General features: G+C 44.5%; 48 protein-coding genes and 1 tRNA gene (1 of these 49 running past the window's edge). 32 read left to right on the forward strand and 17 right to left on the reverse strand.

Going from position 1 to position 57,671, the window contains the following annotated elements:
• Positions 1 to 101: 101 nt before the first annotated feature.
• On the reverse strand, positions 102 to 1,025 hold the full coding sequence (locus QUB26_RS01650) for an alpha/beta fold hydrolase (protein WP_333316288.1): 924 nt from the start codon (positions 1,023 to 1,025) through the stop codon (positions 102 to 104).
• A 190-nt stretch (positions 1,026 to 1,215) separates the two neighbouring features.
• On the opposite strand from QUB26_RS01650, the gene speB reads away from it, so the two are divergent.
• The 11 genes from speB to QUB26_RS01705 all read left to right on the forward strand — a co-directional run bounded on the left by speB (position 1,216) and on the right by QUB26_RS01705 (position 13,111).
• Positions 1,216 to 2,145, forward strand: coding sequence for an agmatinase (speB, locus tag QUB26_RS01655; RefSeq protein ID WP_333316290.1), 930 nt, complete (start codon positions 1,216 to 1,218; stop codon positions 2,143 to 2,145).
• A 133-nt stretch (positions 2,146 to 2,278) separates the two neighbouring features.
• Positions 2,279 to 2,836, forward strand: coding sequence for a thioredoxin family protein (locus QUB26_RS01660; protein WP_333141494.1), 558 nt, complete (start codon positions 2,279 to 2,281; stop codon positions 2,834 to 2,836).
• A 179-nt stretch (positions 2,837 to 3,015) separates the two neighbouring features.
• The gene (modA, locus tag QUB26_RS01665; protein WP_333239465.1) at positions 3,016 to 3,840 is read left to right on the forward strand and encodes a molybdate ABC transporter substrate-binding protein; all 825 of its coding nucleotides are present in this window, start codon (positions 3,016 to 3,018) and stop codon (positions 3,838 to 3,840) included.
• Between the two features lie 418 nt (positions 3,841 to 4,258).
• Positions 4,259 to 6,076, forward strand: coding sequence for a molybdate ABC transporter permease subunit (gene modB, locus QUB26_RS01670; RefSeq protein WP_333239463.1), 1,818 nt, complete (start codon positions 4,259 to 4,261; stop codon positions 6,074 to 6,076).
• 69 nt (positions 6,077 to 6,145) lie between these two features.
• A complete protein-coding gene (gene msrB / locus QUB26_RS01675) occupies positions 6,146 to 6,544 on the forward strand; it encodes a peptide-methionine (R)-S-oxide reductase MsrB (RefSeq protein WP_333239461.1) in 399 nt (132 codons plus the stop codon).
• Between the two features lie 189 nt (positions 6,545 to 6,733).
• Positions 6,734 to 6,928, forward strand: coding sequence for a hypothetical protein (locus QUB26_RS01680; protein ID WP_333302608.1), 195 nt, complete (start codon positions 6,734 to 6,736; stop codon positions 6,926 to 6,928).
• A gap of 7 nt (positions 6,929 to 6,935) precedes the next feature.
• Positions 6,936 to 7,664 carry a UMP kinase gene (gene pyrH, locus QUB26_RS01685; protein ID WP_333076369.1) on the forward strand — a complete coding sequence of 243 codons (729 nt, stop codon included), beginning with the start codon at positions 6,936 to 6,938 and terminating at the stop codon, positions 7,662 to 7,664.
• Positions 7,651 to 8,199: a ribosome recycling factor gene (gene frr / locus QUB26_RS01690; RefSeq protein WP_333239459.1), complete on the forward strand. Its 549-nt coding sequence runs from the start codon at positions 7,651 to 7,653 to the stop codon at positions 8,197 to 8,199. Before pyrH ends, frr begins: the two co-directional genes overlap by 14 nt.
• 171 nt (positions 8,200 to 8,370) lie before the next feature.
• Positions 8,371 to 8,631: a hypothetical protein gene (locus QUB26_RS01695; RefSeq protein WP_333239457.1), complete on the forward strand. Its 261-nt coding sequence runs from the start codon at positions 8,371 to 8,373 to the stop codon at positions 8,629 to 8,631.
• A gap of 651 nt (positions 8,632 to 9,282) precedes the next feature.
• A complete protein-coding gene (locus QUB26_RS01700) occupies positions 9,283 to 9,735 on the forward strand; it encodes an NADAR family protein (RefSeq protein WP_333155543.1) in 453 nt (150 codons plus the stop codon).
• Between the two features lie 370 nt (positions 9,736 to 10,105).
• Positions 10,106 to 13,111 (forward strand): GAF domain-containing protein, encoded by a 3,006-nt coding sequence (locus tag QUB26_RS01705; RefSeq protein ID WP_333316292.1) that lies wholly within the window; start codon positions 10,106 to 10,108, stop codon positions 13,109 to 13,111.
• An 82-nt stretch (positions 13,112 to 13,193) separates the two neighbouring features.
• Here QUB26_RS01705 and QUB26_RS01710 read toward each other — a convergent pair whose 3' ends face one another.
• The 5 genes from QUB26_RS01710 to QUB26_RS01730 form a co-directional block, all read right to left on the reverse strand.
• On the reverse strand, positions 13,194 to 13,802 hold the full coding sequence (locus tag QUB26_RS01710; protein WP_333239452.1) for a DUF4276 family protein: 609 nt from the start codon (positions 13,800 to 13,802) through the stop codon (positions 13,194 to 13,196).
• On the reverse strand, positions 13,799 to 14,947 hold the full coding sequence (locus QUB26_RS01715; RefSeq protein WP_333239450.1) for an AAA family ATPase: 1,149 nt from the start codon (positions 14,945 to 14,947) through the stop codon (positions 13,799 to 13,801). The genes QUB26_RS01710 and QUB26_RS01715 overlap by 4 nt, the downstream gene beginning before the upstream one ends.
• 173 nt (positions 14,948 to 15,120) lie before the next feature.
• Positions 15,121 to 15,897, reverse strand: coding sequence for a pentapeptide repeat-containing protein (locus tag QUB26_RS01720; RefSeq protein WP_333316294.1), 777 nt, complete (start codon positions 15,895 to 15,897; stop codon positions 15,121 to 15,123).
• 1,072 nt (positions 15,898 to 16,969) lie between these two features.
• On the reverse strand, positions 16,970 to 17,614 hold the full coding sequence (locus QUB26_RS01725) for a pentapeptide repeat-containing protein (protein WP_333155535.1): 645 nt from the start codon (positions 17,612 to 17,614) through the stop codon (positions 16,970 to 16,972).
• A 400-nt stretch (positions 17,615 to 18,014) separates the two neighbouring features.
• Entirely contained in the window at positions 18,015 to 18,137 is a 123-nt protein-coding gene (locus QUB26_RS01730) for a hypothetical protein (protein WP_333316296.1), read from the reverse strand.
• Between the two features lie 434 nt (positions 18,138 to 18,571).
• Between QUB26_RS01730 and QUB26_RS01735 the strand changes: the two genes are divergently transcribed.
• A complete protein-coding gene (locus QUB26_RS01735) occupies positions 18,572 to 19,009 on the forward strand; it encodes a helix-turn-helix domain-containing protein (RefSeq protein ID WP_333316298.1) in 438 nt (145 codons plus the stop codon).
• A gap of 297 nt (positions 19,010 to 19,306) precedes the next feature.
• Here the strand turns inward: QUB26_RS01735 and QUB26_RS01740 are convergent, their stop codons facing one another.
• Positions 19,307 to 19,660 (reverse strand): metal-sensitive transcriptional regulator, encoded by a 354-nt coding sequence (locus tag QUB26_RS01740; RefSeq protein WP_333239444.1) that lies wholly within the window; start codon positions 19,658 to 19,660, stop codon positions 19,307 to 19,309.
• A 284-nt stretch (positions 19,661 to 19,944) separates the two neighbouring features.
• Between QUB26_RS01740 and QUB26_RS01745 the strand changes: the two genes are divergently transcribed.
• Positions 19,945 to 21,189, forward strand: coding sequence for an HhoA/HhoB/HtrA family serine endopeptidase (locus QUB26_RS01745; RefSeq protein WP_333316300.1), 1,245 nt, complete (start codon positions 19,945 to 19,947; stop codon positions 21,187 to 21,189).
• Here the strand turns inward: QUB26_RS01745 and QUB26_RS01750 are convergent.
• Positions 21,146 to 21,436 carry a hypothetical protein gene (locus QUB26_RS01750; RefSeq protein ID WP_333239440.1) on the reverse strand — a complete coding sequence of 97 codons (291 nt, stop codon included), beginning with the start codon at positions 21,434 to 21,436 and terminating at the stop codon, positions 21,146 to 21,148. The two genes, QUB26_RS01745 and QUB26_RS01750, sit on opposite strands and share 44 nt — an antisense overlap.
• Positions 21,437 to 21,464: 28 nt before the next feature.
• Between QUB26_RS01750 and QUB26_RS01755 the strand changes: the two genes are divergently transcribed.
• From QUB26_RS01755 to QUB26_RS01785, 7 genes are all read left to right on the forward strand, one after another.
• Positions 21,465 to 21,659, forward strand: a complete 195-nt coding sequence (locus QUB26_RS01755) for a hypothetical protein (protein ID WP_333239438.1) — start codon at positions 21,465 to 21,467, stop codon at positions 21,657 to 21,659.
• 146 nt (positions 21,660 to 21,805) lie between these two features.
• Positions 21,806 to 22,114, forward strand: coding sequence for a hypothetical protein (locus QUB26_RS01760; protein ID WP_333239436.1), 309 nt, complete (start codon positions 21,806 to 21,808; stop codon positions 22,112 to 22,114).
• Positions 22,115 to 22,267: 153 nt separating this feature from the next.
• Positions 22,268 to 24,676 carry an EF-hand domain-containing protein gene (locus QUB26_RS01765; RefSeq protein WP_333316302.1) on the forward strand — a complete coding sequence of 803 codons (2,409 nt, stop codon included), beginning with the start codon at positions 22,268 to 22,270 and terminating at the stop codon, positions 24,674 to 24,676.
• A 149-nt stretch (positions 24,677 to 24,825) separates the two neighbouring features.
• Positions 24,826 to 25,023 (forward strand): hypothetical protein, encoded by a 198-nt coding sequence (locus QUB26_RS01770; RefSeq protein ID WP_333316303.1) that lies wholly within the window; start codon positions 24,826 to 24,828, stop codon positions 25,021 to 25,023.
• A complete protein-coding gene (gene hsdR / locus QUB26_RS01775) occupies positions 25,016 to 27,424 on the forward strand; it encodes an EcoAI/FtnUII family type I restriction enzme subunit R (protein WP_333316305.1) in 2,409 nt (802 codons plus the stop codon). The genes QUB26_RS01770 and hsdR overlap by 8 nt, the downstream gene beginning before the upstream one ends.
• A complete protein-coding gene (locus QUB26_RS01780) occupies positions 27,421 to 28,863 on the forward strand; it encodes a class I SAM-dependent DNA methyltransferase (RefSeq protein ID WP_333316307.1) in 1,443 nt (480 codons plus the stop codon). Before hsdR ends, QUB26_RS01780 begins: the two co-directional genes overlap by 4 nt.
• On the forward strand, positions 28,847 to 30,118 hold the full coding sequence (locus QUB26_RS01785; RefSeq protein ID WP_333316309.1) for a restriction endonuclease subunit S: 1,272 nt from the start codon (positions 28,847 to 28,849) through the stop codon (positions 30,116 to 30,118). Before QUB26_RS01780 ends, QUB26_RS01785 begins: the two co-directional genes overlap by 17 nt.
• A gap of 153 nt (positions 30,119 to 30,271) precedes the next feature.
• On the opposite strand, the gene QUB26_RS01790 is transcribed toward QUB26_RS01785, so the two are convergent.
• The 3 genes from QUB26_RS01790 to QUB26_RS01800 form a co-directional block, all read right to left on the reverse strand.
• Positions 30,272 to 31,465, reverse strand: a complete 1,194-nt coding sequence (locus QUB26_RS01790; protein WP_333316311.1) for a glutathione S-transferase family protein — start codon at positions 31,463 to 31,465, stop codon at positions 30,272 to 30,274.
• Positions 31,466 to 31,700: 235 nt separating this feature from the next.
• Positions 31,701 to 32,582: a tetratricopeptide repeat protein gene (locus tag QUB26_RS01795; protein ID WP_445299582.1), complete on the reverse strand. Its 882-nt coding sequence runs from the start codon at positions 32,580 to 32,582 to the stop codon at positions 31,701 to 31,703.
• 366 nt (positions 32,583 to 32,948) lie between these two features.
• Positions 32,949 to 36,200, reverse strand: coding sequence for an ATP-binding protein (locus QUB26_RS01800; protein ID WP_333239420.1), 3,252 nt, complete (start codon positions 36,198 to 36,200; stop codon positions 32,949 to 32,951).
• Between the two features lie 396 nt (positions 36,201 to 36,596).
• On the opposite strand from QUB26_RS01800, the gene QUB26_RS01805 reads away from it, so the two are divergent.
• The 7 genes from QUB26_RS01805 (at position 36,597) to QUB26_RS01835 (ending at position 43,433) form a co-directional block, all read left to right on the forward strand.
• Positions 36,597 to 37,532 (forward strand): circadian clock protein KaiA, encoded by a 936-nt coding sequence (locus tag QUB26_RS01805; protein WP_333239418.1) that lies wholly within the window; start codon positions 36,597 to 36,599, stop codon positions 37,530 to 37,532.
• Positions 37,533 to 37,720: 188 nt separating this feature from the next.
• Positions 37,721 to 38,035: a circadian clock protein KaiB gene (kaiB, locus tag QUB26_RS01810; protein WP_006632119.1), complete on the forward strand. Its 315-nt coding sequence runs from the start codon at positions 37,721 to 37,723 to the stop codon at positions 38,033 to 38,035.
• 343 nt (positions 38,036 to 38,378) lie between these two features.
• Positions 38,379 to 39,941, forward strand: coding sequence for a circadian clock protein KaiC (gene kaiC, locus QUB26_RS01815; RefSeq protein ID WP_333239415.1), 1,563 nt, complete (start codon positions 38,379 to 38,381; stop codon positions 39,939 to 39,941).
• A 187-nt stretch (positions 39,942 to 40,128) separates the two neighbouring features.
• On the forward strand, positions 40,129 to 40,413 hold the full coding sequence (locus QUB26_RS01820) for a hypothetical protein (protein WP_333316313.1): 285 nt from the start codon (positions 40,129 to 40,131) through the stop codon (positions 40,411 to 40,413).
• 109 nt (positions 40,414 to 40,522) lie between these two features.
• On the forward strand, positions 40,523 to 40,813 hold the full coding sequence (locus tag QUB26_RS01825; RefSeq protein ID WP_333239477.1) for an EAL domain-containing protein: 291 nt from the start codon (positions 40,523 to 40,525) through the stop codon (positions 40,811 to 40,813).
• A 110-nt stretch (positions 40,814 to 40,923) separates the two neighbouring features.
• The gene (locus tag QUB26_RS01830; protein WP_333302600.1) at positions 40,924 to 41,811 is read left to right on the forward strand and encodes an alpha/beta hydrolase; all 888 of its coding nucleotides are present in this window, start codon (positions 40,924 to 40,926) and stop codon (positions 41,809 to 41,811) included.
• Between the two features lie 14 nt (positions 41,812 to 41,825).
• Positions 41,826 to 43,433 carry a diguanylate cyclase domain-containing protein gene (locus tag QUB26_RS01835; RefSeq protein WP_333316315.1) on the forward strand — a complete coding sequence of 536 codons (1,608 nt, stop codon included), beginning with the start codon at positions 41,826 to 41,828 and terminating at the stop codon, positions 43,431 to 43,433.
• A 72-nt stretch (positions 43,434 to 43,505) separates the two neighbouring features.
• Here QUB26_RS01835 and QUB26_RS01840 read toward each other — a convergent pair.
• Positions 43,506 to 43,578, reverse strand: a tRNA-Arg gene (locus tag QUB26_RS01840).
• Positions 43,579 to 43,664: 86 nt separating this feature from the next.
• On the opposite strand from QUB26_RS01840, the gene QUB26_RS01845 reads away from it, so the two are divergent.
• The 5 genes from QUB26_RS01845 to QUB26_RS01865 all read left to right on the forward strand — a co-directional run bounded on the left by QUB26_RS01845 (position 43,665) and on the right by QUB26_RS01865 (position 51,366).
• Positions 43,665 to 43,862 (forward strand): hypothetical protein, encoded by a 198-nt coding sequence (locus tag QUB26_RS01845; protein WP_333056790.1) that lies wholly within the window; start codon positions 43,665 to 43,667, stop codon positions 43,860 to 43,862.
• An 83-nt stretch (positions 43,863 to 43,945) separates the two neighbouring features.
• A complete protein-coding gene (locus QUB26_RS01850) occupies positions 43,946 to 46,813 on the forward strand; it encodes an ATP-binding protein (protein ID WP_333316317.1) in 2,868 nt (955 codons plus the stop codon).
• Entirely contained in the window at positions 46,806 to 48,242 is a 1,437-nt protein-coding gene (locus QUB26_RS01855; RefSeq protein ID WP_333316319.1) for a response regulator, read from the forward strand. The genes QUB26_RS01850 and QUB26_RS01855 overlap by 8 nt, the downstream gene beginning before the upstream one ends.
• Positions 48,243 to 48,367: 125 nt before the next feature.
• Positions 48,368 to 48,763, forward strand: coding sequence for a response regulator (locus QUB26_RS01860; RefSeq protein ID WP_333056787.1), 396 nt, complete (start codon positions 48,368 to 48,370; stop codon positions 48,761 to 48,763).
• Positions 48,760 to 51,366: a PAS domain S-box protein gene (locus QUB26_RS01865; RefSeq protein ID WP_333316321.1), complete on the forward strand. Its 2,607-nt coding sequence runs from the start codon at positions 48,760 to 48,762 to the stop codon at positions 51,364 to 51,366. The genes QUB26_RS01860 and QUB26_RS01865 overlap by 4 nt, the downstream gene beginning before the upstream one ends.
• 104 nt (positions 51,367 to 51,470) lie before the next feature.
• Here the strand turns inward: QUB26_RS01865 and QUB26_RS01870 are convergent, their stop codons facing one another.
• The 5 genes from QUB26_RS01870 to QUB26_RS01890 form a co-directional block, all read right to left on the reverse strand.
• On the reverse strand, positions 51,471 to 52,559 hold the full coding sequence (locus tag QUB26_RS01870) for a response regulator (RefSeq protein ID WP_333239399.1): 1,089 nt from the start codon (positions 52,557 to 52,559) through the stop codon (positions 51,471 to 51,473).
• 125 nt (positions 52,560 to 52,684) lie between these two features.
• Positions 52,685 to 54,187 carry an ATP-binding protein gene (locus tag QUB26_RS01875; RefSeq protein WP_333316323.1) on the reverse strand — a complete coding sequence of 501 codons (1,503 nt, stop codon included), beginning with the start codon at positions 54,185 to 54,187 and terminating at the stop codon, positions 52,685 to 52,687.
• A 91-nt stretch (positions 54,188 to 54,278) separates the two neighbouring features.
• Positions 54,279 to 54,431 carry a hypothetical protein gene (locus QUB26_RS01880; RefSeq protein ID WP_333316325.1) on the reverse strand — a complete coding sequence of 51 codons (153 nt, stop codon included), beginning with the start codon at positions 54,429 to 54,431 and terminating at the stop codon, positions 54,279 to 54,281.
• A gap of 446 nt (positions 54,432 to 54,877) precedes the next feature.
• Entirely contained in the window at positions 54,878 to 55,324 is a 447-nt protein-coding gene (locus tag QUB26_RS01885) for a response regulator (RefSeq protein ID WP_333208963.1), read from the reverse strand.
• Positions 55,325 to 55,372: 48 nt separating this feature from the next.
• Positions 55,373 to 57,671, reverse strand: the 3' portion of a protein-coding gene (locus tag QUB26_RS01890; RefSeq protein ID WP_333239393.1) for a PAS domain S-box protein. 500 nt of this gene lie beyond the right edge of the window; the window shows 2,299 of its 2,799 coding nt (coding positions 501-2,799); its start codon lies beyond the right edge, outside the window; it ends in the stop codon at positions 55,373 to 55,375.

Raw genomic sequence — 57,671 nt, forward strand, 5'->3', positions numbered from 1 at the left:
GTCCCGCCCGTCCTTTTTGGACGGGCGGGACGCCCATCCCACAATCTTGTGGAAGTTATTTAATTCTCATTCCTTAGCTAAAGTCCCTATTTTTTTGTTGATTAAAGGGGCGGATTTTCGGCAAATCTCGATCGCTCTTTAATCCAATCGAGTAAAATAGGATTGACCAATTCCGGCGCTTCATCCTGGGGACAATGGCCCACTCCCTCCAAAGGAATAAACTTTTCAACAGCCGGAAACTTTGCCAATTCTCGCCCCAAGGCGATCGGCTCCCAAGGGTCATCCGTACCCCACAAAATCAAAGCAGGACAGCTCAAACGCGGCAACAAATCCTCCGGTAGCGGGCCTTGAGAATAACTGATAAAGGCCACAAATACTTCAACTGCGCCGCTGTCTTTAGCAGGTTCCAGCAGCATATTTACCAGTTCGTCGCTGACAGCTTCAGGACGGTGATAAGCTTGCAAAAGCACTTTTTTTACTGTTTTTGGCGTTGCTAATTGTTTAAAAAATAATTGACTTATCCACTTGACATTTAAAATTTTTTGTGCAATTGGCGCTCCAAAACTGCGATACCAAGGCAATTCGGCACGTTTGCGATCGTGCAGCAAGCGTAGGGAACAATTGAGTAAAATTACGCCAGAAGCAATATCGGGAAAATCCACTGCTGCTTGCATAATTGCCACACAGCCGATCGAATTTCCCACCAAAAAAGCCGGCCCGCCCGCAACTTCCCGACAAAAATCAGCAATTAGCTGACCCCAAGTTTCAAAAGTATAGTCAATCTCAAGCTTGGGCGCGGGTTTAGCAGAACCGCCAAAACCGATGAGGTCGATCGCATAACAGCGACAATCAGCAGCCAGCGCCGGCAAATTCTTGCGCCAGTGGCCCCAAGACGCACCGAAACCGTGGACGAACACCACCGCAGGCCCCTGGGAACCAGCAGCCTGGTAGCAAATCGGAAAGCCTTTCCACAGCCAAGTTTGAGGCGAAATAAGTGTTGACAAAGCGGGAGTAGAAGATGTCATGCGATTTTAGATTTTAGATTTTAGATTTTAGATTGGGCATGGGGCATGGGGCATGGGGCATTGTTAGCTGCTGACTGCTGACTAATGACTAATGACTAATGACTAATGACTAATGACTACTTTGCAGTTAGAGCCGATAGTATGTCACGATTAAACCTGCTGACTTCTTTGCTGTATTAAAATTTCCCTTATGCCAACGATCGTTTCCACTGCCGTCGTACCATTTCTGGGGTCTGAAATTGTACCCGACTACGACACCGCCAAAGTAGTAATCTTACCAATTCCCTACGAAGCTACCACCACTTACCGCCGGGGGTGCGAAAACGGGCCGGCTAAACTTCTAGAAGCTTCTCATCAACTCGAGTGCTACGACGAAGAATTGGATGCCGAAGTTTGCTACGATGTCGGAATTTATACAAAAGAGCCGATCGCCGATACCCGCAACAGACAACCAGTTTCATCCTCAGAAATGCTGCAAGTAACCCAAGCAGCAGTCCACCAGCTAGTTACCGAAAATAAATTTGTCATCTCCCTCGGAGGCGAACACAGCATCACTGCCGGCGTTGTCGAAGGTTATCGCCAAGCATACCCAAACGAACCTTTCACAGTCGTGCAAATTGACGCCCACGGCGACTTGCGACACGAATACGAAGGCTCGATTCACAACCACGCCTGCGTGATGCGGCGTGTTGTCGATATGGGCTTACCGACACTGCAAATCGGGATTCGCGCTATCTGCAAGGAAGAAGCAGACTTGATTAAAGCAAAACAGCTAAACGTGATTCGAGCCAGAGAAATCGCTACTCAACCGGATTGGGCCGATCGGGCAATTGCCAGCATAACAACTAAGCGAGTATTTTTGACGATCGACTTAGACGGCATCGATCCGACTTTAATTCCAGGGGTGGGAACACCCGAACCGGGCGGGTTAAATTGGTATTCCCTCACCGCATTTTTGCGTCGCATCTTCGAGTCCTACGAAGTAATTGGGTGTGACATTATGGAATTAGCACCTATTGTAGATTCTGTAGTCTCAGAATTTACCGCCGCCAAATTAGCATACAAACTTATTGGATACCAAGCTCTGGCTCAAGGTTGGCTAAAGCCAGACGAGGGATAAATCGCGAAGCACGAATCACAATAGGCTGTTGGCAAGGCTAGAATTAAGCTAAAGCCAAACAACAGCCAATTTTATTCGTGCTGACAGTTTCATCTTTCATGCTGGCAAATACTGCTCTTCACCTCCTGAAAACATGAGTTTACTAATGGATACAACGGGTACTCCCATTAACGGCTACGCTCCCGATTTTGAACTGCCGGGAGTTGACGACGAAGTTCACCATTTAGCTCGATATTTAGAAAAATTTCGGGCGATCGCGGTGATATTTATGTGCAATCATTGCCCTTACGTGCAGTTGTATCTCAATCGTATGAAAGAACTTCAAGCAGATTTTCAAGATCGAGATGTTACTTTAATCGGGATTAATGCTAATGATGCAAACCAGTATCCCGACGACAGTTTTGAGAATATGAAAATTTTTGCCGCCAACAATCAACTCAACTTCCCGTACATCCGGGATGTTGCTCAAGATGTGGCTGAAAGTTTTGGGGCTTCTAAAACCCCGGAGGTTTTTTTGTTAGACCAAGACGGCAAACTGCGCTATAAAGGTTTAATTGACGACAACGCTGACGATCCGGCGGCGGTGCAGGTTTCTTATCTGCGGAGTGCGATCGACCAATTGCTCAACAGTCAACCCGTTGAGCCTTCAACTACAGAGGCGATAGGCTGTTCCGTCAAATGGCGATCGTAGGCAGATTTAAAATTAACGTTCCCGCACTAATTATTAACTGGTTCCCTGGCTGTGCCTGGGAACCTATCTCCAGAGGCTCTGCCTCGTCAAAGACTGGATGAAAATTGGAGGTACAGCCTCCGAATCTGCTTTACTAGGCAGAGCCTGGTAAGGAGTAAAAAGATTCAAAACAATTGTCTGTGAACTTAAAAAGTAGACGTATTCCCAACTTAATTTTCGCAGTCGCCTTCCTGCTAGCACTGCTGATTAGTTGGAACTTATTTAAGAACTTTTCCTCAGTCGATACGTTGCAGCGCACCTCCTTAAACGTATCCGCTGCTATCAGTCTCTCGAAAGCTTTAGGGGAAATCAAAACTGTTTATCAAAGCAGTAATCCGAATTTTACTATTACTTATAATTTTGGTGCTTCCGGTGCTCTAGAACAGCAAATTCAGCAGGGAGCACCGGTAGATGTATTTTTCAGCGCCGCCACCAACCCAATGGATGCTTTGCAGCAATCTAACCTGCTAATTAACGACACGCGCCGCAATTTGCTGACAAATCGCCTAGTTTTGATTACTCCCAAAAATGGTGTTGCTTTGAGCGATTTCAAACAGTTGACAGATGCCAGAATCAAGAAAATTGCGATCGGCGAACCGAAGAGCGTACCTGTGGGCCAATACGCTCAGGAAATGTTAACTAAGCTTGGATTGTGGGGGCAAATACAGCCAAAATTAGTGCTAGGAAATAACGTCCGCCAAGTGCTGACATTCGTCGAAAGCGGTAACGTTGATGCTGGTATAGTTTATGCGACTGACGCCACAGCCTCCGACAAAGTAACTGTGCGGCTAACGGCTGCCGAAAATTTGCATTCGCCCATTGTTTATCCGCTGGCAGTTATCAGAAACAGCCGCAATCCGGCCGCTGCGAAAAGGTTTGTTGACTTTCTGGGGGGCGATCGGGCTAAAATAGTATTTCAGAAATATGGGTTTGGGATGGCTCGCCAATTAGTCTCATACAACTGAGATGTTGCACCATTCTCAATTACTTGTTTAGCAACAGGCTTTCCGGCCTGTTCCACAAGAAAATTCACTCTTTGTGGAACAGGCCGGAAAGCCTGTTCTTGAGAATGGTGCAAAATGTGAGATACAACCAAATTTTGTAGGGGCGGGTTCACCAACAATATCTAATTCCCGCCAACAATCTATATAAACCCGCCCTCACACAACAGATAACCTTGTGTATTCAAAGAGATACATTTCGATTTGCCGTTGGGTGGGGGCGGGTTTACGAAATTATTGGTATTAGCCGAAGATTGTTGGTAAAACCCGCCCCTACGAGCGAATCCCCAAATTATACATTTTGATTTATCTGTGTGTGGGGGGGTTTAGGAAATTATTTGTTTGAGGCAATTATTGTTAGTGAAACCCGTCCCTACGATTTATGGAATTTGATATTTCTCCGCTCTGGATATCTCTAAAATCCTCCGCTATTGCGACATTTATCACCTTTTTCATGGGAATAGCCGCCGCCCGGTGGATGCTTTCAACTCGCATCAGAGGTAAAGCTTTGATTGAAGGGATTTTAATTTCTCCCTTAGTTTTGCCGCCGACAGTAGTGGGATTTTTGCTGCTGCTGCTGTTTGGGAGAAATGGGGCGATCGGGCAATTTTTGCTACAATTCGACTTAACTATAATTTTCACTTGGCAAGCGGCCGTCATTACTGCCACAGTTGTATCATTTCCCCTCATGTACAAAACTGCTTTGGGAGCTTTTGAGCAAATTGATGCGAATCTTCTCAATGCAGCCCGCACTTTGGGAGCCTCGGAGTGGCAAGTCTTTTGGCGCATTATGTTGCCGCTAGCATGGCCGGGAATTTTAGCAGGAACTATTCTCGCATTTGCCCGCGCTTTGGGTGAATTCGGCGCGACGTTGATGTTAGCGGGGAATATTCCCGGACAAACTCAAACTATCCCGATGGCAATTTATTTTGCTGTGGAAGCTGGGGATATGAGGCAAGCTGCTATTTGGGTTTTGATTATTCTGAGTATTTCTTTGAGCGTGCTAACTGCTGTTAATTTTTGGACTGATTTACAAAGGAGATCGCCCAAACCGAATTCGAGTTATAGATTGCAATCAAATCTTCCTAAAGTCGCGTCTAGTTTTACCGCAAAACCCCAACAACAACCGAAAAACGGACTTTGTTTAAGCATTTTTAAACCTCTCTCCAGCTTTGCCTTGGATGTCGGCTTCGATATCGGCCCGGAAGTGCTGGGAATTTTGGGCGCGTCGGGTTCGGGAAAAAGCATGACTCTGCGCTGCATCGCTGGTTTGGAAACTCCAATGAGCGGTAAAATTGCAGTCAATGGCAGGGTTTTATTTGACTCCGCACAGGGCATTAATGTAGCTTCTAAAGACCGCCGCATCGGTTTTTTGTTTCAAAACTATGCTTTATTTCCTCACCTGACTGTTGCTCAAAATATTGCGTTTGGCTTGCAGCATTTATCTGAAAGCGAGCAAGAACTTCGGGTAAAAGAACAACTAATTTCGGTGCAAATGTCGGGACTGGAAAATCGCTACCCGCACGAACTTTCGGGGGGCCAACAGCAGCGGGTGGCTTTGGCTAGGGCGATCGCCCCTTCTCCAGAATTGCTGCTGTTAGACGAACCGTTTTCTGCTTTGGATACTCACTTGCGGAGTCAACTGGAACGGGAGTTAATGCTGACGCTGGCTAATTATCGGGGAATTACTTTGTTTGTGGGCCACAATTTAGAGGAAGTTTACCGGGTATGCAGAAATCTGTTGGTGTTGGCTGAGGGAAAGCCGATCGCCTTTGATACAAAACAGAACATTTTCGATCGCCCTGCCAATTTCACCGTCGCCCAGTTGACTGGCTGTAAGAACTTCTCTGCGGCTAAACCGATCGCAGAAACTCTCGTGGAGGCGATCGACTGGGGCTGTACTCTGACTGTAGTCGAACCAATTCCCAAATCTCTAGTTTCTGTGGGAATTCGGGCTCATCAACTGAGTTTTGTTCGCGGGTGCGATCGTGAAAATACTTTTGCTTGTTGGATCGCCTCGACTGTGGAAACTCCGCACCGGGTGACATTATATCTCAAATTGCACTCGCCTCCCAATGATTCCCAAGATTATCACTTGCAAGCCGAAGTTTTCAAGGAAAAGTGGAGGGCTATTAAAGACAATCCTTTTCCCTGGTATGTTCATATCGAGCCAATTAGGTTAATATTAATGGAAGCATGAGTTAACTAGCAATATACCGTTAACCGTCAACACTCAACAGCTAAATACATCTTAACCAAACATCAAATCATGACTCAACAAGTTAAAAAAACCGACGCAGAATGGCAACAACAACTCACGCCAGAACAGTTTAAAGTCACCCGCAAAAAAGGAACGGAAAGAGCTTTTAGCGGCGAGTATCACGACAACAAAAAGCCCGGAATTTATAATTGCATTTGCTGCGGTACGGAGCTATTTAAATCAGAAACAAAGTTCGATTCCGGTACTGGTTGGCCGAGTTTCTACGCTCCAGTTAGCGAAGAAAATGTCAAGTGTGAGTCCGATAACACCTTGTTCATGCGCCGAACAGAGGTACTGTGCGCTGTTTGCGACGCTCATCTCGGTCACGTATTTAACGACGGGCCCAAACCTACCGGTCAGCGTTACTGCATGAATTCTGCTGCTCTTAATTTCGTTCCCAAGGATTGATTCTTTTAGGGGCTAGCTAGAAGCCCAACCCCTACTCCCCACAAAAAATCAATCCGGTTGTGGAACAGGCATCTTGCCTGTTCACCTAGCATTCACTGAGAAAAAATCAATCCGGTTGTGGAACAGGCATCTTGCCTGTTCACCTAGCATTCACTGAGAAAAAATCAATCCGGTTGTGGAACAGGCATCTTGCCTGTTCACCTAGCATTCACTGAAAAAAATAAATCCGGTTGTGGAACAGGCATCTTGCCTGTTCACCGGCGCAGCCCGCGCCACAAACAAATTCTCTTGCTACACAAGCAGGATGCCTGTTCCGGGCAATTGATGTTCAAAATGCACCCGTACTGCTATCTTATGGTGGAGGCAAAAAGAGTAAAAAAATAGTGGCGGCATGGGGATGGTATATCAGCGAGTTTTGCTGAAGCTCAGCGGTGAAGCGCTGATGGGCAGCTTGGGCTACGGCATCGATCCGATAGTCGTTCAGTCGATCGCCCAGGAAGTGGCCAAAGTCGTGTCCCAAGGCATTCAAATCGCGATTGTTGTCGGTGGTGGCAACATTTTTCGCGGGGTGAAAGCTGCTTCGGCAGGGATGGATCGGGCAACTGCGGATTATGTGGGCATGATTGCTACGGTGATGAATGCTATCACTTTGCAGGATGCCCTGGAACAAGCAGGAGTGCCAACGCGGGTGCAATCGGCGATCGCCATGCAAGAAGTAGCTGAACCCTACATCCGGCGGCGGGCAATTCGCCACCTTGAAAAAAAACGGGTAGTGATTTTTGGTGCCGGTTCTGGCAACCCTTTTTTTACTACTGATACTACAGCCGCTTTGCGGGCGGCTGAAATTGATGCAGAGGTGATTTTTAAAGCTACTAAGGTAGATGGGGTGTACGATTCCGACCCCCACCTCAACCCCAACGCGCGCAGGTATCAAACCCTCACCTATGCCCACGTCTTGAATCAAGATTTGCGGGTGATGGACAGTACGGCGATCGCCCTTTGCAAAGAAAATAATATTCCTATTATGGTATTTGACCTCTCGGTGTCGGGCAACATCTACCGAGCTGTAATGGGAGAATCTATTGGAACTCTTGTCGGAGGTTTTTGTGAAGTTAGCTGAAGCAGAAGATCATATGCAAAAGGCAGTTGAGGCTACTCAACGGTCTTTTAATACTATTCGGACGGGACGGGCCAACGCCTCCCTCCTCGATCGAGTCATGGTAGATTACTACGGTTCTCCAACTCCGATCAAATCCCTTGCCAACATCGGCACGCCGGATGCGACTACGATCAACATTCAACCGTTCGATCGCACAGCGCTTACCTCGATCGAAAAAGCAATTTCCCTGTCCGATGTAGGACTCGTTCCCAACAACGACGGTTCAGTTATTCGCTTGAACATTCCGCCGCTGACGAGCGACAGACGCCAAGAATTTGTCAAAATGGCCAGTAAGTTTGCTGAAGAAGGTAAAGTTGCAATTCGCAATATCCGCCGCGATGCCGTTGACTCGATTCGCAAGCAGGAAAAAAGCAGCGATATCTCTAAAGATGAATCCCGCGACTTGCAAGATAAAATTCAAAAGCTGACGGACAAGTACGTTGCCAAAATAGAAGAAGTTCTGGCAGCCAAAGAGAAAGATATCACGACTGTTTAGGGAATGGGAAATTGGGCATGGGGAATAGGAAGAGTTTTGAGATTGTTCAGAGCCGGCCGCGAACAACGAGCAGACGCTTAGTCATTTGTGAGTTGTGAGTTAAAAACTCAAGATTTAACACTCATTAACTTACCAATTCCTCCTGCCCCATGACCAATCACCCATTACCAGTTGTCCGGTGAAGGAATTCGTCCTGCCATTTTTAGTGGATTTAAGGCTGCTGAGGCGATCGATCGAGCTCTTGGAGGTGCCGACGACGCTAAGGAGCCTTACACTCAATCGATCGCCCAAGAATGGAACACTCATCTGATTTGGGCCAGTCGCTTGGCTAGAGCATTCTATCAGTTTACAGGAGCTGCTTACAGAGCGGGCGTCAAATTGCCGATGACTACTCAGTTGATGAGCCAAATTTTGTGTGGCGAACTGCGTTAGGCCGATATCGCTAACCGCGCTTTTCAAAAGCTCATGCCGTTTTATAATCAAGGAAGAGGGAATAATACATATTCTTAAATCCCCATTACTTATTCTTTATTTCAAATTCTTACTCGTTAATTTAAAAATAGGAATTACGCACTATTCCTCAGAAAGCCAGTTGATTCCTAGATTTTTCGTTTCCCAACCCGATTAATTCCAATAAACTCGGTTCAAAAGCGTAAGGAATGAATTAAATAACTTACAATGCGTGATGGTTCTTGTGGGATGGGCGTCCCGCCCGTCCAGAAAGGGCGGGCGGGACGCCCATCCCCTACTCCCCACAAACTTGTGTAAATTATTTAATTCGCGATCCTAAATGCTATTTTAAATAAAGTCGATGCGAGGATTTTTTAATACAAGCCCCGCGCTGCTCATAGAATCAATCTCAAATACTCCTGGAGGCAAAAAGTGGTTTGAAACGTTACTAAGAGCGCCGTAAGGCGCTTCAGGGACACCCTGAATAATTACATTCTACCTAAATCCTGTAAAATATAGCCATCCTAAATCATTTGTAAATTTCTTACTCCCTCCCCTTGATAAGGGGAGGGTTGGGGTGGGGTCAAAAATTTACGACTCCTGCAAGGATTGCTATATATAATCTCAAATCTAATGATAATTTATTTTTATAAAGTAGAGGAGCCTTACGGCTGCTTTTCTAATTTTTCACTACACGACATTTCTCTGCACGGTCAATATTGGTTGACGGTGGAACATTACTATCAAGCCCAAAAATTTGTCAGCACCGATCAAAGATTAGTGGCGGCGATTCAAGCCGTAGCAACTCCTCAAGAAGCCGCTAAATTAGGTCGCGATCCCAACCACCGGATTCGCGCTGATTGGGAAGCCGTGAAAATTCCCATTATGCGCGAAGCAGTTTTAACTAAGTTTCTCACTCATACAGACATTCAAGCGATTCTTCTTGCCACAGGGGATCGAGTAATTGTAGAGGATTCGCCAACGGATTACTACTGGGGGTGTGGCTGCGACCGAACCGGTCAAAATCATTTGGGTAAAATTCTGATGAGCGTGCGCCAAGAAATTAGTCAGGGCCAGGGGCGCTGATAGTAACTCAAATTCTTTCGTTAATTATCATTATATGAAGTTCTACAACAAATGTCAAGTTATCCTAACAATGAAGAATTCTCCTAGTGAGAGTGTAAGATTGCGAGAAATTTATAAGAGCATTAAAATAATAATTATTATTTGCTTAAGTCGCTCTGCCTGTTGAAGGCAAGGGTTAAACTGGCGCGATCGCAGATTTGACTTGCCCCAGCCCACCGGAGGCGATAAACAGTCGTCTCTCACAAGTGCGCGACGGATTAATTGTACAGATCGGTTGAGTCAAAAACTCAGGGTGAGGCATTTGAGTTTCAACGCTCCAACAGCACATCAAAACTTCTTATTATCATTGTATAAGTACAAAAGGAGATTTATGCAACTCAGAGAAAATACGCAAGAATTACATTATAAACTAGACAGAGAAGTTTTGATACGGCGGATAACAGAACGCATTCGCCAATCTCTAGAATTAGAAGATATTTTAACCAGTACGGTAGCAGAAGTGCGGTCTTTTTTGAAAACAGATCGCATTATGATTTACAGGTTTAGTGCCGACGGCAGTGGAGAAGTTGTTGCTGAGTCACTTAATAACAACCATCTCCCTTCCTTGAAAGGACTGCACTTTCCAGCAGACGACATTCCCGCCAGCGCCAGGGAGATGTATCTCACTTTGCGCCAGCGGACAATAATAGATGTTAACTCAGGGACGATCGTCCTGAGTCCCCTCGATGCAGCAGACACCGGTCAACCCTTAATAAAAGAGGAGATGCACTACAGATCGCTCGATCCTTGCCACACCGCTTACCTGATCGCAATGGGAGTGCAATCATCCTTAGTCGTGCCGATAGTGCACCGCCGGATCGTCTCGGAAAACAGCAAAACAGATATCTGCCAGGCCGCGACGTGTCTGACTCGATACGAGCCAGGAAATAATCAAAAAATTCACATCGAACTGTGGGGACTTTTAGTGTCTCACCACTGTGCGCCCCTCAATATTTCACCAGCAGATTTAGAAGTAGTTCAGCTCGTATCAGATCAATTGTCTAGCGCTATCGCCCACGCCCTCCTCCTCCAGCAAACCCGCTCTCAAGCGGCCCGCGAAGCTACCGTGAGCCGCATAGCAGCCCTGTTGTATGGTCACGTCAACATTCAACTGCAACAGGGTTTAGAAGCCACCGTCACCGCTTTGGGTGGCAGCGGTGGCAGACTCTATCTCAACCAGCCGAAAATCAACGGTGAAAAATTATCCCCTCCCAAGATTGAAGGAGGATTGCCAATTGCCCCGGCCCACAGTGATGCTACCTTTGAACTGTTCACCACAGGAGAACAACCGACACTTCCCAACTGGGAAAAAGTTAAGGCGATCGAAGCTCATCCCCTCTGGCAGGAATGGCTAACCAAAGGATTCAAAAATACCGAAGAATTTCCCAAATTTCCAATTTTTACTAATTCTCAATTCCCAGTTTCGATAATTACAGACTTATACAAAGAACCTCTATTCAGAGTTTTAGTTCCCGCTTTCCAAGCTACTAAAATTCGGGGTTTGCTGGTAATTCCCCTCCACTACAAACAACAAGTAGTTGGCTGTTTGACCATTTTTCGCAATGCAATTGATACCGAAAAAATGTGGGCGGGGCGCTTTGACACCAACGCGGCACAAACCCTTCCCCGACAATCATTTGAACTTTGGCGAGAAATAAAAAAAGGTCAGTCGCCAGAGTGGAAGTACGAAGAAATTGAGCAAGCTTTAGCTATAGGCAGCCAATTTTGTTCGGCAATTGGGCAGTACGTTCTTTATAAAGAAGTGCAAACTCTGAATGCCAACTTGGAGCGCCAAGTTCAAGAGCGCACCGCCCAATTGCAAAAATCCTTGGACTTTGCCAAAGTATTGACGCGAGTTAGAGACCAGATTCGCAGCACCTTAGATTTAAAAATCATACTGCAAACTATTGTGCGAGAAGTCAGAGTTTTGTTGGATACCGATCGCACGGTAATCTACCAATTTGCGGCCGACAAACAGGGCGAGGTAGTTGTCGAAGCTGTTTGCGGCCAGTGGCGGTCAATTTTAGGTATCACATCTCCACAAGAATGCTTTCCCGAAGGCTCAGACTGCTTTTATCGCGCCGGACGGGTGCGAGCAATTAATGATATTTATACTGAGGATTTAACACCCTGTCACCGCGAATTTTTGGAAGAGTTGCAGGTGAGAGCAAGTTTAATTGTACCCATGAGAGGCAAAGATTCGCAATTGTGGGGGTTGCTGATTGCCCATGAGTGTTCGGAGCCGAGAGTTTGGCAAACAGCAGAACAGGAATTGGTGCAACATTTAGCGGCTCAAGCTGCGATCGCCATTCACCAAGCAGAACTTTATCAAGAAAGTCTCAATGCAGCAACTGCCGATCGATTAAAAGCCGAAGAGCTAGCTAAAACCCTCACAGAATTGCACAATACCCAAGCCCAACTGATTCAAACCGAAAAGATGTCCAGTCTCGGACAACTCCTGGCCGGAGTCGCCCACGAAATCAATAACCCCGTTAACTTTATCTACGGCAATCTGTCCCACGCCAGCGAATACACCAAAGATTTGCTCTGCTTGGTGGAACTCTACCGCCAGCACTACCCCAATCCCAACCCAGAAATTAGCGAGTGTTCCGAAGCCATCGACATCGAATTTCTTGCCGAAGATTTGCCAAAAATTTTGGGTTCCATGACAGTCGGAGTTGAGCGCATCCGCCAGTTAGTGGTATCTTTGCGTAATTTTTCCAGGAGCGATCAAGCCGAGAAAAAAGCCGTTGACATTCACGAGGGCATCGACAGTACCCTGTTGATTTTGCAGCACCGGATCAAAGCCAATTCTGAGCACAACACAGTAGAAATCATTAAAGAATATGGCAAGTTGCCCTTAGTAGAATGCTATGCCAGCTCGCTCAATCAGGTATTTATGAATCTGATCGGTAATTCCCTCGACGCCCTAGAACTGAGAAAAAAAGAGGGAGTTATGAATCTTCCCTTTAAAGCAGCAAATGCAGCCGCGACGCATTTAAGCTCCCAAATACTGCCTATCGAGTCAGGAGATATAAATGCCACGACCGAGTGTTTGATTCCTAATTTTCCATCTCCTTGCATTCGGATTCGCACTGAATTAATCAATGAAAAAACGGTAGGAATTTGCATTGCCGACAATGGTCACGGCATCCCCAAAGAGTTAATCTCTCACATATTTAATCCGTTTTTTACTACTAAACCGGTCGGTCGCGGCACGGGTTTAGGACTGTCTATCAGTTACCAAATTGTTGTTGAGAAACACCAAGGCGTACTCAAGTGTGTTTCAGTACCGGGTACTGGTACTGAGTTTTTGATCGAGATTCCGCTGAATTAGGTAGAACAACCTAAAAAAACAACACACCCAGATACCCGACTTCTTTGAGAATTCGGGCAATTAACAGCGATCGCGTTTTACGTCAAGAAATTATTTTCTCTTCATCGCAGAGAGAGATAATTCGATTCACAAAAGCTTTTAGCTCTGGACAAGCTTTAATCGCAATCATCAGATCGTTCTTTTTCAAAATAGCCATTCCATCAATCACTTTGTTATAGTCTTTTCCGCGTTTTCCAGAGCTAAAAATCTCCTTAATCCAATAGTAAGGTGGCTTTTGATGATTTACTGTTTCAGGCGAACCGCTAGGAGCAGAAAGGTTGTGTTTCGCTAGCTTCTGGATAGTTGTCCAGTAGGGAAGAAGCCATGCTTCAAAATCATGTGATGCTGTGTGAGGATAGAATTTTGGGTTTTTACCTACCCATGTCCTCATTTTCTCTTTAGCATCATTGGCATCTTTAAAGTCCGGCTTTCCGGTATAAACGTCTGTAAGTGCAATTACAGCATCATAGCCATCATTATCGAGGAGAGTTTCAACTATTTTCTTGAGTTTCCCTTCCTTGGGAATTCCACCATGTTGTGGTTTAAAGTCTAGTCTGGGCATTTTTTGCTCTAAACGACTTTGCAGAAACTCATGAAGCTTCTTTCTAAATGCCATTTCAGTAGCACCTTCAACCAAAATAGCAATTCTCATGGACGGCCACCCATCACATTCATTTCCCAAACCTGGTCAAGACTGTAATCTTCTAACCATTTATCCAGGTTAAAAGTGTCACCCCACCTCATTTTTGCCTCCCCTTCTTCCAAATCGCAGACCAAAATCTCGCTTGGATCGAGAAATCTGATGAGTCTATCTGAGTGTGTGGCAACTATCAGTTGAGTGTGTTTTGAAGCTTCTCTCATTAGATAAACTAAGTGTCTTAAGAGTTCCGGGTGTAGGCTAACTTCTGGTTCATCTAGCAACGTAATAGTTGTTAAAGTTTGACTTTGCAGGAGCGCAACTAACCAGAGGAAGCGCAACGTTCCTTCTGATAGCTCATGGACATAGAAAGGCTGAGGAAAATTCCTATCTGTCCAAGTCATAGACATAGTTCCTGCGGCAACCGGAGGAAAGTTTAATCGCTCGAAATCTGGAAAGGCAGCAGAAATGATATTTTCAACCATTTCAAAACTGTCTCGATCGGTTTCCCGAAGGTCATAAAGACAGGAAACCAGGTTTTCACCGCTTGCTCCAGGCAACTTTGCAGGGCGCATTGCTTGAGGTAGACGGATTGGGCTTTTCTCTGAAACATCGAGTGCTCCATAATATGTGCAAGAAGCAAGGCTCTTTCTCAGGTTCTCTGGTTCGCGATACATTTTAGGAACTTGAGAAAGCGATGTTTCAAGAGGATTGTGATCCCAACTCGGTCTCACAAATCCTCTGCTTTCTTCTTGAGAATATTTAATATCCAAACCTTGTGATTCAATATACTTGAATGGTTCAGCTCTGTGGGGATTTCTCTGCTGTGTTAAAGATTCGTCTCTAAATTCATAAGATAAACCTTTTGGTGACAATGTTAAGCTGTACTTCAAAGGTTGTTCCTTTGGCACTTGCATTGAAATTTCAATTTCAAGTTCTTGTACTTTACCTCTTGTCAAAATTTCATTCAAGCCGCCTTTAAGTTGTAATAAATTCTGTAAATTTCCACTTGCTGAAGCGGCTAGTATTGAAAGGACATCTAAAAAAGAAGTTTTTCCTGCTCCGTTTGCACCAATCATGACGATGAGATTTCTCATCTCAAGCTCAATATTTTGAAGACGCCGAAAACCCCTTACGGATATATTTTCAAATCTATTCATATTCTGTCCTTAAATAGTGAAACTAGCCTAGACACATATATTGAGACTAGGCTAAGTATACCTGCCTTACAGACATTAGGGGTTTAGTAAAGCCAGATGGGTGTAAGAAACGCTCTACATCGCTTGGGTTGGCGCAGCATAAAAAGTCGTTGGAGCAGGCCGTTCACAAGTCTTTAAGGCAAGATTAGCTTCACCAGAACAGAACCGATCGACCCCAGAAGACTCATAAAGTCGCCGCGGCTGGAAGTGCGGGGTTCCGTTGGCTTTTGGCGTGCAACAATGGCTTCGCCTAACTGCTTTGACAACTCCTGACCTTGGGGATTTCCTTGATCTGCAAAGAGTTTGTTTGCTATTGCAGCGTCTTGAGCCGCACCGGCGAACTCTCCCAAGTCAGCGCGAGACATACTGCGCGCAAAATAAACGGCTGCTAAATCCGATTTCAGATTCAGGGCTTGATTGTAATAATCAATGGCGTTTCTGTAGTTTCCTGCTTGAGCTTCCAGCACTCCCAACCGATAGAAGTCTTCAGCGGTGCCGATATTGGTTGGCATTCCTCTAACTCCGAGCAGTTGCGCGTTAGTTAAATTGGCGTTGAGCAAATTGGCGTCGCTGAGATAGGCACTTCTCAAGTCAGCACCGCTGAGGTTGGCACCGGTGAGGTTCGCCCCCGTCAGGTTGACGCCAAAAAGGCTGGTGCCGCTGAGGTTGGCACCGCTGAGGTCAGCCCCGGTGAGGTTGGCTCGACTGAGGTTTGCCAACCTCAAGTCAGCACCTTTGAGATTGGCTCCGGTTAAATTGGCTAAAACTAAGCCCGCACTGCTGAGGTCGCAGTTGGGGCACTGTCGGGTGGCTAGTAATTGTTGCGTGTGTTGGATGTTCTCGGCGGCGGCAGGAGCGATCGGGGCGATCGCGCTCAGCAGCGTTACAGCAGCCAGGATTCTGAGTTTCATTTTAACCGTCCAAAATCCAAAATATTAAATCTAAAATAGCTTTTCTCGAAGCAATTGAAAATCACCATAACACAAGTTCAGCTAACAAATCTTTTGACTTGCCGTATGTAGGAGTTCTGGGCGCCATCAGCACCCTAGATTGAAGTTCTCGGCCTTACCTGAGTGTCAATCGATTTTAGATTAAAGATTAAAGATTAAAGATTAAAGAATTGAAGCATTGACCCCACGGAGAAATTCGGGGGGCCAGTTTCTCGGATACAGGTTTTTTATTTCTGGACGGATGAATCACGTGGCGGGTATCATGGATGCTTTCGGTCAAATAAAGATTTCGCTGCCAATAAATTAGGGTAATGAATTACTCATAAAAAAACTCGGTAAGTGGGAAACGAGCGCGACTTTAGTCCTGAGAGGAAAACAACGCGGCGATTTCAATCGCCTTGAATCTTTCCCCTTTCGGGGTTGGAGGGGTATGGTTGCCCCTCCGATGAGGTATGGTTGCCTCAGTCTCCCTTGCGGGGTAATGTTCGCCTCGACCTGGTTATAAAGGCTTGTTAGACCTGCGACACTGCTTCAGTGACTTTAAAACTGTTTAATCGCAGGTGACAGAGCGGAAAACTGGCGTCGCATTCGCCGGTGTCGTGACCTAAATAACGTCTCCTCTTGCGAGGGGTCTGGTCAGCATAGCTTGCTCGATTTCTCTTACAAGCGAGCGTGGCTTTAGCCCGCTCGTTACTGACTACCCTTTAGCCGCTGTTCTCGGCCACCATAAAAATTAACAATTGACACTCCCCGGCCTTAAGGCACGGGGATTCTTAAGACATTTCAGTCTTAATATCCCTATCGCGCTAGGGTTCCCAGGCTGACTACTCTGGGCACAAAAGAGTGCGTAGTCATATCTCCTCAAAAATGTTTTGGGCGTAGACTTTCCCCCAGTCCGGGGGTAGGTTTTTACATCTTGTCTGATATGGTTATTCTACCATATTCATTTGTTAAGATGGATTTGTTATTTTACTTAACAATGGAAAAAAGCCGTCCTACAAGGACAGGGTTTTCAACCCAATTTTCTGATAAATTAGTCGTGAATCGTGCCGTCGGGCATCGTTGTACCCTTAAGATATACTCCGCTCAGGTTGACTTTTGTAAGGTTTGCTCCCAACAGGTTTGCTCCGCTTAAGTCGGACGCACTTAAAATCGCTTCAGTCAAGTCTGCCCTAATTAGACTCGCCCCCATTAAGTCGGCTCCGCTAAGGTCTACTTTACTCAAGTTTGCGCCAATTAAATCGCATTCTGTGAGCACCGCCCTACGCAAGTTTACTCCGTAAAGATTTACTCCGTGCAAGTCTGCACGGCTGAGTGTTGCGCGAGATATGTTTGCTCCAATTAAAGTTGCTTGGATCAGAGAAGCTCCGCTCAAGTCTGCTTTGCTGAGATTTGCTCCCATCAACTCAGCTCGATGCAGGTTAGCTTCCAGTAAAAGTGCTTCTGTGAGGTCGGCTCCACCTAAGTCTGCTTTGCTCAAATTAATCTTGCACAAATTGGCTTTGCCAAAGTTGACTCTGTTGAGTTTGGCTTTGCTGAGATTGGCTCCAATCAGGTCGGCTTCATACAGATTGGCTCCAATCAATTCTGCTTCGTAGAGGTAGACCTCGTGCAGGTAGACCCCGCTAAAATTTCTTTCTCCTATTGCATATAGCTTGAGCAGTTCGTCAACGTTCATTGTGGCTTCTCTACACCTTTTAAATGAAGAATACTGTCAGCAAGCTGGTTACACCGGATGTTCTGCAATTTTAGATTCTGAAATATTCACACCTAGGGTGAAACTTCCCTGAATCTATAAGGTTTTAGGTGGAAAGTCCGATCGAACTCATAACTTTTTGTGGCTAGTTGAGCTTACTGAGTAGCGGTGTGACCAAGATCACAAAAAAATGCTAGTAGGATCACATAGAGACTCCGCTTTCGATCACAGCAGGCGGGCAAAAATAGCCGATACTTATACTGTAATGCTGAGAAATTGACAATGCCACCCTCGTCGTGTTTTACTCAATTGGCGATAAAGCCAGTAGTTTCACGGATACTTGCCCGCTTGCTGTGAAAGTAGGTTGCAACGTCACTCGGCCCTACCCGCTCTGAGCGATGAGAGTGCTGATATCTAAGGATTTTTCGCACAGCGAAAGCCAAAAATGCAGTTCGGGGACTAGGGGAATGTCTGTATAAAAATGCGATCGCTGGTGTACAGACATTCGCTTGTTTGCTAGCACCTAATGACTAAACATCGCCCATACGTTAACAAAAAATACCAATAAATGCCAGGAAAACCATGATTGATGTTTAACAATAAGAGAATAAATGGTATTCCTTAAGAGTCACCTATTGCCACTAATGTTACGGTCGATCGGTTAACGGCTATCAGTATTAGCAATGACGCTTGTCCATCAAATACAAAACTGACCCAGAAACCGGGTGTTTTACCAAAAAAATCGTTGCAACCTTGCTCCAGGTTAAAATAATCAGGTTTCTGAGCGTCTGAGTGCATCCAGGAAGGAAAAAGTTGAATGAGTACGATCGCTTTTGTATTGCTTCAGGGCAAACAAAAGGTCAGCATTTAGGATAGGAGCAGCTTTTGCTCCATTGTCAAACAAAGGTATTGTAGAACGCGAATCGTGAGGGAATTAATATGGCTGGAGTATGTAAACTTAGCATCACAGAGACAATTGAAGAACTAAAAAACCTGTTAACTGAACAAAAAACGGCAAGTGGCTTTCAAAAAATTCAAGCACTTTACCTGTTCAAAATTTGTCATGTTAAGACAGTTAAAGAATTGGCAATGACGATCGGGGTAAACCGAATTACAGTGCAGCGGTGGCTGAGAAAGTACCGCTCTTACGGACTCGAAGGACTCCTCGAAACAAAGCACAGCGGCGGCCGCAAGCCTGCCATTCCTCCTTTGGCCCGCGCTAGTTTGGCAATGCGCCTCAGCGACCCCCAGGAAGGCTTTAAAAGCTATGGAGAGATTCAAGAGTGGTTGCAGCAGGAATACAGCATTGAGGCTTCCTATAAAGCAGTTTATGCAACAGTCAGATACCAGCTCAAAGCCAAGCTGACGAAAGTCTAGACAGTTCATACCACGTCGGATTAAGCACCGATTATCTAATGGTTAACCGTCAGCTTTTGAAGGTTTTGAGGAGTTGCGTCATCACGACAAACCTGACTAATTCTTTTTTAACAAAACTCGCTCTCCTAAACTGCGGAGCATATAAATTATATGTGGTAACAATGGGGGTGAAGGGGAGAAGATTTGATGCTTTTCCCGCGTTTGTGAAAGATGCTTAAAAAATTAGCCAGAAAGAATAACTTGCAAGTTTTGTCTAACTTGCAGGTTTTGTTATATGGAGGTAAAAATTGGCAGTGGCTAAGGCAAAAATCGATCCAAAGCCGCTTTCAACTCTTCGATTTCCGTATCGATATTACCTTCTTTAGCGGCTCTGGCGATGCACTCAGTTAAGTGTTCGTCAAGAATGATTCTCGCTACGCGATCGAGCGCGCCTCGAACCGCAGCAACTTGCACCAGAACTTCGGGACAGGGACGGTTTTCTTGCACCATTGTTTTAATGCCGCGGACGTGTCCCTCAATCCGAGACAAGCGATTTACCAGCCGCCGCCTCGATTCTTCATCGTGATGGTGAGGGTGGACTGATTTATCGTCGTGATGGTGGTGGGAATTTGAGGGCAAGGATTTGTCAGTAGAAGTATCAGATAGAATCATTGGGGTTATACCATTTTAGATTTTAGATTTTAGATTTTAGATTGGGAATGAGTGATTTGGTAATGGTTGGGCCCACGGGCCTAGAGTTGCATTCTTTTTTTGAAACTGGTATTACTAGGGAATTTTTTAAAGTTAGAATTCAGAATAGGGTGAGTTGGTGCGGGCTCGTGACTCATGTATTGTAACTGTCTAAATATATTTAGGATCTTCATAATGGCAGATTATTGAGTCCGCACGATCGCACACCTTTACCAGACTAACCCAGACTAACAAAGATTGACGCTATGCGACTATTTAAGTTTTTTCGCCCCGCACCTCGAACCGGTGCTCGTTGGTTCGCCCTAATTTTAGGAATGACGATCGCCCTGAGTGCGTTAGCAATCAATGCTGCACCCGCTACCGCCGCGACGTTCACAAATCCGCCCAACTTACACTTCCAGAGTTTCCCAGCCACTCCCCCGAATCCGCAACTGTTAGCGCTGCGGAGTCCTGAACTCCCGGCGGATACCGGCAGTTTTGTAACGGCGGCAGTCGATCGAGTCGGGCCGGCAGTTGTCCGCATTGATACCGAGCGCACTGTCAGTCGCAACATCGATCCCTTAATGGAAGACCCCTTCTTCCGCAGATTTTTGGGAGAAGATTTACGCAGCCTGACCCCCAGACAAGAACGCTTACGCGGTCAAGGTTCCGGCTTCATCATTGACAAAAGCGGGATTGTTTTAACCAACGCTCACGTAGTTGACAAAGCCGATCGAGTGACTGTCACCTTAAACGACGGCAGAACTTTTCCAGGAGAAGTGCAAGGTACTGACGAAGTAACAGATTTGGCTGTTGTCAAAATTAATACCAAGGAAGTTAACTTGCCCGTGGCAACCCTAGGAGATTCCGACGCGGTGAAAGTAGGAGATTGGGCGATCGCCGTGGGGAACCCCCTGGGATTTGACAACACCGTCACTTTAGGCATCATCAGCACCCTCAAACGCTCCAGTGCAGCCGTCGGCATTCCCGACAAGCGGCTCGATTTCATTCAAACCGACGCAGCCATCAATCCCGGCAATTCCGGTGGCCCGCTGTTAAACAGCAGAGGGGAAGTGATTGGCATCAACACGGCGATTCGAGCTGATGCAATGGGTATTGGGTTTGCGATTCCGATCGACAAAGCCAAGGCCATCTACGCCCAGTTAGCCAAGGGAGAACAAGTCAGCCATCCGTTTTTGGGGATTCAGATGATTGCTTTGAATCCTGAAATGGCCAGAGAGAATAATTCTGACCCCAATGCTCCTTTGATTGTGCCCGAAGTCAAAGGGGTGTTAGTGATGCGAGTTGTGCCAAATACGCCTGCTGAGGAAGCAGGGATTCGCAAGGGAGATGTCATCGTTCAAATTGACGGCGAGGGAGTGACTGAACCCGAACAGTTGCAAAATTTGGTGGAAAACAGCCAAATCGGTCAAATTCTAAAACTGAAGGTGCGCCGCGGTGCCCTGATTAAAGAACTTGCGGTTCAAACTGCTCAATTGAGGGATTTTTAGGGAATAAGGGGAAGGGGAAACTGTTAGAAACCCTTTCCTTCTTCCTTCTTCCGACTTCCCTCGGACTGACATCCGTTACATCCGTTACATCCGTTACATCCGTTACATCCGTTACAGAATCCGTTGCCGAACTTCCTTCCTCTATATGACACGAGTTCAACTTGCCTATCCCAAAATTCCCGATAGTAAAAATTGCCCTCATGAACAATGTGTAGCTTTTGAGAAGTACGATGGCACTAATTTGCATTGGGTTTGGGAAGTTGAACTTGGTTGGTATGCTTTTGGTACGCGCGGCAGTAGATTTGATTTTGGATGAGATGGGAATTGCAGAATTTAACGCTGCACATCCAGGTTTAGAAGCAGCACCGGAAATATTTAAAAGAGACTTTGCTAGTCCGTTAGAGTCTCTATTTCGAGAAAATGAACAGTATCACTGTGCTGAAATTACGGTGTTTAGGAACGCGAATTAAATAACTTACAATTTTAATTGTTATTGTGGGATGGGCGTCCCGCCCGTCCTTTTTGGACGGGCAGGACGCCCATCCCACTTTCAAGAGTGGAAGTTATTTAATTCTCATTCCTTACAGAGTTTTTTGGTGCTAAGTCGTTTGCGGGAATGCACCAAAAGGACGATCGCAAACAATTGGTGCTTTTTGATGTGGAAACCGATCGCGCTATGGTTGTTCCCGATCGGTTTATTCAGGATTTTGGTAAATTAAATATTGCGCGAGTGATTTATCGCGGCAAACTGACAGGCAAGTTTATGGATGATATTCGCCACGGAAAATACGGTGTGGATGAATGTGTTGTGTGCAAGGGAGGCCGCAATGGTAATAATCTGTGGATGGTGAAGATTAAGACTGATGCGTATATGCAGAGATTGCAGGAAGCTTTTAAGGATGATTGGGAAAATTACTGGGAGTAATATCAAACTGATAGATTAACTGTTACAAGCCAAAGTGGGAGATATCGGCAACCCCCTTGGATTTGACAAGACCGTTGCGTAACTCATCAGGAATTAAAGTATATTGGTCGTAATCAATAGACAGCCAATAAAAAAATCAGGGAGGATTTAGTTATGACATCTGTGGAGCTTGAAAAAAAATCCATGACTGAAGAAGATGTGGCAAAGTTATGGGAAGCGTTCCAAGTATTTGACGCGGACGGGAGCGGTGCTATCTCATCAGAAGAACTGGGTCAAGTGATGCGATCGCTAGGCCAGAGTCCTAACGAAACCGAGCTGCGCGACATGATCAAGGAAGTGGACGTAGACTTGTCGGGCAGTATCGATTTTGAGGAATTCAAAATGCTGATGGTGTCCCAGCAAGGCGATCGCCAGAGTCGTCTCAAAATGGCATTTAGTGTATTTGATGAAAACGGTAGCGGTCAAATCACCAGAGACGAGCTGCACGGCGTGATGAGCCAGTTTGGGCTGACAGAGCAAGAGCTCGATGAGATCATCAAAGAGGTAGACAATGACGGCGATGCCTCAATTGACTTTAAGGAATTCTGCAAACTGGTACCGGATGAGTCAGAGCTCACAACCGGATATCAAGACTCGCCGGTTCCGATTGTCAGCACACAGACAACCGAGATTTCAGATAGTACAGCCGCTGCGATCGCAAGTACAGCAACTGCTATCAATGAGGCAGCTTCTGCCACTATTGAACCTAATCTACAAGAAGCACCCACCGATAGCAATCCAGAAATAGCGCGGCTAAAAGAACTACTCGCGCAACACCCACAAGCTGAGAGCAAGCGCGGTACCTCCCGCTTGCAGATGCAGATTGGTTTGTTTCGTCTGATCCAGGGAGCAGCCTACCGCAGTTTCCGCGAGAGTTTTTCCGCAAACCACGAGACTCACCTGCGCGTGAGAAACTTGCCCTACAGAATCGTTGATTTTGTGCAATTTGTCAGGTGTGCGATCGGGCTTTATAAAGGATTGGGTGTAGTAGAGTCGGCGTGCAACCCTTTACTGGATGCAGTAGTTAAATCGATCGAAGATGAATATGCCCGACTGCAAGATCGCATCAAAAACTGGAAGACTATAGAAAAAACTCCAGAAATGTTGGCAGAACAAAAAGCCATGTTGGAGGCGCGGGGTAAGTCTGCAACTGCCAAGGAAAAGTTTGCTGCAGGAGTCGAGTTTGCCATCACCATCAAGAAGAAAAGTCTCAACTTGCGCGACATCGCCGAGGGTGTGCTTGCCATCAACGAACTCAACCGATTGAGAAAAATGGAACTGAGTGAGGAAATGGCACCGCCACCAGCCAAATCTGAGGGAGATCCAAAAGAGTACCTGAAGAAGTGGAACCGCGTCATTCTCTCGGATGCTTCAGAGGAAATCGATGGTGCGATGATGCCAGTCGCCTATTGGTATGAAGACTTTATGCCGAAGCTGTTGGCTGCCTTCAGCGTCAGCACAGCAGCAGACATCCCCTTCAACACGGTGGCTGACGAAGTGGCTTTAAACCAGTGGTACGAAGCGACTAAAACGTCAGGGGAATTTGGGCGCTATGGGGCGGATGTTGTAGAAAGCTTTCCCAAATGCGCTCCAAAACAGAAGCTAATGCTCAAACAGGCATGGCGCTTGACGCACAACTACCTGAATGGGGTACAGAAACGGCGCGAACGCTTGGAGTTTGGGCGCGAGTCTGGCGAACTCTCGCAATATGTATCCTTCATTGACGTGTATATCGATCGCAGTGAAATAAAGAATTCACAAATGCGCGTCAGCTTCCCTTACTATATTGGCCCTGCGGTGTGGCGTTTCTTCCACACTACGGCTGAAATCGTCTCTACCAAGACCCCCCAACAGCAAAAAAGTCTGGTGGCCGTCTTCAAGGATTTCTTCAAGCTGTTTGCCACTATGTATCCCTGCCCCTACTGCCGCCACCACCTCAACGCCTACGTGGTGCAGAATAAAGAGGTGGAAATGTACCCTGTAGAGTACCTTGTACTTGGGCGTGACCCGCGTCTGAATAACTTTGAGGTATCAATGGAGGCGAAGTTGTCCACCGTAGTAGATGGCGATTCCCTGCGCTTATTCTTCTGGAAGCTGCACAACACTGTCTCCTCATCGATTGCGCGATCGGAAGAGTGGTATCACAAGGATGAGAAAGCATTCTACACCACTCGTTATTGGCCCAGCATTGACTCTGAGCTAGCACGAGCCAAGGCCCTCAAACACATTAGCATTGCCACCGATCGGATGTACCGGCTCTACGGTATGCTCAAGCCCGCGGCACGACTGACAGGCGTGAGAGCAACATTGCAAAAGCTGTTGGATAAGAGGGATGAGGAAGGCATTAAGGAGGCTTGCTTAGTTGCCCAAGATTACATCAAGGAGTTGGAGGAGGCGATCGTCACGGGACAATTCCTACAAGAGACATATTACTTTGACCCTGACCTTGTGGATCAAGCTCCCGTCTTTAGTCCTGAAGAAGAGGAGTTTGCTCGCAGCGGTGTGTTCGTAGAGGTTGCTTAGATATCAGTCCGTAAAAAGTTAAGTTGAAAAGCTTAACTTTTTACCGATCATAAAAAATTAGACAAATTAGGTGATTAACACTCTGAGTAGATTTATAGTAGAAGGAAGAAGGAAGAAGTCGATGTGAAAATGCAATTCCAGGCAATTGTTTGAGCGATCTAGAACGTCCTGACCCTCTTGGCGGTTGCCAGGGAGGTGACAATGCTAATAATTTTTTAGAGTTGCCTGTTAGTGGTAATGCCAATGTAATTGTTACGGGTGATTTGGATTTATTGGTATTAAATCCTTTTCAAGCAGTAGAAATTCTTCCTCCTATAGTTAAGATCGGTGACATAAAAGATGACTAATAAACGAGAGCTTTCAGAACAGGATATTTGTACACAGTATATTTTACCTGCTTTAGTTCGAGCGGGGTGGGATATTAGCAAGCAAGTCCGAGAACAGGTTTATTTTACTGATGGTCGAATTTATGTTAAAGGGAATCTAACCCAAAGGGGTAAGGGTAAAAAGGCTGATTACATTCTTTATTATAAACCGAATATACCGATTGCTGTTATTGAAGCTAAAAAAAATATTTATCCTCTTGGTGCTGGTATGCAGCAGGCTTTAAACTATGCAGATATTTTAGATTTACCAGTGGCTTTTAGTTCTAATGGGGATGGTTTTTTAGAGCATGATAAATCGGGCTTTTCTAGTTTGATTGAGCGAGAATTAAGCCTTGATAATTTTCCGAGTCCTGATGAGATTTGGCAAAAATACAAGAAATTCAAACAAATTGAAACGCCAGAAGCGGAAGAAATTGCTAGTTTTGATTACTTTTTTGATTCTCAAGGTCGCCAGCCGCGCTATTATCAGCAGATCGCGATTAATCGGACTGTAGAAGCGATCGCCAAAGGTCAGAATCGTTTACTATTGGTGATGGCAACTGGTTCGGGTAAGACTTACACGGCTTTCCAGATTATTTATCGGCTATGGAAAAATGGCATCAAAAAACGAATTTTATTTTTAGCCGATCGCACATCTTTAATTAGTCAAACCAAACGGGGAGATTTTAAGCATTTTAAAAATAAAATAACAGTGATTAAAAAGAAAGTAATTGACACCGCGTTTGAAATCTATTTATCCTTGTATCAGGGTTTGGTTAATTATGATGAAGATGCTGATGCTTATCGAGAATTTAGCCCAGATTTTTTTGATTTAGTTATAGTTGATGAATGTCATCGAGGTAGCGCCGCCGAGGATAGTAAATGGCGAGATATTTTAGAGTATTTTAGTTCGGCAACTCAAATCGGATTAACGGCAACCCCAAAGGAAACTAAGGAAGTTTCTAATATTGAATATTTTGCCGCTCCGATTTATACTTATTCTCTCAAACAAGGAATTGATGATGGTTTTCTCGCACCCTATAAGGTGATTCGAGTCGGTTTAAATGTTGATTTAGAAGGATATCGCCCCGAAGCGAGTAAGCTAGATAAATCAGGGGATTTAGTTGAGGATCGGATTTATAATCTTAAGGATTTTGACCGGAATTTAGTCATTGATGAAAGGACACAAGCTGTTGCCAAAAGAGTGATGGATTTTTTGCGACAAACAGATGTTTACTCAAAAACAATTATTTTTTGTGTTGATGTAGAACACGCGGAGAGAATGCGACAAGCTATTAGTAATGAAGCAGCAGATTTAGTCAGGGAAAATTATAAATATGTTATGCGAATTACTGGAGAAGATAAGGAAGGTAAACTGGAATTAGATAACTTTATTAATCCAGAAGAACGTTATCCGGTGATTGCGACAACTTCTAAGTTAATGACGACGGGGGTTGATGCTCAAACCTGTAAATTAATTGTACTGGATTCTAATATTCGTTCTATGACCGAATTTAAACAAATTATTGGACGTGGAACAAGAATTAATGAACAATTTGATAAGCGATTTTTCACGATTATGGATTTTAGAAATGTGACGGATCTGTTTTCGGATCGAGCATTTGATGGTGATCCGGTGATGATTAAGGAAATACGGGATGATGAGGAATTTACACCAGAGAATATTATCGGTGATCTGACAGGTGAAATTATTGATCAGGAGACGGGCGAAATAGTTGATTTTGACCAAAATAATGATATTCCTGAAAAGCTAAAACCCACAATTATTCCTGCTGGTGAAATTACTACAGAAAAACAGGGGAAAGTTTATATTGCTGGGGTAGATGTGACCATCTTGAATGAGCGGATTCAATATCTCGATGATAATGGGGATTTGGTGACAACAAGTTTAAAAGATTATACTAAACAAAACCTGCTGCGAGAATTTAGCAGTTTAGATGAATTTTTAGCCCGTTGGAATGAAGCGGATAAAAAAAGTGCTTTGATTGCAGAACTGCGAGAACATGATATTATTGTTGAGGATTTACAGAGGGATATTAAAAAAGATTTGGATTTATTCGATTTGATTTGTCATATTGCTTGGGATCGTCCCCCTTTAACTCGGAGGGAACGGGCAGAAAATGTCAGAAAACGAGATTATTTTACTAAATATGAGTCACAGGCACGAGCGGTGTTAGAGGCTCTTTTAGAAAAATATGCAACGGATGGGATCGAGAATATAGAGGAGCTTTCTGTGCTAAAATTAGAACCACTCAAGCAATTTGGCTCTCCAGGGGAGATCGTCAAACGATTTGGGGGTAAACCTCAATATGTTTCAGCTTTGCGGGAATTGATGTCTGAATTGTATCAAGTAGCAGCATGAAAAATCTGGGCGGTAATATTAAAAGTCTGCGTAATTTTATGCGGAGAGATCCGGGGGTGTCTGGCGATGGACAACGGATCGAGCAGTTGGGCTGGTTACTATTTCTCAAAATTCTTGATGCTAGTGATTCAGAGTTAGAATTGCTTAGGGATGATTTTGTTTCCCCTATTCCTGAAAGGTTGCGCTGGTGTAATTGGGCGGCGGATAAGGAAGGAATGACGGGGGATGAATTACGGAATTTTATCGATCAAGAATTGTTTCCCACTTTGAGATCCCTTGATATTAGCACCGGGAATAAACGGGCGATGATTGTCCGAGAGATTTTTGAGGGTACGAATAATTATATGAAAAATGGGACTATTATTCGTCAGGTGTTGAATAGTCTCAATGAAATTGATTTTGAAAGTTCGGAAGATCGTCATTTATTCGGTGATATTTACGAAACTATTTTGCGGGAACTTCAGACTGCGGGCGCTTATGGGGAGTTTTACACGCCTCGCGCTTTAACTGAATTTATGACAGAAATGGTTAATCCCCAGTTAGGAGAATTTGTACTCGATCCTGCTTGTGGTACGGGTGGTTTTTTGACCTGTGCGATTAATCATTTACGTCTGCAAGGCTTGGATGATGTACGGGATTTAGTAACATTGGAAAAAACGATTAAGGGGATGGAATTTAAGCCTTTACCCTTTATGTTAGCCGTGACAAATTTATTTCTCCATGAAATTGAAATTCCCAATATTGAATATACTGATAGTTTAAATCGGGAATATACTTCTATTGGTGATAAAGATCGGGTTGATGTAATATTAGCAAATCCACCTTTTGGGGCTTCGGTGACTGATGGGGTACAGGATAATTTTCCGATGAGTTATCGTACTACAGAAAGCGCAGATTTGTTTTTATTATTGATGGTGCGGTATTTGCATAATCGCGGACGGGCTGCTATTATTTTACCCGATGGATCGTTAACAGGGGATGGGGTAAAGGCGCGGATTCGTCAGCATTTATTAGAGTCTTGTAATCTGCATACTATTGTCCGTTTACCTAATTCGGTATTTCAACCTTATGCGTCTGTGGCGACAAATTTGTTATTTTTTACCAAAGGTAAACCGACTCAGGAAATCTGGTATTGGGAACATCAATTACCGTCAGGTGTGAAGGCGTATTCTAAGACGAAACCGATTAATAAGCATGAGTTTAAGTCGCTTAAGGAATGGTGGCATAAACGGGAGGAAAATCCGCAAGCATGGCGGGTAAGTTTTGAGGATTTAGAGAAAAATGGGTTTAATATAGATGTCAAAAATCCCCATGTTTCGGAAGTTGAAAGGGGTTATAGTTCGGTTGAGTTGTTGAAAATATTGCATGATTCTTTTAGAAAGAGTGATGAATTATTAGATAGTTTAAAACAAGAATTAATTAATGAAAAAATATCCTAAAAAAACAATTGGTGAACTCTGTAATATTATCAAAGGTGAAACAGGAATTGCCAGCGCAACCCCAGGAGAATATCCTCTTGTTGTAACTGCAAAAGAACGGAAAACATCAGCAACTTATCAATTCGATACCCAAGCTGTTTGTATTCCTCTTGTTTCCTCAAGTGGTCATGGTAAAAAAAGTCTTAAATATGTTCATTATCAGGAAGGTAAATTTGCTCTTGGTACAATTTTAGCAGCGGTTATTCCTAAAAATCATTATGAAATTTCTGCTGCTTTTTTACATCAATATTTATTCTTTTATAAAGAAACAAAAATAGTTCCTTTAATGAAAGGTGCTGCAAATGTCTCTTTGGCAGTAAAAGATATTGCAAAAATAGAAGTACCGCTTCCTCCAATTAATCAGCAAAAAGACTTTATTATTTTTTTTAATAAACTTCAAAAATTTAATCAGGAATTAATTAGAGAGTTTGATAATCAACAAAAATATATTTATCAACTAAAACAGGCGATTTTACAAGAAGCTATTTCTGGTCAATTAACAGCAGAATGGCGTAAACAAAACCCAATTCAAAAAGGTAATCCCGACACCGATGCAGCCGCACTCCTCGCCAAAATCAAAGCGGAAAAACAACAATTAATAGCTGATGGAAAACTCAAAAAAGAAAAACCACTCCCCGAAATTTTACCCGATGAAATCCCGTTTTCTTTACCTGATAGTTGGGTTTGGTGTCGTTTGGGGAAATGTTCTTTAAATAGAGATGATAACCGTCAGCCAATTTCCCGTGACGAAAGATTAAATAAAGAGAAAATCTTTCCTTACTATGGAGCATCAGGAATTATTGATAAAATTGATGGTTTTACTCATGAAGGAATAAATTTATTGATTGGTGAAGATGGAGCAAACCTTATATCTAGATCAACACCTATCGCTTTTGTTGCAGACGGCAAATATTGGGTTAATAATCATGCTCATGTAATAGGTTTTACGGATATTAGTATTTTGCATTTTATAAAACATCACATCAACGCTATAGACTTGAAACCATATGTTACAGGTGGATTTCAACCAAAGTTAACCCAAGGAAATTTAAGTAGTATTATTATCGCTCTTCCCCCCCTCGCAGAACAAAAAGCAATAGTTGAAAAAGTAGATTATTTAATGAAAATAATAGACCAACTAGAAGCACAAATCAAACACCGAAAACAACTAGCAGAAGACCTAATGCAAACAGTGTTAAGAGAAGCATTTGAATAGACCGCCAACTGTTACCCAAAAATACATCTTCAATAATCGTATTCTCAAGCAAAATTGACTCTATTATCTTGTGCTTGGATGCGATCGCGCTGGCAAAAGTAATCACTAACCATGCTACCAAAAGTTAATTTAACACGCGATCGCCCTAGAATCCTATACAAAATTAGCCGGATCTTGATCTCGCCGATGCTTCAGCAGAATCGGAGAACCTTGGCCATCACCCACCAAAGCCGCCGTTTCCTCCAACGCTTCCCTCAATCGCTTGGCCGCGTAGATGGACATATCACGGGGCACATTCACCCGATCGCGCAAATACCGCAAAGCCGCATCAGAACCAGCCGGCGGCATACAAACTTCGCCAGTCATCATCAAAGTTAAAGCACAACGCAAAGCCTCATCAAATAAGTTGTCATCAGCAGGATTGACTCGAACGATGTTGCGCTGGTGCTTAATGACGCGATGAAGTGCTTCAGCGCGGGAGGTTTCCGGTTCTGGATACATCACATCCGGCAGTCCAGCCCAAGGCCCATTATCCACGCGGGCTTTATTGACTAGCATCTGAGGTTCGCCGTTTTCATAACACCCGCCCATCTGAGGCGGTAAATCGTGGACGTGGGTGTGAAAGTCGCTCTGAGTGCCGCGATAGGTAGGGCGGCTTTCCATCGCCGCAAACCAGTCAGCAAAGCGGGGATTTTCTTCCCGCATTGAGTAGCCTTTGTAGTAGTAAAGACTGGCATTCATGCGTTCGACGTAGGGCGTAAAGATGACATCCGCAGTGCCAAATTCATCGAGGAAATAAGGCCCCGGAGTGCTAGCCAGAGCTTTTTCTACTTGGGCGACGACGCTGATAAATTGGTTGCGGTTGTGTTGTTCTACTTTGGCTGAAGTTGCTGGGTAGCACAGCCAAGAACACCAGGCCCTAAATAGCAGTCGCTCTAACCGCCGCAGGGGTATTACTGCGGGGTTTTCCATGCCCAAACCCAAGGGGCCATAGACTCGTTCGAGGGCGATTAAGATGTCATCGCTTTCGGTGATGATGCGGCCGTCTAGTTCGATCGCCGGTAGCATTCCCGATGGCACTTTGCGCTTGTACCAGCTTTCCTTTTCCCCATAGCAGAACATTGTAACTTTGTCAATACGGTAGGGGATTTGTTTTTCTTCCAGCCACAGCCAGATTTTTTGGCAGTAGGGACACCACGCATGGTTATCGCGGTACAGGGTGACTCGCACATCGGATTCGGTTTTACCAAAGAGGCGCAACCGGGCTTGGGCGTTGGTGGGGCCGTTTGTGCGATCGACTTCAAAGTCTGTGAGGGCTTCTAATTCTGTCCAGCTTAGGGGGGTCATGGGATTTTAGATTTTAGATTTTAGATTTTAGATTGGAGAATTGAAGACAGCAATTGCTTCGTGGCAATAATAGAACTTACGCACCAACTCTATCTGTAGGGTGCGCTGTGCGCGCACCTTACCCCTACCGATAGCGCATTCAACTATTTTTTGGTCTTAGTTCTGAATAAGATAGTTGGTTATCAGTTAAAAAAGGCTTTGAGGACTCAAGTCCTCACTACAAACTTAACTACAATTAAGGCGAGAGTTGGGGAGGGGGTGGGGCGTCTTGAATTTTAGCCAGTGCTGCTTTCATTTCAGGAGTGGCTAGCAACTTTTGCGTATCTGCGATTAAACGATCGCCCCAGAGGTTTTCTTTGAGATATTCTACGGTAGCATAGCGTTGGTCTAGTTTCAGAGCTGCTTCTCCCATCGCTAAGCCTTTTTCTTTGTCACCTTTGGTGTAGAATGCTACTGCTAGAGCTAGCATTGCTTCGGCTGCTTTGTCGTCGATCACGATCGCTTCTTGCCAGCGTTTGATGGCGCTATCAACATCCCCCATTTCGTATTTGACTAATCCGATATTGTTGACAGCAGGCCAAAGATTTTTTTCTAAAGCAAAGGCTTTTTCGTATTGGGCGATCGCCTGATCGAACCGCTTCAGCTTATAAAAAGCATTGCCTAAATCAAATAATGCACCTGGAGTGTCTGGTTTGAGTTTTAATCCTGCTTGCAAATATTCGGCTGCTTTCTCGTAGTTCGCTTTCCGAAAGTAAGCTTCTCCCAAGACAAATTTAATTGAGGGATTTTCTGGCGACAGAGATTGAGCTTGTCCCAAAGCTTCAATGCCTTTGTCAAACTCCTCGACTTGAAGGTACAAGCTACCTAACAAAGTCCAAGTTTGAGCATTTTTGGGGGCTAACTGTGTGGCGAGTTCGGCTCTGGGTACCGCTAGTTGGTACTGCTGGAGTCTGGCTAGCTGGACGGCTTCTTCTGCAAGGCTCAAGGCCGTTTGTTCGAGTTGGGCCGAGTCGATTTGCAGGGTGTAAGGCAGGAGGGCCTGTGCAACAGCAGGCTCGGGCATTGCCCCCAAACCGAGTGCGAGTAGCAGAGATATTAAAGGAATGCGATTAGGCACTGTACAGCCCCAGAAAAAAATATAAGGGTTTCTCGATCGCCTATAATAACTCATATTTTTGAGTTTTGATATTGCTTCTTGACTCGCAACACTTTTTGGTTTTCATTTAAATACTTCTCAAATTATGTTTACATTCTGGATTGTCGTTTTTATTCACTGTTTTAGACACGACTGATTACCTCACTGCAAATAGGCACAATTATGAGTGATTAGCAACTTAAATGAGTCCATAAATAACGCTTCGCGGTTTATATTTTAAAACTTAAAAAATCCTTTTTTTTGTCCTAAATACTCTTTTGTTTTTACTGGTTATAAAGGAGTAAATTATTCAATCTAAACCTGGTAAATCCTTCATTTTCAAAAATTTTAGTGAGTTAATAAAGTCTGTTGAATTTTGTCTAACAATTGTGCTGCCGACAAGGAAGAAGGCAAAATTTTGGCAGATACTTCTTGCAGTAGAAAGTCGATCGCCTCGGATTCCGAATTTACAGCCGATCGATAATCCCAGACTAAAATTGGCAGTTTTACTGCCATTTGCCGCAGGTTCGAGAGCGCCTGCAGCATAGCGGGGGATTCTGAGGGGGCATCTCGCAAACACAGCAAAACTAAGTCAACGCTTTGATATTGCAACTGCTGCAAAACTTCTGTCCAACAGGGAGCGATCGACCCTCGAAATCCTGCGGTGTGGATGTACTGAATCAAAGCTTGAAAGTTGGGAGTAGAAAACTGGGAATTGGGGAGGGGAATCTCGGCCGCGGTCGATCGATCGCAATGCTCCAATTCTCCCGTCGGGTTCCCCCCAGAAGAGGAGTGCAAATCGGGTAAAGTCGAAATGTCAGCAAATAAAATGCTGGGCTTCCAACTCATGCCCGCAGCAACTTGAATCACTTGCCACAAAGCACTTGGCATTAACCCGGTTGGTGAAGTTTCACTGTCGTCGGGACTGCTAGTGGCTAAACAGGGAAATACGGACAATCCTTTGACTTGATTTGCCAGTTGTGTAGTTCGGGAGTCTAAAGTCACCAAGGGGAGAGAACCCAAATTTCGAGACCGACTTAACTGTTCGATAAAAGCTAAGGGGTTTTGCAGTTGACTTGTACCGTCTAAGACGATCGCATCGGGCCGCCAAATTCTGGCCACGAGTTCTGCTTGGCCGAGGTCGTCTGCTTCTAAAACCCGGCAGTAGTTGGGGTTGAGCAGTAAAGCGGAACCTTGAGACGAACTGTTTTGCGGGCTGAGCCACAACACGGTTAAAGAACTCTTCACTTTGCCTGTACAGGCATTACTGTGGCCGATCAAGTCTGTCAGCAGCCGCCGCAAAGCGGGTTCTTCCACCGGCAAGCTTAAAAAGCCTTCAGCCCTGTTGACACTGGCCCGTTCTTTTTCGCCTCTGGTGGCCGTGACGATCGCCGGAATCGATCGGGTATCCGGGTCACTCTTGAGCAGCGTCAGCACGTCCCAACCCGACAGCAGTGGCAGCAGCGGGTTGAGGAAAATCGCTTCGGGACTGAACCTGCGAGCTTTTTCCAGCGCTTCGGTGCCGGAACGGGCGACTATTACTTGGTAGCCCAAACCTGAGATGACGTTGGTTAAATCTTCGATATATTTGGGAACGGCTTCGACTATTAATACTAAACGAGAGCGAGAATTGGCGATCGGAGTCGGATATGGGGGTTTTAATAATTCTTCCTCCTCGGTGGCTTCCTGTGCCGGGATTTCTTGGCTGCTGTTTCCCGGAGGATTTGGTGGCAGCAACAGGGTAAATTGAGAGCCTTGGTTTTCTGAGGAAATAAACGAAACGTCCCCGCCGTGGAGCCGAGCTAGGCGTTGAGTCAGTACCAGTCCCAGTCCGGTTCCTTGAAAGCGCCTGGTGAGGGGGCTTTCTAGCTGTTGGAATTTCTGAAAGATCAGGTGCTGTTTGTCGGCGGGGATCCCGATGCCAGTGTCCCAAACTGTGAATGCGATCCAGCCTTCCCAAACATTTACTTTCAATCCGATTTTGCCACCGATTTCTGTGAATTTTAGGGCGTTGGAAAGGAGGTTAACTAGCATTTGCCGCAGCCGCAGTTCGTCGGCAATTAAGTGGCTCAGTCCCGGTTCTATTTCGAGTGTAAATTCTATTTGGGCGGATGGTTCTGCGTTGGCTGTACCGTCCGTTTTGCTGGGGGCGGGAGGGTTTTTTTCTTCTTGCTGTTGCAGTTGTTTTGCTTGTTCAAAGGCTCTTTGGCAGGTTGATGCTATTTCCACTGCTTCGGGAATTAGTTCTAGCTGCCCGGTTTCCATCCGGGTCAAGTCTAAAATGTCGTTAACTATTGTCATCAAATGCCGCCCGCTTTTATGGATTAGTTTGGCGTAGCGTGTTTGGCGATCGTTGAGTTCTCCGATCAATTTATCTTTGAGGAGGCTGGACAAACCGAGGACGGCGGTGAGCGGGGTTTTTAGTTCGTGGCTGATGCAGGATAAAAATTCGTCTTTTAGTCGGTTGAGGTGGATTAAATCTGCGTTTTTCGCTGCTAGTTCTTTGGCGACTAAATGTTCTTCGGTGACATCTTGTCCCATTACTAAAATTAGCTTGTCTGAGAGCGGCTGTTTGACAAATTGCCAGATCCGTTCTTGACCTTTTTGTACGGGGCACTCGCAAATGTAGGTGTCTGGTTTGCCGGCCATGGGACACCAAGCTGGAGCGGTTAATGTTGAGGGGGAGGCGGCAGCGTACAGGGGCAGCGGGCAACTGGTGGCTGCGGTTGAATCACGCGCGGCGAAGCTATCCCGCAGGGAATCGCCCGATCTACTTGCTCCTACTAGGCTCCTGCAGTCAGTGGTGATGCCCTCTAACTGCACGCTCTTGTATTCGCTTGTTAAATGGCTTGGTTTGCGGGGCGAGTGTTTACCCAAATTTGCTGCTGGTTCTGGAACTGGTTCTGGGCCTGCTCCCAGCAACATCCGCCACGCTGCGTTTTGGCTGACTATTTGTGCGGTAGGGGTTTGCAATCTCAGGGGCAGGGGCAGTTTTTCCAACAGTTCAACTAGGGAGTTCAGGTTTTCCGAAGGTTTCAATCCTGCTTCTAAAAAGCGCACTTGAGCGTTTAGGGCTGTGGCGATGGCTTCGGAAACCGGTTTTAATTCGATTTCTTTGACGGCTTTTGCCTGCTCTGTGAGGCTGCAGAGCGAGCTGCTGTTGAGTGCGGCGAATTGCAGCAGGCTCAGGCTGTCTAGCATTCCTAAGAATTGACCACTGGCATCTGTGAGGGCGATCGGGCTGTTTGAGGAAATGCCGGCGGTTTGGCGGTTTGACCGGGCTGGGGTGTTTTGTTCTTCTGTTTGCAGGTACTCCCAGAATTCCCTGACGCTCATAGTGGCGGGTAATGCTCTGACTGGCTCGATCGCGATCGAGCTTTCTGACAAAGGTTGCTGCCCGTCGTTTGTGCGATCGGCTCCCCAAGTCCAAAGGCTGCGGAGGTACACTAATCCCAGCGGCTGTAACTGTTCGTTGACTACTGCGACTCGATCGCAGTTGCAGGAGCTGAAAATTGACTGCAGCGATTCTAGCGCACCCGTTTGGAGGCACAGCGGCACTGGCTCGATAAAATTTTTGAGACTGGGGGTGGTGACTGGCATAACAAACCTGAGAGTCTGCTCGCGAGAGCAGTAATATTTTTGATGCTCAATGTAGCTGCGAATTTCTGTATCTTATTTGTTTTATATCAGTTCGCTATCAGGCTCGGTATCTGCACCGAGACCGGGGAGTTCGATGCCTACGCCTGATTTGAGGCGACTAGCAATTATTTTAAGGCTTAAGCTTAATTGCAGAAATCACGCTCAGGGTGCTTGACACAAAAACCACGGAGTACACTTTGATTCTTCCTCTGGTAGAAGCGCATCACTTATTTTGCGGTTAAGATTGGTTAAAATAAATGTTGAGATGATTGTTAAAATGTTAAGTTTTTTGTAAAGGAGATATCAACTCTGAGCGATCCAGCACTTTCAGGCAACTTAGGTGGTGCACCTACAGCTTTGCTTCCTCAACTTTCTATCGGTATTTTTGTCCGCTCTGAGGAAATTGCAGCCTCTGCGATCGAGCTTTTGAGAGGCGAACGCTATACTTTAACGCACATTAAGTCGGCAGTGGAGCTTTTGGGGTTCCTTAAACACAATTATCACCTTGATTGTTTGGTTTTGGAGGTGGATGGGGATCTGCGATCGCTTCTGGGGAAGCTGCAAGAACGATCGCTCTTTTTGCCTGCTGTGATTTTTTCGCCTCACGCGCAGGTAGATGGCAAGCCCGAAGCACCATATTCAGAGGGTTTTGAGGCCGCAGCCAGTACCGCCAACCAGAGTCAAGACGAAAGCTGTGCTTTTTTTTATCACCCTGCTGAGGTGCAACTGGCAATCGCTCGATCGAGCTCCATAGCTGCCGGTATCGATCGGGCGATCGCACAATTTCTGAAACTTTCAACTCCGGTTCCTGTCAATTACCAATCCGTAAAGATCGATGCGACAGCCCAATTGACTGCTCAAAGTTTGCTCAGCCGACAGCAGCGGCGGCTGGCGGAAAAATTACGGGAGCGATTAGGATACTTAGGTGTGTATTATAAAAGAAATTCCCAGATTTTTTTGAGAAATCTGTCGGCAACCGAGAAGCAAAAGTTTTTGGAGCAACTCAAGTCAAGTTATCGCGACATCGTTTTGAATTATTTTTCTCAAGATGCTGCGGTCAACAATCAAATAGATGAATTTGTGAATTTGGCTTTTTTTGCTGACGTTCCCGTGACTCAAGTTGTAGAAATTCACATGGAATTGATGGACGAGTTTGCTAAACAGCTAAAATTAGAAGGGCGTAGCGAGGAAATATTGCTTGATTACCGTTTGACCCTGATTGACGCGATCGCTCATATGTGCGAGATGTATCGGCGATCGATTCCGAAAGAGACCTCTCAAGGTAGAATGTAGAAGGGATTCGGCATAATTTAAGAAATAAAAGGTAGAAGGGAGAATCTAACAAAAAAGAAAGGAGCCGACCAACAGCCGCGCGAGCGCGAGGCGGAAATTATTATAAAATAACAAAGAACAGCGGATTTAAGACAAATAACAACTACAACTAACATCTGACAACTAATACTCAACATTTAAAAAAGTTCATGAGTCCTCTGAAGAAAACCTACGTTCTGAAGCTGTACGTTGCGGGGAATACTCCCAACTCTGTGCGAGCTTTGAAAACCCTAAAGGACATCCTAGAACAAGAATTTCAAGGCGTCTACGCGCTGAAAGTCATAGATGTTCTCAAAAACCCTCAGCTAGCAGAAGAGGACAAAATATTGGCAACCCCAACGCTGGCCAAAATCCTGCCGCCGCCGGTGCGAAAAATTATTGGCGATTTGTCCGATCGTGAGAAAGTTCTGATAGGATTAGATTTGCTCTATGAAGAACTTCGCGAAGAAGACCTGAATTCATAAGATAATCAGGTAAGAGTCAGTCGATTTTAGATTTGAGACTTCGGTTGGGCGTGAAACGTTCGGCGAGCGCGATCTTCGAAGCGTCGAGTCGCGCGTCGAACGATTTTAGATTTGAGATTTACTCCACAGATGAATCTGGGATGTGGAACAAAAGTCTAAAATTTTTATCTTTCCACGACAGGAGTACGTGGCACGGTATCGGTTTTTGGGCGGGGTCATTAGTCAGCAGTCAGCAGTCATTAGTTATTGAGCAAGAGCCAAAACTAAAAGCTGGGTACAAAGACTCATGATCGGCGGTTAATGAGTGACAACTAAAGAATACTGAGAGTTGACAAAAATCGACATGAATGAAATTAGTCAAACGGTTAAACGGGAAGGATTGGTAACGGCAGGAGTTGAAAAAATTCGCACGATGATTGAGGGTTTTGATGACATCAGTCATGGCGGAATGCCCATCGGCAGAACCACCCTAGTCAGCGGCACATCAGGAACGGGAAAAACTTTATTTGCCGTACAATTTCTCTATAATGGAATTACCCATTTTGACGAACCTGGAGTTTTCGTAACTTTTGAAGAATCTCCGACAGATATTATTAAAAATGCTTGCAGTTTCGGTTGGGATCTGGCACAATTAATCGAGGAAGGTAAGCTATTTATTTTGGACGCTTCCCCCGATCCAGAAGGTCAAGATATCGTAGGAAATTTTGATTTATCAGCCTTAATCGAGCGAATTCAGTACGCCATTCGCAAGTACAAAGCCAAGCGGGTTTCTATAGATTCTGTTACCGCCGTATTTCAGCAGTACGATGCTGCATCGGTGGTGCGCCGAGAAATTTTTCGCTTAGTTGCGCGCCTCAAACAAGTTGGAGCAACTACAGTTATGACGACGGAACGGGTGGAAGAATACGGCCCGGTGGCTCGGTTTGGAGTGGAAGAGTTTGTGTCGGATAATGTGGTGATTGTTCGCAACGTATTGGAAGGAGAACGCCGCCGCCGCACCATCGAAATTTTGAAGTTGCGGGGTACAACTCACATGAAGGGCGAATATCCTTTTACTATGACTAATGACGGAATTAATATTTTCCCATTAGGGGCGATGCGATTAACTCAAAAGTCTTCCAACGTGCGGGTTTCTTCGGGCGATAAAACTCTCGACGAGATGTGCGGTGGCGGCTTCTTCAAAGACTCGATTATTTTGGCTACGGGTGCAACGGGAACCGGCAAAACGCTGTTGGTGAGCAAGTTCTTGCAGAATGCTTGTATGAACGGCAATCGGGCGCTGCTGTTTGCCTATGAAGAGTCGCGGGCTCAGTTGTTCCGCAATGCTTATTCTTGGGGCATTGATTTTGAGGAAATGGAACAGAAAGGACTGCTGAAGCTGCTGTGTACTTACCCGGAATCTGCTGGTTTGGAAGACCACTTGCAGACTATTAAATCAGAAATTGCGGAGTTCAAACCTTCTCGAATTGCTATAGACTCGCTGTCGGCCTTAGCTAGGGGTGTCAGCAATAATGCTTTCAGGCAATTTGTGATCGGAGTGACAGGTTTTGCGAAGCAGGAAGAAATAACAGGCTTTTTTACGAATACAAGCGACCAGTTTATGGGTTCTAATTCGATTACGGACTCCCATATTTCTACGATTACTGACACGATTATTATGCTGCAGTATGTAGAGATTCGAGGAGAAATGTCGCGGGCAATTAATGTGTTTAAGATGCGCGGTTCCTGGCACGATAAAGGAATTCGGGAATACACAATTACTGAGAGAGGCCCACAAATTAAAGATTCGTTCCGTGGTTACGAACGGATTATCAGCGGTTCTCCGACTCGGATTACGATTAATGAAAAGAGTGAGCTATCGCGGATTCTCCAGGGTGTTCAAGGTCAAGACGATGAGGATATTTGAGAGTTCGCAGTGATTGGCCGTTAAAAGTAGGTTGGGTTGAGCTAGGAAACCCAACTTTTTTAATCTGAGGAGTTTGTGAACATTTATAGCAACCGCGACAATGTTTGGGAGGTTCTTAATTGCTGAAATAGGAGCTTTTATTGCCTATCGAACCCAATACCTATAGTTTTTACACAGCAACAATACCTTGGGTCAAATCCAATACCCTGGCGATCGCAAATCTCTTGAATTGTGCTTGGAAAGCCAATACTTGCTGTATGATCAACCTCAGCTCGATTTGCAAACAGGTAGCCTTGCTGGTGTTAAAGTTATAGTAGGAGGCCATTCTCCTGAACAAGGTTGGATTCATCGGCATCGATGTATTCCCATCGCCGACAAAACTGGATTGATTTGGCCCGAAGAGCAAATGGATTTTAGAGCAAGCTTGTGGGCAATATCAGCAGTAGTTAGGATGAGGACTAATTCTTCCTAATATAGCAGTGAATCGGTCGGCACGTCAACTCAGCCAAGCGACTTTAATAGCTAAGAGCGATCGCATTGTTGAGCGCACCGAGATGAAGCCAAAATATCGATAGCTAGAGATTACGGGAACGGCAATGATGCTTAATGTTGACATTCCCTACAATCTTTTGAGCCAATGTTCAGAGCATGGTATGGGGATTTATGTCGATGATTTTGGGACTCGCTATGCTGCTTTTAACAACCTGAAAAATTTTCCGGTGAAGTCGCTCAAAATTGCTCGCTCATTTGTCCGCCATTTAGCCAGCGCTCCGAGCGATCGCGGAATTGCCAAAGCCATAGTTGCCATCCCAGATGGCTTAAATCTGAGCATAATTGCCGAAGGAATGGAAACCCCAGCGAAATGGGAATAGTTACAAGCGATCGCCTAGGAAATCGGGCCGCGTTATATGTTGAGGAAGCCGACCATTGCTGAGTTTGCTATTCATTTAATCCGACATCCTCAATAGTTGTCTACCGCTATGTGGGCTCAGCAATCCTCCCTCATGAAAGCGCGCAAAAGTCTTATAATCAATTTAATGCTCGTGTCGCTCAAATGACTGAAACAATTCTTCGCAGGAATAATATTAAAGTGTTTGGACAAGGCACCCAGACCATGATGTTTGCTCATGGATTTGGGTGCGATCAAAATATGTGGCGTTTCGTAACACCGGCCTTCGAGAAGGACTACAAAATCCTCATATTTGATTATGTAGGTTCGGGACAGTCTGATATTAGTGCCTACACTCCTGAACGGTACAGCGACATCAAGGGCTATGTTCAGGATGTCGTCGATATCTGTGAAGAATTGGCGTTGACTGATGTGATTTTTGTAGGCCATTCTGTCAGCAGTATGATCGGCCTTCTGTCCTCAATTCAAGCTCCTAATTACTTTAATCGCCTGATTTTCGTAGGGCCTTCACCTTGCTACATCAATGATTTACCAAATTATTACGGAGGGTTTGAGCGCAAAGATATTGAGGATCTCCTCGATATCATGGAGAAAAATTACATTGGTTGGGCAAGCTTTCTGGCGCCAATGGTGATGCAGAATGAGGATCGTCCTGAGTTAACTGAGGAACTTGAGACAAGTTTTTGCTCTACCGATCCGGTGATTGCAAGTCGCTTTGCCGAGGTAACTTTTTACTCTGACAATCGCAGTGATTTACCCAAGGCATCAGTACCTACACTGATATTGCAATGCGCTGATGACGTGATTGCTCCCACCCAGGTAGGGGATTACCTCCACCGCCACCTACCTAAAAGTACGCTACGGGTGATGAAAGCTACGGGACATTGCCCGCACCTGAGTCATCCACAAGAGACGATCGAGATGATTAAGGAGTATTTGAGTGTACCTCATACTACCTGATTTGTATGGCAAACATGACCTACCAGATAGACGAGCTACTCAACACGTCACCCTGTGGATTCCTCTCGTTTGCTGACGATGGTACGATCGTAATGGTCAACGCCACATTACTGCAATTACTCGGATACGAAACCGATGAACTGCGGGGAGAGAAGATGGAATTCATTCTGCCAATGGCCAGCCGAATTTTCTATCAAACCCATTTCTTCCCCCTGTTGAAGCTCCACGGTAAAGTAGAGGAAATTTACTTCTCATTAAGGTCAAAGCAGGGTAGTGATATACCGATGCTGATCAACGCTGTGCGTCGGGAGAAAGGAGGAAGCATCGTCAACGATTGCATCTTGATATGTATCCGCCAGCGTATCCTATACGAAGGTGAAATTATTAAAGCAAAAAAAGCAGCAGAGGCAGCTATTCTCGCCCAAAAGCAAGCAGAAATCGCTCTGCGGAAACAGTACGACAAGGCGATATTACTTCAAGAAATTACTCAACACATCCGTCAATCTCTTGATTTGTCTACAATTTTTGAGATTGCTTCGCAGGATATTCGCTTGTTTCTTGATGCCGAGCGCGTCGGCATATTTAAGTTCGATCCTGATAGTAAATTTGGATATGGTGAGTTTGTTTCAGAATCCGTAGGCGAAGGATGTAAATTGGTAAGCAAAAATCAATTTAACGACCATTGTTGTGGTGAACAATATCCTGAGTCATATCAAGAATGGAGAACGCAGATAGTAGAAAATATCAATAATATTGACCTTCAACACTGTTACCGCGCTCTTTGGAAACAATTTCCGGTTCGGGCTAATTTAGTGGCGCCGTTGCTCAATGGACAAGATTTGTGGGGGTTGTTATGTATTCATCAATGTTCTGCGCCTCGGCAATGGGAAGAATTTGAAGTTGACCTTGTTAAACAGATTGCTAATCAGTTAGCGATCGCCATTAAACAAGCGGATATTTTTCAGAAATTGCAGAAGGAATTGGCAGAAAGGCAGCAGGCTCAAGCGCGGATGAGAGAAATTAATCAACAACTGGCACTCTCTAACGAAGAACTAGCGCGCGCTACTCATCTCTTAGAACAAGTGGTAAATATTGATGGGTTGACTCAAATTGCTAATCGTCGCTGTTTTAATGACCGCTTAGAGCATGAATGGCAGCGGCTATACCGGGAAAAAAAACCTATTTCTCTTTTGTTGTTTGATGTGGATTATTTCAAACGTTATAATGATTCCTACGGTCATCAAATGGGGGATAGTTGTCTGTTCAAACTTGCTCAGACGGTGCAAGAGGTGGTGTACCGTCCGGCGGATTTAGTGGCGCGTTACGGCGGAGAAGAATTTGCCATCATTTTGCCTAATACAGATATTGAAGGAGCGAGTTCGGTAGCCCAACGGATTCACGCTGCTATTCAAGCTTTACATATTCCTCACAAAACCTCTGATGTGAGCGATGTAGTTACTATTAGTATGGGTATCGCCAACTTAATTCCGATTTCGGAACTATCATCGGCTGACTTGATTGCGCTTGCCGATCGTGGACTCTACCGTGCCAAGCAACAGGGGCGCAATCAGTCCCGGATCTGCGACTACAGCGGTGATTCGATTTTTGACACTGACGCTTAAATCACAATAATTGAGACCGAGGATAAAAATTTGTCCCCGGTCTATCAAAATCAGTCATTCTATAAATCTACATGAGCACGGAGGGATTTGAACCCCCGACCCTCAGGACCGGAACCTGATGCTCTATCCACTGAGCTACGTGCCCTCGACTTTCTGAAGTATAACACGTCTTGCGGAAAATGGCGAGTGCCGATCGCAAATTTCCTGGCCGGCCTCCAAACCGCTTGACCCATGCGGGTTAAACTCGCCCGCGCGATCGGGTATCAGGCCATTCTCGCAGCCAGAGACGGCAACTTTTACCTAAATGGTAACAATAATACGACAATGGGTAAAATAATAGACTTTAATCGACCAAACATTAGGTTCACAAGCGATCGGGGTCGAGCATCTACCACAGCTAAAATAGCCCGCATCAATTCCCCTAGCTAATCGGCAGTAAATAAATGGTGCTGCAGTTAAGACAGGTTGTGCAAATACGGTTCTAGACTAAGTTCACCAAACCCCTCAATCTTATGGTTTCTAAAATTTTAGACAAATTATCGCTGCGAACTGTTCTCATAGTTCCATTTGTATTGCAAATCGTGGGAGCCGTGGGACTCGTAGGATATCTGTCTTTTAGAAACGGACAAAAAGCAGTTAATAACCTTGCCAGTCAGTTAATGAGCGAGGTGAGTTTGCGGGTCGAGCAAAACCTGCAAGTTTACCTAACAACTCCCCATCAAATCAATCAAACCAAGCTGGATGCTGTCAAACTCGGGTTGTTAAATATGGACAACTTATCAGCTTGGGAGAAATATCTTTGGCGCCAAGTACAATTATATCCATATATCAATTTTACCTCCATTGGCAACAAGAATGGAGACTATCGAACCGGAGAGAAACTGTCAAATGGCTCTCTAATGATTAATTTATCAGGCAAATCTACTGGTTTTGATTTTTATTCTTACCATACTAATGATACAGGCGATCGCACTACCCTAGCAACAGTTGTCAAAAACTTTGACATCCGCGAACATCCTTCGTACAAAAATGCGGCTCATCTCGAACAACCAACTTGGAGTTCCGTTTATATTTCGTTTCTAGAACCAACCTTAATACTCAGTGCGCTCCAACCTGTATACGAGAACAATCAGCTACAAGGAGTATTAATTAGCGCCTTGCGTCTCGACCATATTGGGAGTTTTTTAAACAGTCTCAAAATTGGCAAATCCGGGCAAGCATTTATTATGGAAAAGAATGGTACTTTACTGGCAACTTCAACTGCCGAACAACCATTTCGCATCAAAAATAATAATAAGAAAGAACTGTTCAAAGCAGAAGAGAGTGTTGACCACTCGACTCAAGCTACAGCTAAATATGTAGCAGTTCGTTTTCAGGGATTAAAGCAAATAAAAACTTCCTATCTCTTTAATTTTGAAATAGAGGGCAAGCGACAATTTGTAAAAGTTCTACCGTTCCAAGATGGCAAAGGTTTAGACTGGCTGATTGTGGTAGTTGTTCCCGAATCAGATTTTACCAAAGAAATAGATGCTAATACCCAGACTACTATTTGGCTATGTTTAGCAGCTTTAGGAGTAGCTTTAGTTATCGGCATTCTGACTTCTCGCTGGGTGACAAATCCTATTTGGCGCTTAAATACAGCAGCCCAAAATATTGCTAAAGGTGAATGGGATAAAACAGTAGAAAGCGAACGCTCCGACGAATTGGGGGAATTAGCCAAGTCATTTAACAGCATGGCTCAACAATTGCAACAATCTTTTGAAACTTTAGAACAGCGAGTGCAAGAGCGGACGGCAGAATTGGCTATAGCTAAAGACAAAGCGGAAGTAGCGAATCAAGCTAAAAGTACCTTTCTTGCTAATATGAGTCACGAATTGCGATCGCCTCTCAATGCAATTCTCGGTTTTTCCCAACTGATGACTCGCAGCCAAACTCTATCCCCAGAGCATCAAGAAAATATTAGCATAATTAGCAGCAGCGGAGAACACCTCCTTACCCTGATTAATAACGTGCTGGATTTATCTAAAATTGAATCGGGGCGCACCACCCTCAATCCCCAAAAATTCGACCTCTATCGCCTGCTAAACGACGTAGAAGATATGTTTCAACTCAAAGCAGATGACAAGCACTTGCAGTTGATTTTTGACTGCAGTCCCGATGTGCCACAATATATAAAAACTGACGAGTTAAAGTTGCGGCAAATCTTAATTAATCTGCTCAATAATTCTCTTAAGTTTACCGAGGCAGGCTGTGTAGCGGTAAGAGTTAGCAAGCAGTCCTTATGCCGAAATCAGCAGGCACAAGGGGGAATTTCTTCTGATTTTGCAGTATCAAAACCTACAGATTTTTTCGCCATAAATGGTCTTAAAATATCTCAAATCAGTCAGTCGAACAACCAAATCATTGCAACCCCAAATGACGATGCAGCTTCTACCTCTTCCTTCTTCCTTCATTTTGAAGTCGAGGATACTGGTCCCGGTATTGCTACCAATGAATTAGACGATATTTTTGAACCTTTCGTGCAAACCAAGACAGGCAAAGATTCGCAAGAAGGTACTGGCTTGGGATTGCCCATCAGTCGCAAATTTGTGGAATTAATGGGCGGTGAAATGAGCGTCAGTTCTGCTGTTGGTAAAGGAACGAATTTTCAGTTCGATATTCAAGTTATTGCTGTCGATGCGGCTGATATTGAACGCCCAAAGCCGATCAGGAATGTTATAGGCCTGGTTCCCAACCAACACACCTATCGAATTTTGATAGTAGACGATAAACCGCTCAATCGCCAATTGTTAATTAAAATCCTCTCTCCTCTGGGTTTTGAACTAAAAGAAGCGAATAACGGTCAAGAAGCTATTGAGATTTGGGATAGTTGGGAACCGCATCTCATTTGGATGGACATGAGAATGCCTGTGATGGACGGCTACGAAGCTACGCAATACATTAAAGGTACTATTAAAGGTCAAGCTACTGCGATTATTGCGCTGACAGCCAGCGTTTTGGAGGAAGAACGGGCAGTTATTTTATCGGCGGGTTGCGATGCTTTTATGAGGAAGCCTTTCCGGGAACCCGATATTTTTGATGCTATGCACAAACATATCGGAGTGCGCTATATTTATGAAGATCCGGCTCAAAGTGATTTATCGGCAATCAAAGAGGGCGATCGCGCTATGAGTGCGACTGATTTCGTAAAATTGCCTGATTCACTGGTAGCTGATTTAAAGCTAGCAATACAGAATGCAGATATGGATTTAATTGATACTTTGATAGAGCAAATTCGCTTAAAGGATGCAGTAACGGCAGGTGCGATCGCAAATTGTATAGAAAATTTTGAGTACGACAAACTTTTAAAATTAATATCTCAAGCAATATCACATGAATAACAACATTCCTAGCACCGATCGCGGTAATATTTTAGTAGTTGACGATACCCCAGCTAATTTGCGGCTGCTAGCCGGAATTTTGAACAGCAAGGGCTATAAAGTGCGCCCAGTACCTAGCGGCGAGTTAGCGCTTTCGGCGGCAAAAGGTATGCCTCCCGATTTGATTTTGCTGGATATTATGATGCCCGAAATGAATGGATATGAAGTTTGCGAAAAGATCAAAGCTGATGAACGAACTTGCGACATCCCGGTGATTTTTATTAGCGCGATTAATGACGTACTTGATAAGGTCAAAGCCTTTGCTGTGGGCGGGGTAGATTATATTACCAAGCCCTTTCAGGTGGAAGAGGTTCTAGTGAGAGTAGAAACCCATTTAGCAATGTGCCAGTTGCGAAAAAAACTCCAACAGAAAAACAATGAACTTACAGTTACTTTAGACCAACTGCAAGCTACTCAGAATCAATTAGTGCAATCGGAAAAAATGGCGGCATTAGGGCAACTGATTGCGGGCATTGCTCACGAAATCAATACGCCGTTGGGAGCGATTCGGTCGTCTATTGGAAATATTACCAGCTTTTTGGATAACAATCTGGAAAGCTTGCCAGTTTTTTTTAAAGAACTGTCTGCTGAACGCCAGCAAGATTTCTTGCGTTTGATGTACAGTTCTAGTCAACAAAATTACTCTTTATCTACTCGAGAAAAACGGGTATTGAAAAAAGGAGTGAAGCAGCAACTAGAGTCGGAAGGTCTTGACAATGCTGACAGCCTTGCTAGCATTTTAGTCAATATCGGATTGCAAGGAAATTTGCAAGAATTCTTGTCGTTGCTCAAAGATCCTGACAGCGAAAATATTATAAAAACAGCCTACGACTTTGCTAGCATTCACAGAAGCGCCCGAACCATCGCTACCGCTACTGAACGCGCTGCAAAAGTTGTCTTTGCCCTGAAAAATTATGCGCGTTACGATGTAAATGGGGAAAAAATACAAGTGAATATTACGGATGGAATTGAAACTGTATTAACTCTTTACCAAAACCAAATCAAGCAGGGTGTGGAAGTGTTCAGAAACTATCAAGATAAATTGCCTGTGGTACTATGTTATCCTGATGAACTCAATCAAGTTTGGACAAATTTAATTCACAATTCCTTACAAGCGATGGACAATCAAGGGACTTTAACAATTGACGCGCTACAACAAGATACCAGCCTCTTGGTAAAAATTATTGACAGCGGTAAGGGGATTCAACCAGAGATTATTCCGAAAATTTTTGAGCCTTTTTTTACCACCAAACCTGCGGGAGAAGGCAGCGGATTGGGACTGGATATTGTCAAAAAAATAATTGAAAAACATCAAGGTAAAATTGATGTGGAGTCGAGGCCCGGTAAAACAGTATTTACCGTGTGTTTGCCGATTAATTTAACTGAGTAGCTAAAGCGCCGGATGCTGAAGTCGGGGGCGAAAATTTGCAGTCTAGCCGCGCAGAATGTAGAATTTGGAAAACGGTGTACTGCCCATGGGGGTTCACCCTACCCCACTAAAGAAGGAAACTAGCGATGTCTAAATCAGCAATTTTGTGTGTGGACGATGAAGTAGGAGTGTTGGAAAGTCTGGAAATTGAACTGCAACAGGCATTTAACGGTAAATATCTTTGCGAATTTGCTGAAAGTGCTGCCGAAGCCCTGGAAATTATTGAAGAGCTATGTGAAGCTGAGGTTAATATTTTAGTAATTGTCTCTGATTGGTTGATGCCCGGAATGAAAGGAGATGAGTTGCTGATTAAAATCCACCAAAAATATCCGCAAATTGTGACAGTGATGCTGACAGGACAAGCCGACAAAGAAGCAATCGAACGCACAAAAAATCAAGCTAATCTTCATGCTTTCATAGAAAAACCTTGGCAGAATCAAGAATTAATTGAAGCGATTAAGTCTGGTCTAGCAAATTTATGAAAAAACCAGTCATTATTTGTGTGGATGATGAGCAGACTATACTCGATAGTCTGGAAATAGACCTCCTAAAAGCCTTTGAAGATAAATATTTAATTGAAACGGCCCAAAGTGGCGAAGAAGCTTTAGAGTTGCTGTCAGAACTTTTAGCAGAACAGTATGAAGTTCCTTTGGTTATTTCGGATCATATCATGCCTAGCATGAAAGGAGACGAACTATTAAGGAGCGTTCATGCTATCTCGCCGAACTGTCTCAAAATCATGCTGACGGGCCAGGCCGATTTGGATGCGGTAGCCAATGCTATTAACTATGCTAAATTGTACCGATATATACCTAAACCTTGGCAATGTGATGACTTAAAATTAACGGTCACTGAGGCAATATATAGATATTTTCAAGATAAACAATTAGCGGAAAAACAAAGAGAACTGCAGGAAATGAATCAGGAGTTGGTAAAATTAAACCGCAAGCAGGCGATGCTGATTGCCAAACTCCATGAAAACGAAAGTCGCTTGACGCAATATTTAGAAGCTATGCCATTGGGCGTGTGTGTACTTGATGCAAACGGGCAATCTTTCTACGCTAACCAGAAAGCGCGGGATGTATTTGGCAAAGGCACTGTGCCACATATTAATTCAGAGCAAAAAGCAGCTATTTATCAATTCTATAAAACCGGGACTAATCAGAGATGCCCTGTGGAAGAATTGCCAATTATGCGGGCGCTTAGGGGCGAAAATGTGCGGACTGAGGGTGTAGAAATTCGTACAGCTAATAAGATTATTCCTGTAGAGAGTTGGGCAACTCCAATTTATGATTCTACAGGAGACATTTCCTATGCGATTATTGCTTTTAGTGACATAAGTGAACGCAAGGAAGCTGAAGCGGCGCTAATTCAAGCTGAAGAGAAGTATCGCGGGATATTTGAAAATGCTCTAGAAGGTATTTTTCAGACGACGCCGGACGGACATTTTATCAGTGCGAATCCTGCTCTGGCGGAAATTTACGGCTACGATTCTGCGTCAGAATTGATAGAAAGTATTAATGATATTCAGCAGCAATTGTACGTGGAACCGAACCGCCGTCAAGAGTTTTTGGGGCTGATGAAACAGCACGGTACTCTGTGTGAGTTTGAGTCTCAGGTTTACTGTCGAGATGGCAGCATTATCTGGATTTCTGAGTATGCGCGCACAGTTTATGATGCTAACGGTGAAGTGCTTTACTATCAGGGTTTTGCTAAGGATATTAGTTTGCAAAGACAGGTAGAAGTGGAACGAATTAGGTTTACTAATGATTTAAAAAAAGCTTTGGCAGCCGAAGAAAAGTTAAATGAGGCACTGTCAGAAAACGAAAGCCGATTGACTCAATTCCTGGAAGCGATGCCAGTAGGAATATTTGTTGTGGATGGTAAGGGTAAACCTTTTTACATGAATTCTTGGGGCGAAAGGATACTAGCCCAAGGTTTAATTTTTGATGGGGGTACTGAGCAATTTCCTGAAGCTTATCATTTTTACGACGCTGGAACTAATCAATTGTATCCCAGGGATAGCCAACCGATTGTTCGGGCGTTGCGGGGAGAATTTGTGCGTATGGACGATCTAGAAGTTCATGGGTCGGATCGGATTGTGCCGATCGAGGTTTGGGCGACTCCAATCTACGACGAACGGAAAAACATAGTTTACGCCATCGCGGCTTTTCAAGACATCACGGAACGTCTAGAGGTAGAAACCGAGCGCCGCCAATTCACAGACGAGTTGCAAAAAGCTTTAGCAGCAGAAGAAAAATTAACAGATGCTTACGGGCGGTTTGTGCCGCACCAATTTCTCCACTTTCTGGGATATGAAAGTATTCTGGAAGTCAAATTAGGCGATCAGGTACAGAAAGAAATGTCGGTGCTGTTTTCAGATATCCGCGATTTCACTTCTCTTTCGGAAAAAATGAATCCCGAAGAAAATTTTAAATTTATTAATGGTTATTTGTCCCGGATGGAACCGGCAATTACTGACAATTTTGGTTTTATTGACAAATACATTGGCGATGCGATTATGGCGCTGTTTGATGGCAGTGCGGACGATGCTGTGAAAGCTGGAATTGCAATGCTAGAAGAGCTTAACGAGTATAATATTAGTCGCAATCGACCCGATCGCCCGCCGCTGCAAATTGGCATTGGCATCAATACAGGTTCTTTGATGTTAGGCACGGTGGGCGGCCAAAGCCGGATGGACAGCACGGTAATTAGCGATGCGGTAAACTTAGCCTCCCGCGTGGAAACTTTAACGAAAGAGTATGAGGTTTCGATGTTAATTACTCACAATACTTTTATACAGTTAAACGAGTTTTATGATTTGAGGTTGATCGATCGCGTAGCAGTTAAAGGCAAATCGCGAATGGTAACACTTTATGAAGTATTTGCGGCAGATCCGCCAGAGTTACGACAGAAAAAGTTAGAGACAAAGACCATCTTTGAGCAAGCTTTGGTACTCTACAATAGTGACAAGTGTGGCGAAGCTATAAGATTGTTTTCGGCCTGCTTGGAAATCAACCCTAATGATAAGGTAGCTCAAATTTATATGCAGCGGTGTCTGAAAGGAGCGATCGCTCCTGCATAATACCATTTTAGAGTTGAGATTTAACAATTGGGAATGACTTATGCCATAAGGGTGGGAATTTTGCCTACAGTTGTATTCTTTTTGGAAACTGGAATAATCATGGTTTAGACAGGCAGGGAAACGCAAACTATGGTTTCTTGCTGCGGCAAACTTTCTATTTTAAATTCTCCGCCGTGCAATTCTACAAGGCGTTGAACAATAGCCAAGCCCAATCCCAAACCTGCTTGTTGGTAAAGTTTGCGATCGAACTGCCTGTAAGCTTCTAGCTGTGCAATCTGATCGTTAGTCATACCGCGGCCTTGGTCTTTGACAGACAGAATAAAAGTCTGATTTTCGACGAAAGTGCGTAATAAAACAGGCGTTCCTTCTAAAGAAAATTTGAAGGCATTGTCCAATAGTTCTTCAACAATTTTTGCGAGTCTGACAGAATCAATAGCAACCGACGAATCTTGCAAGTTTAATTGTAAATCGTCGGTTCTATTCGCGTGTTTTGCTTGCTGCCGCGCTTTTTGACTCAGCAAAGATTTTACACAGCTAAATTCGCTGTTTCGCATCTCCTTTAGCAGTTCGGGATTGGTGGCTGCTATCTCCAGTTCTGCATACAGCAAAAAGTTCTGAATCAGCCGATACAAGCGATGACCGGAAGTTTGAATTTGACCGATCATCTCTAAGATATCTGATTCCTCTAAGACCTGATATTCTGACAGAATTAGCTCAGAAAAGCCCAGAATTGCATTCAAAGGAGTCCGCAATTCGTGGGGCAGCGACATACTAATATTAGTGCGTAATTCGTCTAGCGTCTTTTGAGATTGTCGGCTAATTGTTTTTTGTTTTTCAAGTCTAATAGCAATGGCTTTTAGCAATTCTTGGGGCGTACAGGGCTTAGTAATGTAATCGTCAGCTCCCAGTTCCATGCCCGTGCGAATGTCAACTTTATCGGCTTTGGCTGTGAGGAAAATAAACGGAATTGTGGCAGTCAATGGTTCGGATCGCAAAGCTTTGATGACGCCGTGACCGTCTACTTCCGGCATCATCATGTCGCACAAAATTAAGTCGGGGATTTTTTCGATCGCCAATTTGATGCCGACTTGGCCGTTACTCGCTCCTATTCCTTCAAAATTCTCGGCTTCCAGCAACTCTAAAATATTCTCTCTAATCGCTTCTTCGTCTTCTATTACCAAAATCTTAGCCACGGTGCTAGCTCCTTTTTGTTAGTAGTTTGTTGGAAAAATTCTAGGTTCAGATACTTGATAAGTTTGTTTGTTAGGGGCTTAATTAATCGTTAAATCGCAGATATATATAGTTGATAATTCAGTTCTTATTGACAGGGATCGCAAATTAAAGGCAAGGTAATAGTGAAAGTTGTGCCTTTTCCTTCTTGACTCTCGATCGCAAGTTGGCCGCCGTGAAGTTCCACAGCCCTCTTCACAATTGCTAAGCCGAGACCTGTTCCCGAAATAGTGCCGACATTTGGAGCTCGGTAAAAAGTTTCTAATATCCGCTCTCTATCGGCTTGGGGAATGCCGATGCCCTGGTCTTGAACTTGGAACACAGCTTCGTTGTTTTGACAGTTGAGGTGCAAGGAAACTGTACTGCCGACGGGGGAATATTTGATGGCATTTGAGAGGACATTTCCCAAAATTTGCTGCAGCAGTTTTTCATCCATTTGAGCCTCGCAGTCGCCGCCTTCGTATTGAAAGGCGATCGGGTGTTGGTTGCTGTCGTTGAGCTGCTGCTCTTCTACCAGTTGACGGCAAAATTTTTCGAGGTTTAAGGAAACCGGTTGAAACTGCAAGGTATTGGCTTCGATTTTGCCAATTACGAGGATATCTTCTAATAACTCTGTCATGCGTTTAATTGCTAATTGAATCCGCACAAAATGAGTAGATTTTTTATCTTGGGGCCACTGAGAACTGTAATCTTGCAGCAATCCAGCGGAAAATTGGATGGTTGTCAAAGGTGTGCGAAACTCGTGGGAAACCATTGTGACAAATTTAGCTCGCAGTTGTGAAAGTTCCTTTTCTCGTGCGAGGGCTTTGAGAATTTCCGCTTCTGCTCGTTTGCGATCGCTAATGTCACGGGCTTCCGCTATCAGCAGCAAAATTTGTCCTGTCTCATTTTTAACAGGTTTCAGTGAGAAATCAACTGTCATAATTTGGCCACTTTTGCCTAACAAGTCGATTTCGCTGCGGAAAAACTCGCCACGACTTGCTTTGCCGATCGCGCATTGCAATTGTTCGGAAACCTGTGGCGACTTGCCCCAAACCGCCATTTCCCAAATCGGGCGGCCCACAATACCCTCCGATCGCAATCCGGCAAAATCGAGGGTTGTCTCGTTGACTTCCAGCACAATTCCTTCGGGAGTCAGCAGCTTGGTTAGCTGAAATGATGAGTCAAAAATCGCCCGAAAGCGGCGCTCGCTTTCCCGCAGCATTTGAAAGGTTTGAGAGCGTTCGATCGCGTAGCGGATCGTCCGCACTAATAATTGAGTAGTAATTTGACCTTTGACAATATAATCTTGAGCTCCCAAGCGAACTGATTCGAGGGCGATCGCCTCATCGTCCAAGCCTGTCATTACCACCATTGGCACATCAGGAGCAACTTCTCGCAGGCGAGTTAGGGTTTCCAAACCGCGGCTGTCGGGCAAAGAAAGGTCGAGCAAAACTACATCAAAGGGTTGTTTACACAGTTGTGCGATCGCCTCATGCAGGAACTCAACAGACACCAGTTCCCACTCGACGCCCACAGATACTTCTAACAGTTCTGCAAGCAAATCAGCATCAGCCGGATTGTCTTCTACTAACAGAATCTTAATCCACATAGCTTAGACGTTTTTGACTATAAAAATTTTACTCTACCAATCTTAGGTTAAACTTTTTTGCTTTCCCTTACCATTTTCAACTTGAAAATTATTATTTGGGAACTGTCACCACCACCAGCCACCAATCCTCAATCCATCTCACCAGCTTAGCCACTTGACTAAAATCGATAGGCTTAGTGATGTAGCACCGGGCTGACAGGGCATAAAACTTGAGCATATCTTCATCGGCTGCTGAGGTTGTCATTCGATTTTAGATTTTAGATTTTAGATTTTAGATTGACTTGCGCGAGATAAATTGGGGGGCTTGAGGATTTTAGATTTTAGATTTGGGATTGATTCCACGGATAAATCTGGGGGCTTGTACCATCAAGAAATTCGCTTGTCATAATTACCACCGGAATCATTTTTAACTTGAGTGTTGAGTTGATTTATATCAATATTTTTAACCTTTTTTTTAGGCAAAATTAAGTTAATCAGAATTAAATTAGACCGAGAAGGCGAACCGAAAAGCCTGCTTTATTCAATAAACTCTTGCTTGTACCCTATTTTCTACTATTTGCAACTTGTTAAAAATTGGCTGGGCGCCAGCTTTTATAAACCCCATTCAGCCTCGCCGAGCAAATCATGCACCAGCAGAATTTCCATAGGTTAAAAATTTTTAGAGCATTCATAAGCAAAGCTTTTGTCCGTTTAATTTAGAGGAAGTTTGACGACTGCCAGCCAGAATTCCTCAATTAACCTGACTACTTTAGTAAATTCTACGAAGTCTACTGGTTTTGTTATGTAACAGTTGGCGTGGAGCGAGTAGGACTTAAAAATATCTTCGGGCGCTGCTGAAGTGCTGAGAATTACTACAGGAATTAATTTTAATTTGGGGTCGGTTTTAATTTCTTCTAGCACTTCAATACCGCTTTTTTTCGGCAGATGCAAATCGAGCAAAATCAAATCGGGACGGGGGACTCTGAGATAAGGTTCTTTGCGGCGCAAAAACTTGATTGCTTCGACTCCATCCTCCACAAAATGTAAGTTATTCAATATTTTACCCTGACTGAGGACTTCTCTTGCCAAATCCGCATCGCTGGGAGAATCCTCAATCAGCAGAATCTCTATAGGTCTAACAGTGCTTCGATCGCTCATAACCGGCGTATCCCTTTGAGTATAAAAACAAAATTGAATTTTGAGGCTTCAGGTACTAATTATAGGAATAGTGAAGTAAAAAGTCGCTCCTTTTCCCTCCTGAGATTCCACCCAGATCCGACCGCCGTGGCGTTCAACAATGCGCTTGCACATCGCCAAACCTATGCCAGTACCGGAATATTGGCGGCGGGAATGCAGGCGCGCAAAAATGATAAAAATGCGATCGGCATACTGGGGATCGATGCCAATGCCGTTATCGCGGACACTGAACACCCATTCGCTCTCTTGCAGGCGAGCAGCGATATGAATCACCGGGATATCTTGGCGACAAAATTTGATGCTGTTGGCGACCAAATTTTGGAATAATTGCACCAGTTGAAATTCATCCGCCATCACGGTTGGCATCGCGTCGTAGGTGATTACAGCTTTTGTTTCGGCGATCGCAATTTGCAAATTGCACATAGTTTGCTTAACCACAGCGTTGCAGTCCGCCTGCTCAAACTCCTGACCCCTCGTTCCCAGGCGCGAATACGCCAACAAATCGTTAATTAACTGCTGCATTCTGGTGGCGCCATCGACAATATAATTAATATACTTATCTGCGCGATCGTCCAAATTTCCTTGATAGCGCTGGGCAAGCAATTGAGTGTAACTGGTAACGGCTCGGAGCGGTTCTTGCAAATCGTGGGAAGCCACATAAGCAAATTGTTCTAATTCCTCGTTGGAACGCTTCAAATCTTCTGTCAGTTGCAGCATTTGCTGCTCTGCTTCTTTGCGGCTTGTAATGTTGTAAACCAAGGCGCAACAAGACAGTAGATTACCCTCGGAGTCCATGACTGGACTGGTAGACATATCAGTCCAAATATCTTTACCGTCCTTGCTTTTAAATTTAAATTCGTGTTGTTCACCAATACCTTGCTTACGGCGCTCGACATTTTCAATAGCTTGTGGTTTTTCCCGTTCGTCCATAAAATCAAAAAGCGACCGCCCGAACATTTCTAATTCACTATAACCTAGCATTCGCGCCATTGCGTGGTTTACGTAAGTCGTGAGGCCATTTCTGTCAATTACCCAAATACCTTCTTCGGCTAATTCAACTATTTGCCTGTACTTGAATTCGCTTTCCAGCAAAGCAGTTTCAGTTAGTTTCCGCTCAGTGATATCTTTCATAAAACAGTGGTGACCGTTAAATATCCCTTGTGCGTCGCAAGCTTTTACCATCGTTAATTGCTTATAAAAAAATGAGCGATTTTTTCGGACTCCTCTAGCTTCAACTTCTACTTTGCCAGAAATTAGCATTTCCTGATAAGCTGAAATCATCATCTCAACATCGCCCGGATGTACGGTGCTCTGCCATTCCATGCCAAGCATTTGGTCCGGTTCGTAACCGCATTTATGAGCGTAAGCTCGGTTAACCTTCACGTAGCGCCCCTCAATATCCAGCCGCGAAATGCCTTCCACCGCATTTTGCATGGCACTGGTTAGGTCACGCAGCTCTTTTTCAGCTTGTTTGCGATCGCTAATATCCTGACCAATACCCAAAAAACCGTTAATATTTCCGCTACTATCAAATAAGGCAGTCACCGACAGCAGTACCGGAAACCGCGAACCATCTTTGCGAATATAAGTCCATTCATTTTCGTCCGCGATTTCCCGGCACGGCAAGGTAAATAATACTTGAATTCCCGGCTCTATTTTCACTCCCAATTCTTGAGAAAGAACTTCAGCTCTTTGAGCGACCTCCAGAGGCTCGTGAATTATTGCTATGGTGACTTTCCCCACTACTTCTTCTAGCGAATAACCTAAAAGTTGCTCTGCTGCCCGATTAAATGTTTTAATTGTACCGTCGGAATCGGTAGAAATAATTGTGTAGTTAGCGCTATTAAGAATAGCATTTTGCAGTTGCGTCAATTCCAACAAAGTGAGAGCAATTTTTTCGCGGTAGGCTATTTCTTTTTGCAATTGGTGGTTAGAAATTTCAATTTGAGCAGTGCGCTCAGCAACTCGATGCTCCAGAGTTTCATTGAGCAGTCGATTTTCCTCTTCTATCTGCTTGCGTTCTGTAATATCAGTAATAGTACAGACATAACTTTTAACCTCCCCATTTTCTCCGACTTGACCGACAGATTGACCGAATACCCAACTGATTTGAGGGTGATTAATGCCTTGAAAGCGGTACTCAGATTTAAACGGCAATTTCTCCTGCGCGGCGCTATACCATTCAGAAAAAACCCGATCGCGATCGTCTGGATGAATGCCTTGCAACCACCCTTTGCCCAAAGCTTCATCACAGGTAATTCCCGAAATTTGACACCAACGCTCGTTGACATACAAGCAGTCTCCTCCA

It is taken from the genome of Microcoleus sp. B4-C1 (assembly GCF_036705285.1).
In the GTDB taxonomy this organism is placed as follows: Bacteria; Cyanobacteriota; Cyanobacteriia; order Cyanobacteriales; family Microcoleaceae; genus Microcoleus.

Bases quoted from the DNA above. Each gene is read 5' to 3' on its own strand.
- QUB26_RS01650 (WP_333316288.1), bottom strand. From the start codon at position 1,025: ATGACATCTTCTACTCCCGCTTTGTCAACACTTATTTCGCCTCAAACT.
- speB (WP_333316290.1), top strand. From the start codon at position 1,216: ATGCCAACGATCGTTTCCACTGCCGTCGTACCATTTCTGGGGTCTGAA.
- QUB26_RS01660 (WP_333141494.1), top strand. From the start codon at position 2,279: ATGAGTTTACTAATGGATACAACGGGTACTCCCATTAACGGCTACGCT.
- modB (WP_333239463.1), top strand. From the start codon at position 4,259: ATGGAATTTGATATTTCTCCGCTCTGGATATCTCTAAAATCCTCCGCT.
- msrB (WP_333239461.1), top strand. From the start codon at position 6,146: ATGACTCAACAAGTTAAAAAAACCGACGCAGAATGGCAACAACAACTC.
- pyrH (WP_333076369.1), top strand. From the start codon at position 6,936: ATGGGGATGGTATATCAGCGAGTTTTGCTGAAGCTCAGCGGTGAAGCG.
- QUB26_RS01700 (WP_333155543.1), top strand. From the start codon at position 9,283: ATGATAATTTATTTTTATAAAGTAGAGGAGCCTTACGGCTGCTTTTCT.
- QUB26_RS01705 (WP_333316292.1), top strand. From the start codon at position 10,106: ATGCAACTCAGAGAAAATACGCAAGAATTACATTATAAACTAGACAGA.
- QUB26_RS01710 (WP_333239452.1), bottom strand. From the start codon at position 13,802: ATGAGAATTGCTATTTTGGTTGAAGGTGCTACTGAAATGGCATTTAGA.
- QUB26_RS01715 (WP_333239450.1), bottom strand. From the start codon at position 14,947: ATGAATAGATTTGAAAATATATCCGTAAGGGGTTTTCGGCGTCTTCAA.
- QUB26_RS01720 (WP_333316294.1), bottom strand. From the start codon at position 15,897: ATGAAACTCAGAATCCTGGCTGCTGTAACGCTGCTGAGCGCGATCGCC.
- QUB26_RS01725 (WP_333155535.1), bottom strand. From the start codon at position 17,614: ATGAACGTTGACGAACTGCTCAAGCTATATGCAATAGGAGAAAGAAAT.
- QUB26_RS01730 (WP_333316296.1), bottom strand. From the start codon at position 18,137: ATGTCTGTACACCAGCGATCGCATTTTTATACAGACATTCCCCTAGTC.
- QUB26_RS01735 (WP_333316298.1), top strand. From the start codon at position 18,572: ATGGCTGGAGTATGTAAACTTAGCATCACAGAGACAATTGAAGAACTA.
- QUB26_RS01740 (WP_333239444.1), bottom strand. From the start codon at position 19,660: ATGATTCTATCTGATACTTCTACTGACAAATCCTTGCCCTCAAATTCC.
- QUB26_RS01745 (WP_333316300.1), top strand. From the start codon at position 19,945: ATGCGACTATTTAAGTTTTTTCGCCCCGCACCTCGAACCGGTGCTCGT.
- QUB26_RS01750 (WP_333239440.1), bottom strand. From the start codon at position 21,436: ATGCAAATTAGTGCCATCGTACTTCTCAAAAGCTACACATTGTTCATG.
- QUB26_RS01755 (WP_333239438.1), top strand. From the start codon at position 21,465: ATGCTTTTGGTACGCGCGGCAGTAGATTTGATTTTGGATGAGATGGGA.
- QUB26_RS01760 (WP_333239436.1), top strand. From the start codon at position 21,806: ATGCACCAAAAGGACGATCGCAAACAATTGGTGCTTTTTGATGTGGAA.
- QUB26_RS01765 (WP_333316302.1), top strand. From the start codon at position 22,268: ATGACATCTGTGGAGCTTGAAAAAAAATCCATGACTGAAGAAGATGTG.
- hsdR (WP_333316305.1), top strand. From the start codon at position 25,016: ATGACTAATAAACGAGAGCTTTCAGAACAGGATATTTGTACACAGTAT.
- QUB26_RS01780 (WP_333316307.1), top strand. From the start codon at position 27,421: ATGAAAAATCTGGGCGGTAATATTAAAAGTCTGCGTAATTTTATGCGG.
- QUB26_RS01785 (WP_333316309.1), top strand. From the start codon at position 28,847: ATGAAAAAATATCCTAAAAAAACAATTGGTGAACTCTGTAATATTATC.
- QUB26_RS01790 (WP_333316311.1), bottom strand. From the start codon at position 31,465: ATGACCCCCCTAAGCTGGACAGAATTAGAAGCCCTCACAGACTTTGAA.
- QUB26_RS01800 (WP_333239420.1), bottom strand. From the start codon at position 36,200: ATGCCAGTCACCACCCCCAGTCTCAAAAATTTTATCGAGCCAGTGCCG.
- kaiB (WP_006632119.1), top strand. From the start codon at position 37,721: ATGAGTCCTCTGAAGAAAACCTACGTTCTGAAGCTGTACGTTGCGGGG.
- kaiC (WP_333239415.1), top strand. From the start codon at position 38,379: ATGAATGAAATTAGTCAAACGGTTAAACGGGAAGGATTGGTAACGGCA.
- QUB26_RS01835 (WP_333316315.1), top strand. From the start codon at position 41,826: ATGACCTACCAGATAGACGAGCTACTCAACACGTCACCCTGTGGATTC.
- QUB26_RS01845 (WP_333056790.1), top strand. From the start codon at position 43,665: ATGCGGGTTAAACTCGCCCGCGCGATCGGGTATCAGGCCATTCTCGCA.
- QUB26_RS01850 (WP_333316317.1), top strand. From the start codon at position 43,946: ATGGTTTCTAAAATTTTAGACAAATTATCGCTGCGAACTGTTCTCATA.
- QUB26_RS01855 (WP_333316319.1), top strand. From the start codon at position 46,806: ATGAATAACAACATTCCTAGCACCGATCGCGGTAATATTTTAGTAGTT.
- QUB26_RS01860 (WP_333056787.1), top strand. From the start codon at position 48,368: ATGTCTAAATCAGCAATTTTGTGTGTGGACGATGAAGTAGGAGTGTTG.
- QUB26_RS01865 (WP_333316321.1), top strand. From the start codon at position 48,760: ATGAAAAAACCAGTCATTATTTGTGTGGATGATGAGCAGACTATACTC.
- QUB26_RS01875 (WP_333316323.1), bottom strand. From the start codon at position 54,187: ATGTGGATTAAGATTCTGTTAGTAGAAGACAATCCGGCTGATGCTGAT.
- QUB26_RS01880 (WP_333316325.1), bottom strand. From the start codon at position 54,431: ATGACAACCTCAGCAGCCGATGAAGATATGCTCAAGTTTTATGCCCTG.
- QUB26_RS01885 (WP_333208963.1), bottom strand. From the start codon at position 55,324: ATGAGCGATCGAAGCACTGTTAGACCTATAGAGATTCTGCTGATTGAG.